Below are 56,840 nucleotides of genomic sequence, written 5' to 3'. Positions count from 1 at the left end.
TTGCGCGCAAGTCTTCGTAGGCTCGGTCCCATGACACGCTCCACTTCCCACGCCCAGGGCCCTGAGCAGCACGGCGCCGCCCACCACCGCGCTCACGGAGGCGGGCACGGGCACGCGCACACACCCCAGGACGACGACACCCTCGTCGCGGTGCTCGACCTCGACGCCGCGATCTTCGCCCCGTACCTCACCGGGGTCACCGCCCGGATCGAAGAACTCGCCGAAGACGCCGTCACCCACGTCGTCGACCTCGGCGCGGGTACCGGAGCCGGCACCTTCGCCCTGCTGGAGCGCTTTCCCCAGGCCCGGGTGACCGCCGTCGACAGCTCTGGCTCCATGCTCGCGCTGCTCGTCGGGAGGGCCCGCGCGAAGGGCCTTCAGGACCGGGTGCGAACGCTGGAGACGGACGCCGGCGCCGGGCTCGGCGACATCGAGGACGCCGACCTCGTGTGGGCCTCGGCCTCGCTGCACCACGTGGACGACCCGGCCGCAGCCCTCGCCGGTGTCCGCACCGCGCTGCGCCCCGGCGGGCTGCTGGCCGTCGCGGAGATGGACGGGATGCCGCGCTTCCTTCCCGAGGACGCCGTCGCCGGCCGCCCCGGCCTGGAGACCCGCTGCCGTGAGGCGCTCGGCGCGCTCCACGCCGAGCAGGTGCCGCACCTGGGCGCCGACTGGGGCACCCTGCTGACCGAGGCGGGGCTCGCCGTCGAGCAGGAGCGCACCGAGGCGATGGAGCTGCGGGCCCCGCTGCCCGACGGCGTCGGCGACTACGCTCACCTCGTGCTCGGCCGCATCCGGGGCGCCCTCGACGGCCGTGCCGACCCCGTGGACCTCGACGCGCTCGCCACCCTGCTCGACGGCGGCCCCGCCGACGTGCGCCACCGCGACGACCTGGTCGTCAGTTCCACCCGTCAGCTCTGGGTGGCCCGCCGCCCGGCGGACCACGCCTGAGTCACCCGGTCGCCGCCGACGCCCGCCGGGTCCGGACCAGGAACGCCTCCACACGTTCCAGGTCCGGCCCGGGCGGCAGCGGGGAGCGGGAGACGGCCTCGTCGTTCTCCTGCGCCAGCCGGGTCATCCGGCGTTCCACCTCGGACCACGGGACCTCGCCCCGCTTCACCGCCAGCAGCTCCTCACGCGCGTCACCGACCCCGATCCGCAGCTCGCCGGTCCGCAGCAGGTCCCGGCAGGACGCCAGCAGCCGTAGCAGGTGCATGGCGTGCTTCCAGCGCGGAGCGCCGTGCACCCGGACATCGGCCTCCAGCTTCCGGCGCTGGCCCAGCGCGTAGCGTACGAACGTCCCGTGGGCCTGCCGGGACAGGAAGGCGTCCCGCAGTCCGATGAGCTCCTCGCCCGTGGCATCGATCCGCTCCACGACCGGCGAGTGCAGGCACTCCAGCACATTGGGGTTGGCCCGCAGCGCCAGCTCGCAGAAGCGCTCCAGCTCCCAGGAGAACTGCTCGTCGGCCGGCCCCTCGACGTGGGAGGGCGGCTTCGTGAAGCCCCAGAAGAGCGGAGTCGGCGCGAGGAACACCCCGCGCCGGTCCGTGTCGCTGTCGTCGGTGGCGAGCCCGAAGGCGCGCGAGCCCGTCACACACGCGTAGACCGTGTGCTCCCGCACCAGCCGTTCGTCGTCAGGGGTGATCATGCGCGCGAGGCTACGCGCCCTGCCCGAGCCGGATGCCCTCGCCCTCGACCGTGATCCGTTCGGCGGGCAGCGCGCGCGTGGCCGGTCCCTGCTCGACGGTCCCGTCCCCGATGCTGAACCTGCTCCCGTGGCAGGCACAGTCGATGGTGCCGTCGGCGACCGCGGCGACGATACAGCCCGCGTGGGTGCACACCGCGGAGAACGCCTTGAACTCCCCGGCGGCCGGCTGGGTCACCACCACCTTGCGGTCCTTGAAGATCCTCCCGCCGCCCACCGGGATGTCGGCGGTCCTCGTCAGCTCCTCGCCCCCCGGGGCGGTCGGGGAGCTCACGTCCCCGGAGACGGCCGGGGAGCTCTCCTCGGTCCCGTCCCCGTCCCCGGACGAGCCGCAGCCGGTCACCAGTGCCGCCGCTCCCGCCGTCAGGACCGTCCTTCGCCGTGCCTTCATGCTTCTCCTCGCAGGGTGATCGATGCAGGGGCTGATGACAGGCATCGTCACCCCGCCCGGCGTCCCGGCCCCACGACACGGCGGTGGATGCGCCCGACCGGGTGCGCCACGGAGCGGCGCCCCCGCCACCGCGTCTCACGGACAGAGCACGGTGACCGGGCCGCCCCCCGCCCCTCTAGGCTGAAAGGGCACACAGCACGAAGCGACGAGGGGTACGACGTGGCGGTACGAGCAGTCCGTGGAGCCGTCCAGCTGGACCGGGACGAAGCCGGTCACATGGACGAGCGGGTGAGCGAACTCCTCACCGAGGTCCTGGAGCGCAACCAGATCGTCGCCGACGACCTGATCAGCGTGTGGTTCACCGCCACCCCCGACCTCCACAGCGACTTCCCCGCAGCCGCCGCCCGTGGACTCGGCATCGTCGACGTACCGCTGATCTGCGCACAGGAGCTGGACATCACCGGGGCCATGCCCCGCGTCGTCCGCATACTCGCCCACGTGGAGACGTATCTCTCCAAGGCGGAGATCAGCCACGTCTACCTCGGCGCCACCGGCTCCCTCCGCAAGGACATCGCCCAGTGAGAACAGCCCTCGTCATCGGAACGGGCCTGGTCGGCACCTCCGCCGCCCTCGCCCTCGCGGGACGCGGCATCCAGGTGCACCTGGTCGACCGCGACGCCTCCTCGGCGCGCACCGCCGCCGCGCTCGGCGCCGGTACGGACGAGGCGCCCGAGGGGCGCGTCGACCTGGCGGTCGTCGCCGTACCGCCCGCCCACACCGCGTCCGTGCTCGCCACGGCCATGCACGACGGGATCGCCCGCGCCTACCTCGACGTCGCCAGCGTCAAGGGCGGTCCACGCCGCGAACTGGAGGCGCTCGGCGTCGACCTCACGCCCTACATCGGCACGCACCCCATGGCGGGCAAGGAGCGCTCCGGTCCCCTCGCGGCCACCGCCGACCTCTTCGAGGGCCGCCCCTGGGTCCTCACACCGACCCGTGAGACCGACACCGAGGTCCTCAACCTCGCGCTGGAACTGGTCGCACTCTGCCGCGCCGTCCCGGTCGTCATGGACGCCGACGCCCACGACCGCGCCGTCGCGCTCGTCTCCCACACCCCGCAGCTGATCTCCTCCATGGTCGCCGCCCGGCTGGAGGAGGCCGACGAGACCGCCGTGCGGCTGTGCGGTCAGGGGATCAGGGACGTGACCCGCATCGCGGCCTCCGACCCCCGGATGTGGGTGGAGATCCTCTCCGCCAACCCCGGCCCGGTCGCCGACGTCCTGGCCGGTGTCGCCGCCGACCTGGACGAGACGGTCCGGGCGCTGCGCGGTCTGCAGTCCGCCGACGAGGAGGAGCGCCGCACGGGCACCGAAGGCATCGAGGACGTCCTGCGCCGCGGCAACGCGGGCCGCGTCAGGGTCCCCGGCAAGCACGGGGCCGCCCCGGCGTCGTACGAGGTCGTCGCCGTGCTCATCAGCGACCGGCCGGGCGAGCTGGCCGCGATCTTCGCCGACGCGGGAAAGGCCGGCGTCAACATCGAGGACGTCCGCATCGAGCACGCCACCGGCCAGCAGGCCGGGCTGGTCCAACTGATGGTGGAGCCGAGCGCCGCCCCTGCGCTGAGCACGGCCCTCAGTGAGCGCGGCTGGTCGATCCGCCCCTGAGGGCCCTCCGGGACAGGGGCAGGGAGGCAGGGGTGCAAAGGCGCTTCCGGCACTCGGTAACCTTGGGGGAGGGCGCTCCAGTCTGTCCTGCCCCGCTCCGCCCGCTCCCCGTGTACCAGGAAGGTGTCCACCACCGTGGAAACCGTAAGCGCTGCCGCCCGGACCGCCCCGGCCACAGTGATCGTCGCCATCGACGGGCCCTCCGGCACCGGCAAGTCGAGCACCTCCAAGGCCGTCGCCGCCCAGCTCGGTCTGAGCTACCTGGACACCGGCGCCCAGTACCGGGCGATCACGTGGTGGATGCTGAACAACGGTATCGACGTGCGGAACCCGGCCGAGATCGCCATGGCCGCCGCCAAGCCGGTCATCGTCTCCGGCACGGACCCGTCCGCCCCGACGATCACCGTCGACGGCGAGGACGCCGCGGGCCCGATCCGTACTCCTGAGGTCACCTCCCAGGTCAGCGCCGTCAGCGCCGTACCCGAGGTGCGCGCCCTGATCACCGAGCTCCAGCGCTCGATCGCCGCGGAGGCCGAGCGGGGCATCGTCGTCGAGGGGCGTGACATCGGCACCACCGTGCTGCCCGACGCCGACATCAAGATCTTCCTGACCGCCTCCCCGGAGGCGCGCGCCGCCCGCCGCAGCGGTGAGCTCAAGGGTTCCGACCTCGCCGCCACCCGGGAAGCGCTGGTCAAGCGGGACGCGGCCGACTCCGGCCGGAAGACCTCCCCACTGGCCAAGGCCGGCGACGCCGTCGAGGTGGACACCACCGAGCTGACCCTCGCGCAGGTCATCGAGTGCGTCGTCACCCTCGTCGGGGAGAAGCAGGCCGCGAAGTGACCGAAGCCACCGCCGCGCCGACACAGCGCGGAGCGGCCGTCGGGCGCGGCATCGGCATCGGGCTCATGTACGGGCTGTTCAGGCCGCGTGTGCTCGGCGCGTGGCGGGTCCCCACCGCGGGACCCGTCATACTCGCGGTGAACCACGCGCACAATCTCGACGGACCGATGCTGATGGGCACCGCGCCCCGGCCCGTCCACTTCCTCATCAAGAAGGAGGCGTTCGTCGGCCCCCTCGACCCGTTCCTGCGCGGAATCGGGCAGCTCAAGGTGGACCGCACGACCGTCGACCGCACCGCCATCACGCAGGCACTCGGCGTGCTGGACGACGGCGGCGTCCTCGGGATCTTCCCCGAGGGCACCAGGGGCGAGGGCGACTTCGCCTCCCTGCGCGCGGGGCTCGCCTACTTCGCGGTGCGCGGCGGGGCGCCGATCGTCCCCGTCGCGGTGCTGGGAAGCACCGAGCGCCGCGGACGGTTGACAGGGGCACTGCCTCCGCTGCGCAGCCGGGTCGACGTCGTCTTCGGCGACGCCTTCCAGGCCGGTGACGGCAGCGGGCGGCGCACGAGGAAGGCGCTGGACGAGGCCACGCTGCGGATCCAGGGGGAGCTGACCGCGCACCTGGAAAACGCCAGGCGTCTCACCGGGCGCCCTGTTAAGACTTGAGTAGTGGGCCGCGCGATCGTGGCCCATCGATGATGATGCAAAGAGGAACGGACTTCATGAACGACCAGATTCACTCCGGCGGCTCGGACCACGAGCACGGAGCACTTGGCGATGCCGAGTACGCGGAGTTCATGGAGCTCGCCGCGCAGGAGGGGTTCGACCCCGAGGACGTCGAGGGTGCGATCGGTGAGGCCGGTCACGGCCCCCTTCCCGCGCTCGCCGTCGTCGGCCGCCCCAATGTCGGCAAGTCGACCCTGGTGAACCGGATCATCGGCCGCCGCGAGGCAGTCGTCCAGGACAAGCCCGGCGTCACCCGTGACCGCGTCAGCTACGAGGCCGAGTGGGCCGGCCGCCGCTTCAAGGTCATCGACACCGGCGGCTGGGAGCAGGACGTGCTGGGCCTCGACGCCTCCGTCGCCGCCCAGGCCGAGTACGCCATCGAGACGGCCGACGCGGTCGTCTTCGTGGTCGACGCCACCGTCGGCGCCACCGACACCGACGAGGCCGTCGTCAAGCTGCTGCGCCGCGCCGGCAAGCCCGTCGTCCTGTGCGCCAACAAGGTCGACGGACAGAGCGGCGAGGCCGACGCCACCGCGCTCTGGTCGCTGGGCCTCGGCGAGCCGCACCCGGTCTCCTCCCTGCACGGCCGAGGCACCGGCGACATGCTGGACGCCGTCCTGGAGGCCCTGCCCGAGGCCCCGGCCCAGTCCTTCGGGGCCGCGCTCGGCGGCCCCCGCCGGATCGCGCTCATCGGCCGCCCGAACGTCGGCAAGTCCTCGCTCCTCAACAAGGTGGCCAACGAGGACCGCGTCGTCGTCAACTCGCTCGCCGGCACCACCCGCGACCCGGTCGACGAGCTGATCGAGCTCGGCGGCATCACCTGGAAGTTCATCGACACCGCCGGTATCCGCCGCAAGGTGCACCTCCAGGAAGGCGCGGACTACTACGCCTCGCTGCGCACCGCGGCCGCCGTGGAGAAGGCTGAGGTCGCCGTCATCCTGATCGACTCGAGCGAGTCCATCAGCGTGCAGGACCAGCGGATCGTCACGATGGCCGTGGAGGCGGGCCGCGCGATCGTCCTCGCCTTCAACAAGTGGGACACCCTCGACGAGGAGCGCCGCTACTACCTCGAGCGCGAGATCGAGACCGAGCTCGCACAGGTCGCCTGGGCCCCCCGCGTCAACGTCTCGGCCGTCACCGGCCGGCACATGGAGAAGCTGGTCCCCGCGATCGAGACCGCGATCGAGGGCTGGGAGACCCGCGTACCCACCGGCAGGCTCAACGCCTTCCTCGGCGAGATCGTCGCCTCCCACCCGCACCCGGTGCGCGGCGGCAAGCAGCCCCGCATCCTCTTCGGCACCCAGGCGGGCACCAAGCCGCCGCGGTTCGTGCTCTTCTCGTCCGGCTTCCTGGAGCACGGCTACCGCCGCTTCGTCGAACGCCGGCTGCGTGAGGAGTTCGGCTTCGAGGGCACGCCCCTGCACATCTCGGTGCGGGTCCGCGAGAAGCGCGGCCGCAAGAAGTAGACAGCCTCACGGCGAAGCCCCGGACCCCGCAGAGCGCGGGGTCCGGGGCTTCGCCGTATACGTCGGGCGCCCGTGTACGTCAGGCTTCCGTGGACCCGGGCGGCAGTGCCGCGGGCCGGGCGTGTCCCGCGTGGCGTCCCACCCGCTGCCAGGAACCGGGGTTGCCACCGCCGGCGCTGTGGCTTCCCTGGGCGTTCGCGGCCGTACGGCCGCTCAGCGGTGCACGGCTGCCGAACATTCCGATGCCGAACGTTCTGAAGCCGAGATTCTCCTCACCCGTGCGATCCCCGGGAAGCGCCCGGAACGATCGCCTGTACTCGGTGTACAGGGCGTCGTAGATCGGGGTGGGGGACTTGCCGCCCGAGGGGTCCTGCGACGGGCGCATGGCCGGAATCGGGGTCTGCTGCTGGCGAGGAGGGTCGTATGAGTGCACGTAGGTGCCAACGACCTCACCGCCCGTCGGATGCGGGCCGGACGGAGAAATCGCTGTTCGGCGGGCGGGGGAGCGCGACACGGACACGCTCAGGTCCCGGCCAGCGGCATCGTCGCGGCGACCAGGAGGCCGTTGACGGCGGCCTTGTCCAGCGCGTCACGGAGCAGGTCCTCGCGCGGCTGCTGACCGATGGACCCCGCGGGTGCGGCGAAGACCAGCACGCTCTGCGCCTTGTTCGCCGCGGTCCGCCATCCCTCGGTGACCTGGAGCGGCTGGTGGGCCTGCCACCACGCGACGGGGCTGCCGCCGCCGGCGCCGGGCTGCAGCACGGCGTGCAGCTGGCCCATGGCGAGGAGCACGGACCAGCCGGGCAGGACACCGGGCAGCCGGTTCAGATGGGGAGTGGGCAGGAAGCCCTGCTCCAGCAGCAGCTGGAGGAACTGGTCACCGCCGCTGCCGTCCGTCCCGGGCCGGGCGATCGGGCCCGTCGGTTCGACGACCAGGGCCGGGCGGAGGTCGTCCTCGATGAGGACGAGGCCGCTGGTGATGCCGAGGACGGCCTGTTCGGGCATGAGGCCCTCCGGATTCTGTGGCTCGCTGCCGGTGATGGACCGCACGGCGCCCTGGAGCTGGTCCTCCGCGACCTGGACGACCTGCGAGGGGATGCAGGTCGCGTGGGCGAAGGCCAGCACGGCGGTCTCGTCGCCCACGAAGAGCACCGTGCTGGTGCGCTCCTGGTCGGAATCGCCGGGAGTGCGGCACGAGGTGCAGTCGTAACTGCCTGGGGCACTGTCGCCGACGAGCAGCCGGTCGGCTTCGGCATCGCCGATCTCGGCGCGTACGTCCTCGCTGACGTCGAGCATGCGCGGCACGGGTGGCTCCTCGAACTCGGTGCGTGGGCCGGGTGGTTCCCGGCTCATGAAGAGACAACGGAAGACCTGGGGCCGGGGTCACGCGTGAATACGGGAGATTAGGCGCCGGAGCCTGCGGTCCGGGGAGCCGGAAGATCGCGCATGCGAAGTGGAGGAAAAGATTCCGCACAAAGCCCTCCTGTGCACGCGCGTTCGTTCGAAATATCACGGGTTTGTGCGACTCCTGTGCGCATGCTGTGCCGCCATCTGACGGCACGTAAGGTCCGTTGCAGACCAGTCGAACAGGGGAAACGACTACGTAATGCACATTTTGTTTCTGCTCCACAACGCGTACGGCATCGGGGGAACGATCCGTACCACCTTCACGCTCGCCAGGACCTTGGCGGAACAGCACGACGTCGAGATCGTCTCCGTCTTCCGGCACCGCGACGACCCGAAGCTCGGCGCACCGGCCGGTGTCCGGATGAGCCACCTCGTCGACCTGCGCAGGTCGAGTCCGGGATACGAGGGGAAGGACGCCGAACACGCCCTGCCGGCAGCGGTGTTCCCTCGGGGGGACTCCAGGCACGGGCAGTACAGCAGACTCACCGACAGCCGTATCGCGGCACGGCTGGGCGGGCTGGAGGCCGATGTCGTCGTCGGCACACGCCCCGGACTCAACGTCCACATCAGCCGGCAGGCGCGGCGCGGCCCGGTGAGGGTCGGTCAGGAGCACCTCACCCTCGAGAGCCACGGCTACCGGCTCCGCCGGGAGATAGCCCACCGGTACGCGCTGCTCGACGCCGTCACGACCGTCACCGAGGCCGACGCCCGGGACTACCGCGCCAGGCTGCGGCTGCCCGGCGTGCGGATCGAGGCCATCCCGAACAGCGTGCCCGACCCGGCCGGCCCGCCCGCCGGGTGCGACGCGAAGTGGATCGTCGCGGCGGGCCGGCTGCACCGGGTCAAACGGTACGACGTCCTGGTCCGGGCCTTCGCGGAGGTCGCGGCGGTCCGCCCGGAGTGGCGGCTGCGGATCTACGGTGCCGGGGACGCGTCGGGTGACGAGCAGCAGCCGCTGCGCGGGCTCGTCGACGAGCTCGGGCTCCGGGAGCGGGTCCTCCTGATGGGGTCGGTCGACCCCATGGAGGCGGAGTGGCCCAAGAGCTCCATCGCCGCCGTCACCTCCGAGCGCGAGTCGTTCGGCATGACCATCGTGGAGGCGATGCGCTGCGGAGTGCCGGTGGTGGCGACCGACTGCCCCCACGGACCCGCCGAGATCATCGACGACGGCACGGACGGGCGGCTGGTGCCCCTCGGGGACACCGGCGCCTTCGTCAAGGCCCTGCTCGGTCTGATCGACGACGACGCCCTACGGCGCCGGATGGGCCGTGCCGCGAGGATCTCCGCCGCCCGGTTCGATCCTGCGCCGATCGCGGAGAGGCACGAGAGGCTCTTCGCCGAGCTGGCCGCGCGGGGTGGGAGGAAGGGATCGCGAGGTCTCCTGCGCGGTGCGGTCCACCGTTCGAGGGGCAGCGTGCTGGACGGCGCGTATGCGCTGCGTGACAAGGCTGCGAAGGTGGTCCGCGGGGGACGGGGCTGAGCTGGTGCGCCCGGACCACGGGTCCGGGCGCCGCATCCCGGACGGTTCCATTCCGGATGAGGGCCCCGGGCCGGGAGCTCCCGGCCCGGGGCCCCGGTCGGCGGCGGAGAAAGTAAGGCTTGCGTAAGGGCGGGTGAATTCGAGGTTGCGCAGTCGTATATTCCCTTTCCCGCAGGCCGGTAAAAGGGGATTCGGACCGATGTCCGGATGCCTGCAATTCATCTCCCGGAGCGGCCTTTTTGTGGATGGTCGCACAATGTGGGTCCGGGACCGCCCGACGGCCCGTTCGGGTGAAGTGGCCCACCGTAAACAGGTGTGGTGATCCTGTGACACGAGCGTGACAGCGGGGGTACGGAGTGCTGCGTCGGCCCTGTGGCCGCCACGGCTTCCGCCGGGGCGTGGGGCGGCTTACGGTGAGAGGTATGGCACCTGTACCGACCCCTTCCCCCCAGCCGGACGACACCCCCGACTCCTACGTCGGCCTCGACGCGGCGAGTGCCGACCGGCAGGCCAGAGCGCGTGGCTGGAGCACGGTCCGGGCCCTTCCACCCGGCACCGTCATCACGATGGAGTTCCGCGGCGGACGCATCAACTTCGAGGTGGAGGCCGAGACCGTGACCCGCTGCTGGGTCGGCTGAGGCCGGCTCCCGACAGACGAAAGGCCCCGACCGGAGTCGGGGCCTTTCGTCGTGCACGGGAGGGGCGACGTGCGGCCTCGCAGGCAGGAACGGCAGGTCAGGGGGCGACAGGTCCACCCGAGACCGGGCGGGAGGGGCCCGCACTGCTCCGCGGGGAGCGGTCCGTGTGCGGCGGACGGCGTGAGGCGGACGGTGTCAGCGGCGTCCGCTCCGAGCGCGCGGGGTGTGCCTGGTGCGCCCTGGCCCGGCCGCCCGTGCCGGGGTGGCCGGGGGCTGCCGGGGTCTCGGGTGCCGACGCCCGGCCGGCGGGCTCCTGGGAGCTCTCGGCCGTCGCAGCCCCGCCGCTCAGCGCCTGTGGCAGCAGGACCGTCGGCTCCGGCGCCGCGGGAGCGGCCGGAACGAGGGTCCGGACCCGACGGCGGGCCCGCCACTGCTTGCGCACCGAGAGGATCACGGCCTCGGCACGCGTGATCAGCGGCTCGAACCAGGGCAGGGCCAGCAGGATCAGCAGACCGGCCGCCCAGCCCAGGAGGACATCGCTGAGCCAGTGGGTGCCGATGTAGACGGTGGTGAGGCCCACGCCCAGGGAGACGAAGGCGGAGAGGGCCGAGAGGTAGCGCCTGGCCCGCGGGGTGGTGGCCAGGTAGGCCAGGATTCCCCAGGTCACCACGGCGTTGGCGGTGTGTCCCGAAGGAAATATATCGCCGCCGGCGAAGAGCTCGGCCGAGCCGATCTGGGTGGCGTAGTGCGGGCCCAGCCGCCCCAGGCCGTACTTGACCGCGCCCACCGACACGTTGAGCAGCAGCAGGGAGGTGCCCAGTGTGAGCAGGGGCCGCAGCGTGTGCTGGCGCCAGGAGCGCCAGCCGAGCCAGGAAGCGATCATCACGGCCGTGGGGCCACGCTGGCCCAGCACGACGTAGTAGTCGAGGAAGGCATGGAGTCCGGGCCACTGCTGATAGGGCCGGAACAGCATGACCTTCCAGTCGAGGGTCACCAGCCAGGACGAGACGAGTACGGCAACGACGATGGCGAGGTAGAACGCCAAAGTCCCGCCGAAGAGAGCGATGCGGTGACGGCTCATCCGCGGGGTCTCTATCTTCGGCGGTTCCGGCTCCCGGTCCAGACGGGCGAAGATGTCGGTACGCACGCAATGGACGTTACAGCGAGTGAGTGTGTGATCCGGCCGATCCCGCGTCTTTGTGATGACGATGTGATGTGGACTTTGTCTCAGACAGGTATCCATTCCGGGGTGGCCGGCGAATGTTTTCGACCCGTCGGCTATTCATTCCGGCCCTTATTCGTAGAAATGTTTGAGCGTCGACGAAAGGGGCGCGGTCCGATCGCTCCGGGCGAGCGTTGGGCCGTTCGGGGGAGGGGCCGGCCGGTGCGGAGCGAGGCGCCGGCGTACCGGCGGGGCGGTCCGGCCGTCACCCCGCGTGCAGGAGGTGGAGTGGTGTACGCCACACCTGGTGGCCCGTGAACGTATGAGCTGCACCACGCGTGACCACCTGGAACTCGCGTACGCTGACGGCTCACTCGCCCGTCGATGCCGGGCCCGAGGGGCACCGAGAGCCGGATCCCCAGCAGGTCTGCCGAGCGCGAGGGACTCATTGTGGGAGGTACGTACATGACGGGGACGTCCACGGCCGTGAGCAGGCTGCGCGCAGCAGCCGACGGTGCCAACCGCTGGGTCGTCCTGGTCGTCCTCTGCCTCAGCCTGCTGCTCGTCGCGCTCGACGCGACCGTGCTGCACGTCGCCGTTCCCGCCGTCACCGAGGACCTGCGGCCCAGCGCCGTCGGCCTGCTCTGGATCGTGGACGCCTATCCACTGGTCTGCGCCTCGCTGCTGATCCTCTTCGGCACGCTCGGTGACCGGATCGGCAGACGACGCGTCCTCCTGTTCGGCTACGCCCTCTTCGGGGTCGCCTCCGCCCTCGCCGCGACGGCCGGCTCGCCCGGTGTGCTGATCGCCGCGCGTGCGCTGCTCGGTGTCGGCGGCGCCATGATCATGCCGGCCACCCTGTCGATACTCCGCCAGGTCTTCCCCGACCGCCGTGAACGGGCCATGGCCGTCGGCATCTGGACCGCGGTCGCCGCGGTCGGCGCCGCGACCGGTCCGGTCATCGGCGGCTTCCTCGTGGAGCACTACTGGTGGGGCTCCGTCTTCCTGATCAACATTCCGCTGATGGCGCTGATCCTCCCGGTCGGGCGCTGGCTGCTGCCCGAGTCCCGCGGCGAGAGCGACGGCCCCTGGGACGTGCTCGGCGCGCTGATGGCCGCGGCCGGTGTGCTCGGGGCCGTCCTCGGGATCAAGCGGATCGGCGGCGGCGAAGGCCTGCTCGACCCCGCCACGCTCGTTCCGCTGCTCGCCGGTGCGGCCCTGGTCGCCCTCTTCGTGCGCAGGCAGAAGCGCCGTACGCACCCACTGATCGACATCGCGATGTTCTCCCGGCCCGCCTTCTCCACCGCCGTCGGCTGCATCGTGCTGGCCATGCTGGCCCTGGTCGGCCTGGAGCTCATCGCGGTCCAGTACCTCCAGCTGGTCCTGGAACTGAGCCCGCTGGAGACCGGCCTGCGGCTGCTCCCGCTGACCTTCGCCGCGATGGCCGCCGGGGCCACCGGTTCCCACACCCTCGGCCGAATCGGTCCGCGCCGGATGGTCGCCTGGGGCTTCGTGCTCACGGCGGCCTCCGTGCTCCTGCTGACCCTGATGGGCCAGCACGACCGCCCCGCGCTCCTCACCGCCGGCTTCGTGCTGCTGGGCTTCGGGCTCCAGTCCACCCTCTTCGGGGCGTACGAATCGATGCTGAGCGAGGTCCCCGCCGAGCGGGCGGGCGGCGCCGCCGCGATCGGCGAGACCTCGTACCAGCTGGGTGCCGGCATGGGGATCGCCCTGCTCGGCAGTGTCATGAACGCGGCCTACGCCCCCGGGCTCTCGCGGCTCCACGAGGAGGGGGTGCCCGCCTCGGCGGGGTCGGCGGCGGCGCACTCCCTGGGCGAGGCCTACCAGGTCGCGGGCCGGCTGGGTGGACCCATGGGCGATCTGCTGCGGAACACGGCCCGGCACGCCTTCGTCGACGGTCTGCACATCACCCTGCTGGTCAGTGCGGGGCTGCTGCTGCTCGGCGCGCTGGCGGCGCTGCGCCTGCCGCGCGTCATGGACTGCCCTGCGGTCAAGGCCCCCTGCCGTGAGCAGGCGGCCGCCGTGCCGGAGCAGGGCGCGGGGCCTGACGCCGACGCCGCCGGGTCGGCGCCCCGTCGCCGGCCAGGTCATCCGGAGGCCCCCGGACACCGGGCCCCTCTTCCCGCCCGTCGCACCCCCGCCGAGGCCACCGGCTCTGGACGGGCCGCACGCTGAGCCGTAACGTCGGCACGGCGCCGTAACTACCGCTGCTAGTTTTAGTACCGTGGCGCGTTTCCGTACCGTGCGAGCCGCCGGAGGCACCCATGTCCACCACCGAGTCCGCGAAGCCGTCGAAGCCGATGCGGGTTCCGCCGTTCGATCCGGGTGACCCCCTCGGCATCGACGACCTCCTCGACCCCGAGGACCTCGCGATCCGCGACACCGTGCGCACCTGGGCCGCCGACCGGGTCCTCCCGTACGTCGCCGAGTGGTACGAGAGCGGCGAGCTCCCCGGCATCCGGGAGCTGGCCCGCGAGCTGGGCTCGCTCGGCGCCCTGGGCATGTCCCTGCAGGGGTACGGCTGCGCGGGGGCGAGCGCCGTCCAGTACGGCCTGGCCTGCCTGGAGCTGGAGGCCGCCGACTCCGGGATCCGCTCCCTGGTCTCCGTCCAGGGCTCCCTCGCCATGTACGCCGTCCACCGCTTCGGATCCGAGGAGCAGAAGCAGCGCTGGCTGCCCGGCATGGCGGCCGGCGAGATCATCGGCTGCTTCGGCCTCACCGAGCCGGACCACGGGTCGGACCCCGCCGGGATGCGGACGTACGCCCGGCGGGACGGGGACGACTGGGTCCTCACCGGCCGCAAGATGTGGATCACCAACGGATCGGTCGCCGGGGTCGCCGTCGTCTGGGCGCAGACCGACGATGCGGCCGCAGGGGCGGGGATCCGCGGTTTCGTCGTGCCGACGGACAGCCCCGGATTCTCCGCGCCCGAGATCCGGCACAAGTGGTCGCTGCGCGCCTCGGTCACCAGCGAGCTGGTCCTGGACGGCGTCCGGCTGCCCGCCGACGCCGTCCTGCCCGGCGCCACCGGGCTGCGCGGTCCGCTCAGCTGTCTCAGCCACGCCCGCTACGGCATCGTCTGGGGGGCCATGGGCGCCGCACGTGCGAGCTTCGAGTCCGCGCTGGAGTACTCGAGGTCACGCGAGCAGTTCGGCAGGCCGATCGGAGGGTTCCAGCTCACCCAGGCCAAGCTCGCGGACATGGCCCTGGAACTCCACAAGGGCATTCTGCTCGCCCACCACCTGGGCCGTCGGATGGACGCGGGCAGGATCCGCCCGGAGCAGGTCAGCTTCGGAAAGCTCAACAACGTGCGGGAGGCGATCGAGATCTGCCGCACCTCGCGCACGATCCTGGGCGCCAACGGGATCTCGCTGGAGTACCCGGTGATGCGGCACGCGACGAACCTGGAGTCGGTGCTCACCTACGAGGGCACCGTGGAGATGCATCAGCTGGTGCTGGGCAAGGCGCTCACCGGCCTGGACGCTTTCCGGTAGGACGTTCCGGGGAGCGCCCCGCTCAGCTCTGGTTGAAGAAGCCGTCGGCCGGCCGGCCGACGGCTTCGCCGTTGACCACCTGGGTGTGAGCGGGCGTCAGCAGGAACACTCTGGTGGCCACGCGCTCGATGGAACCCCGCAGTCCGAAGGTCAGTCCCGCGGCGAAGTCCACGACGCGCTTGGCGTCGGTGGGATCCATGGCGGTGAGGTTGACGATCACCGGGACACCGTCCCGGAAGAGCTCGCCGATGCCGCGTGCGTCCCGGAAGCTGTCCGGGGTGACGGTGGCGATCCGCCGGCCCTTGTCCTCGGCCTTCTCGGATGCGACCTGCACCCGGGGGTCGGTCACCCAGGGCTGATGCGTGCCGGTCTCAGCATCCTCGGAGTACTCGTCGTCGTAGTACCGCTCGTCGTTGTCCTCCACGAGGCCCAGCCAGGCACTCGCCTTGCGCACCGATCCCATGGACGCCTCCTCTCACCGCGGTTCGTTGGTGTTCCGCATCTCATTCCTATCCCCATGGTCGTCCATGATGCGGATACAGCGCCAAGGGGATAGCCGCCGCGCAGGCGATTCGTGACGCTACTGGTGCAGAACATGTGGCGATTCGTCAGGGTACCTACCGTATAAGGGGGCTTGCGGAACGAAAATATGATTCTCCCCTCCGTACGGGTGATCCGGGGGGCGTACGGGTGAACGGATCGCTCGATACGATGCACGCCGCGCGGATGCACGAGCGCGGCTCGTCAGGTGAACGACTCCCGGGGGATCGTCGTGTTCGGAATTGTGAGGCCCTGTACCCATCGGCTGTCCGAGGGGCTCAAGGCGGAGTGGATGGCCCATCTCTGCGGCCTCTGTCTCGCCCTTCGCGCGGACCACGGGCAGTTCGCCCGGGTCGTGACCAACTACGACGGGCTCATCGTCTCGGTCCTGACGGAGGCTCAGGCGGAGCGCTCCGCCGGGCAGCGCCGCACCGCCGGCCCCTGCCCGCTGCGCTCGATGCGGACCGCGCCGGTCGCCCGGGGCGAGGGGGCCAGGCTCGCCGCCGCCGTGTCCCTCGTGCTGGCGTCCGCGAAGGTGCGCGACCATGTGGCGGACCGGGACGGGCTGTTGAAGCGGCGCCCGGTGGCCGCCGCCGCACGCCGGGTCGCCGCCGGCTGGGACAGGGCCGGGGCGCGCACCGGGGCCGAGCTCGGCTTCGACACCGCGGTCCTGGTCGACGCCGTCGACAGGCAGACCGGCATCGAGTCCCTCGCCGGGCCGGGGACCCCGCTGCTGACCGTCACCGAGCCCACCGAGACGGCGACGGCCGCCGCCTTCGCGCACACCGCCGTCCTGGCGGGCAGGCCGGAGAACGCCGGGCCCCTCGCCGAGGCCGGACGCCTCTTCGGCCGGCTCGCCCATCTGCTGGATGCCGTGGAGGACCGCGAGGCTGACGCTGCGTCGGGTGCCTGGAACCCGCTCACCGCGACCGGCACACCGCTCGGCGAGGCCCGCCGCCTCTGCGACGACGCCCTGCACGGCGTACGCCTCGCGATGCGCGACGCGGAGTTCACCGACGGCGCGCTGGCGCACGTGCTCCTCGTACACGAACTGCGGCGGTCCGTGGACCGCGCCTTCGGGGCGTCGTCCTGCTCGCACCAGGGAGCCGGGCAGCCGTCGGGGAGCTTCGGCCCACCGCCCGGCAACCCGTACGCGCCGACGCCCGGGGGCCCCTCCGGCCCGCCGCTCCCTCCCGAACCGCCGCGCAACCGGCGCGGCCTCATCGCCGGATGCCTGGTCTGGGCCGGGCTCGCCTGCACGTGCCAGATGTGCTGTGCCGGCAGCTTCCACGACCCCTGGAGCGGGCAGGAGCGCGAAGGGCTCTGCCACAAGTGCGACTGCGGCGACTGGTGCGAGGGTTGCTGCGAGGGGTGCGACTGCTGCGGGAACTGCTGCAGCTGCTGCGACGGCTGCGACTGCGGGTGCGACTGCTGACGGCAGTCGGGCAGCCGCACCCGGCGGCCTCACTCTCTCCCGGCGCTCGAGGAACGCGGAGTCCTCCGCTCCGAACACACCGGCTCCACGCCGAGGCCGCACACCGGCCCGGCCGGGCCGGTGTGGAAAGGTTGACCGCATGAGCACGGACGCACAGCAGGACAGCGAGGAGTTCCACGCCTGGCAGCGCTGGCACGAGGCGCGCATCGTCGCCGTGGCGGCGCCGCACGGCCCGCTCTCCCTCACCGGCACCCACTGGCTCGCCGATCATCCGGAGGGCCGAATTCCGGCCGTCCCCGGGCTGTGGCGGGCGGAGGGCGACGAGGTGCTGCTCACCGCCTCCCCCGAGGACGGGCTGAGCGTCGACGCGACGCCGTTCACGGGGGAGATCCGCCTCGGCGCCGACCGGGGCCCCATCGACGCCTCCCGGGTGGCCCAGGGCGAGCGCAGGCTGGTCGTGCTGAGCCGGGAAGGCCTCTGGGCGGTACGGGACTTCGACCCGCAGTCCCCGGCCCGTCACTCCTTCCGGACCATCGACGCCACCCCGTACGACCCCCGGTGGGCGCTGGACGGAACCTTCCGCCCGTACGGCTCCGACCGGACCGTCCGCGTGGGCAACGCCGACGGACGCGAGCGCGGACTGGGGCTCTCCGGCGAGATCGCCTTCACCGTGGACGGGACCGAGCACACGCTCCAGGTGGCGATCGAGCCGGACGGTTCGCTCTGGGCCGTCTTCGCCGACGCCACCAGCGGGGACAGCAGTTACCGTTTCCGCTTCCTGCGGCCCCCGGCTCCCGACGGCGACGGCAGGGTCCGCGTCGACCTCAACCGCACGCTGCTGCCGCCGTGTGCCTTCGCCGACCACTTCATCTGTCCCTTCCCTCCCCCCGGGAACACCCTCACGGTGGCCGTCCCGGCGGGGGAGCGGAACCGCATCGACGGCTGATTCCCACCGGGACGAGGCCCGAACAGCACACCGGCCCCAGCAGCCCCAGCGCTGCCGGGGGCCGGTCCCGCGGTGCGCGGACGCGGCCGAAAACGCACCCTTGCGGCGACCCGTCGGTGCCCTCAATACTCCCGAGCAGCGCCCGTCTGGAGCGCGCGCATCCGGAAATTCGCACGTCTCCCGGAACGCGGCAACGCCCCATGACCGCGCCTCACGGGTCCGGCCACCCCACAGGCGGACCCCCGATTCCCCTCGGGAGGAACGTAAAGTGAGGATCAAGCGCACCAACCCCCGCACCGGCAGCACAGGAAGACGCAGGCGGATCACCGCCGTCTCCGCGGGACTCGTCGCCGTCGCGGCGCTCGCCGTCCCCGCGGCCAACGCCGAACAGTCCGCAACGTACGGCGCCGACCAGCTGAGCGCGGCGGGAGAAGCCGTGCTCGACGCCGACGTCGCCGGCACCGCCTGGAACGTCGACCCGGCGAGCGGCCGGCTCGTGGTCACCGTCGACAGCACCGTCTCGCAGACGGAGATCAACCAGATCAAGGAGTCCGCCGGAGCCAACGCGGGCGCCCTGCGCATCGAACGCACCCCCGGCAAGTTCAGCAAGCTGATCTCGGGCGGTGACGCCATCTACGCATCGAGCTGGCGCTGTTCCCTCGGCTTCAACGTCCGCAGCGGCAGCACCTACTACTTCCTGACGGCAGGACACTGCACCGACGGCGCCGGGACCTGGTGGTCCAACTCCGCACACACCACGGTCCTCGGCACCACGGCGGGCTCCAGCTTCCCGACCAACGACTACGGCATCGTCCGTTACACGAACTCCTCGGTCACCAAGTCCGGCACCGTCGGCAGCCAGGACATCACCAGCGCGGCCAACGCCACCGTCGGCATGTCCGTCACCCGCCGGGGATCCACCACCGGCATCCACAGCGGTTCCGTCACCGGCCTCAACGCCACGGTCAACTACGGCGGCGGCGACATCGTCTACGGAATGATCCGCACCAACGTGTGCGCGGAACCCGGCGACTCCGGCGGCCCCCTCTACTCGGGCACCCGGGCGATCGGCCTCACCTCGGGCGGCAGCGGCAACTGCAGCTCCGGCGGGACGACGTTCTTCCAGCCGGTCACCGAAGCGCTGAGCGCCTACGGCGTCAGCGTGTTCTGACCCGTCCGGCCACCGTCGCACTCCTGTGAGCCCCCGCCGATCCCCGGCGGGGGCTCCCTTTCGGCCCAAGGCTTTTGAGAGGATGTCAGGGACGGCCGGTCGCAGTGGCACCACGGGGGCGGACGCTGTGCCCGTCCGGAGTCATGCCTCCGGGAGCCCCCGCAGACACCAGGGGGTTCCAGGTCCGTGAAACGCATCGGTGTGACCGGTCACCGCTCCATCCCCCGCGAGCTCCACGCACACGTGCGGGAGGAGCTGCGAGCCGCGCTGTGCGGACACGAGGGCTCCCTGGAGGCGCTCTCCAGCCTGGCGGTCGGGGCCGACCAGCTCTTCGCCGACCTCGCCCTGGCCCATGGTGCGGAACTGACCGTGGTCATCCCCAGCGGGGACTACGAGTCCGGCTTCGCCGACGGGGCGGAGCTCGAGCGCTACCGCACGCTCAAGGCCCGGGCCGCACGTGAGATCCGCCTCGACTTCGCGCACTCCACGGACGAGGCCTACTACGCGGCGGGCGCCTACATCGCCGACCACTGCGACCGGCTGATCGCGGTCTGGGACGGCCGGCCCGCGCGGGGCCTCGGAGGCACGGGCGACATCGTGACGTACGCCCGCAGCCTGGGGCGGCCGGTCACCGTCATCTGGCGCGACGGCGTGGAGCGCGGTTAGGGCCTCCCGTCTGGATCATGCCGGGCTCGCGGGGCCTGATCCAGACGAAAGACCCCAGAGCCCGCGCGCCCTCACATCCGGTGTCTGGCCAGCCAGTCCGTGTGCTCGGGTGAGACGATCCGCTCGGTCTCGAAGACGGCGGCCGCCCACTGCCGCTCGGTGAGGGTCGTCTCCATCGCGGCCTGCATGTTCTCCAGGTCCTCCTCGACCAGCGAGTGCGCGGTCACCAGGGGGTGATGCCGCCGCATCTCGTTCCAGGCGAGGCAGGCGGCAGCGGCGGCGGAGAACGTCCCCGTCAGTGCGAAGGATCCGGCGCTGCCGAAGGTCTGCAGCACCGCGAGGACCAGCGCCGGGAGCGTCAGCGCGGCGACGGTGCTCGACCAGACGAGCGCCCCGCGCCGCGACACGAGTCTGCGCCTGCGGTACCAGCGCCGCTGCTCGATCAGCCTGTCCCGGACGTAGGTCTCCTTGCGCACGGTGAACGCCTTGTCCCGTAACTCCCGCATGGCCGCGGTGATGAGACCGCCGCCCGAGTCGGCCATCTCCTCCCGGGGGTCGTCCCAGCCGACCTTCCGTAACTCCTGGAGCCCTTCCTCCAGCCGGCTCGCGAAGACCGCCTCGGGATGCTGGACGGCCGAGTCGAAGGGGGAGCCGTGGACCGCGTAGCGCCAGCAGTTCGATTTGATGAACTCCGCTGCGGAGCGGTTGAGTTGCCAGTGCGACTTTGCTTTGCGCCGGGATCCCAGGTAGGTCGTGATCAGGACGCCGAGGTACGCCGACACCGCTGCGCCGTGCAGGAGTTGGATGCCGGACCCGACCTCGGCGTGCCAGGGGAGTGCGGCGGGCACCGTGCCGAGGGCGAGCAGCGCCAGCTGGCCGCGGGTGGTGTTGACCGCCTCACGCTGGCGGGCCACCGCGACGGCATCGGTGTGGTGGAAGAGTGCGGGCAGATCGGCGCTCCTGAAGACCATGCTCTGCAGTGGTCCTGGAATCGCGGTCATGTTCACCCCCGTCTGCGGATGTGGCATGTCTGGCAGGACGTGACGTCCGGGTCCGGCGCGGGCGGCCGTCGCCAGGGAAGTGCTGCCCCGGGGCTCGGGAGGACACGCGTGGCCCGCCGGGGCCATGAGAGTAGGTCGCCCCTTCGTGTACGGCAATGGCGCCTCGGCGGTCCCCGGTGGCCCATCGCCGTCGGAAAGGCGCCCTCGTCTGATGACCCCTGCCGTGCAAGGGTCGAGTAACAGCCCTGCTGAGTCGGGGAGTTGGCGCTTGGCGGGCGTACCGACCTCCCCGGTCGAGAGGGAGGGCGCGTGGTCGACGCAGGTCCGAGGAGCGCAGTGCCGGTGTCCGCTGCCCAGCGAAGGATCCGGCGGAGCCCCCTGCTGTTCACGGCTCCCCTCGTGATGCTCTTCCGGTTGTCTCTCGTCCTGGTCCGGGAATCGGGCCGGGCCGACATCGGCCCCCGGGGCTCGGGGCGACTGGCCCTGGCGTCCGCAGCTGCTCGACACGGAGGCGCTCGGCAGCCTGCCGGCGGTCGCGGCGGGCGGCGTGCTGGCGCGGGCCCGGTACGCCCGTACCGTGCGGCCGTATCTGGGGTGGCGGGGCGTGTGGGTGACCAGGGAGTTCGTCGCGCGCGTGGAGGCGCTGTACGTGCGGGTCCGGGTGACCGATGCCGTGGGGGACACCCATGAGCGCATCGGCGACTGCATGAAGGGGACGAGGGGCGACTGCCTGGTCGCCCCTCGGCTGACGGCACCCCGGCTGTCGGCAGGCGCCCTCAGGGCAGCCTGCGGACCGCCGGACGAGTGAATGCCACCTGCCCTGGGCTCCGTCGACGGGACGGGGCGAGTCGTCTTCCCCGCTGCCGTCCGGGTGCCGCCTGCGATGGAGGGCCGGGTGGCGGAGCGGCCGGTGATGTGCAGGGGTGACCGGGACGTCCGGGCGCTGGGGCGACCGGTCCCGGCCGGTGCCCCGGCCTCCGGCCCGCGGGCGGCGTGTGTCCGTCCGTCACCCGGGCGGGCCAATCCGCCGCGGAGTTTCGGTCTCCGCAATTCGGCGTAAACGCGTGATGTCGTCTCGCGGTGGCGTTTGCGGGGGCCTGTCGGGAGAGTAAAGTCATGCCGCCGGACACTGTGAATATGCAGCCGCCGGCGGCGATCCAGTGTCCGGAAACAATCATCAAGGACGGCCGTGAAGACTTACGAGACCTCCCCCTCCTTCGCCATTGCGAAGAAGAGTCGCGTGCCACTCGCCAAGATCGACGCCCGTGGCGCCGACGCCTCCAGGAAGATCGGGCGGGTATTCGGTACCTCCATGGCTCGGTCCGCGGGGACTTCGACCTTCAGCTCGTCACTCTGAGTCGAAGGCCGAGGTGACTAGACTGGGGGAATGACAGGACCCCTGGTCCCCTTTCGCGAGATCGTGCTCAAGGTGCACAGCAGGTGTGATCTCGCGTGTGACCATTGCTATATCTATGAACACGCAGATCAGAGCTGGCGCACCCGCCCTAAGTCCATCTCTGACGAAGCGATTTCATGGACGGCTCGACGATTGGCCGAGCATGCCTCGGAGCATGCACTCGATTCGATGTCAGTGATCCTGCATGGAGGCGAGCCGCTCCTGGCCGGCCCTGCGCGACTGCGCCGCGTCTGCGAGGAGCTGACCTCGGCGTTGGACGGAATCGCTGAGCTGGACCTCAGGATCCATACGAACGGTGTCCAGCTCAGCCCCCGGTATCTCGACCTCTTCGACGCGTTCGGTGTCAAGGTCGGCATCTCCCTCGACGGCGACCGGGCGGCGAACGACCGGCACCGCGTCTTCGCCAACGGCCGCAGCAGCCACCCCCTGGTCCTGCGGGCTGTGGAGCTCCTGCACTCGGACCGGTACCGCCATCTGGATCTCGGGCTGTTGTGCACCATCGACATCAGGAACGACCCGGCCGCGGTGTTCGACGCGCTTGCCGAACTCGATCCCCCGCGTGTGGACTTCCTCCTGCCGCATGCCACGTGGGACGAGCCCCCGCCCCGGCCCGACGGCTCACCCACCGCCTATGCCGACTGGCTCCTGGCCGTCTTCGACCGCTGGTCGGAGCACGGGCAGAAGGTGCCGGTGCGGCTCTTCGAGTCGGTCCTGTCCACCCTGAGCGGGGGCCCCAGTCTCACCGAATCCCTCGGACTCGCTCCGACGGACCTCGTCGTCATCGAGACGGACGGTCAGATCGAGCAGGTCGACTCGCTCAAGAGCGCCTACGAGGGCGCGGCGGCCACCGGGTTCGACGTCTTCCACCACGCCTTCGACGAGGTCGCGGCTCACCCGGGGGTCAGGACACGGCAGCTCGGACTGGCCGGCGTCAGCGAGACCTGCCGCTCATGCCCCGTCGTACGTTCGTGCGGGGGCGGTCTCTACACGCACCGCTACCGCTCCTCCAGCGGCTTCGACAACCCGTCCGTGTACTGCCACGACCTCGCGGCGCTGGTGCGGGGGATCGAAGCGCGTACCGCCGCGGTCACGGTGTCACCGGCACTGGCCGACCGGCACGAGCTGATCGCCGAGCAGCACGACCTGACCCGCACGCTTCTCGCCGGCCTGCACGATGTGCTGGACGGCCGTGGCGGTGTCCGCTGGGACGAGGCATGGGAGCTCGCGGGGGTGCTGGAGGCCTCCGGCGAGGGAGCCGCCGGACTCGACCACGTCCTCGCCCACCCGTACGCGCGCACCTGGCTGCTGGACGTCATGGAAGGACTGCGTGCCGAACGGCCCGAAGCCGTCGGTCAGGCACTGCGGCTCTCCTCGTACGTGGCGGCTGCCGCCGTGCGGTCAGGTCTCGATCTTCCGGTGCCGGCGGACTACCGGGACGGCAGGCTCTTCCTGCCCACGCTCGGCGAGCTGCGGGTCGCGGGGCCCGGTGAGGACGGCCGGGTCCGGGTGAGAGCGGCCGGCGACGGACTCTCCGTGCAGCGGGGGGACGGTGGTGAACGCCGGATCGTCCTGAGAGGGGCGGACAGCCCCGACTGGCTCCCGGTGCGGGACTTCGCGGCAGTGGGCGCACCCCGGCTCGCTCTCGACGACCTGGATCCCTACCGGGACTGCTTCGAGGCCCCGGCGGCGCCCCGGCTCGGGCAGGCGGCGGCAGAGGCCTGGATCGAATCGGTCGGCGGCGCGTGGCGACTGCTGGAGCAAGCCGCACCCGAGCAGGCGGCGGATGCCACGAAGTCACTGACCACGCTGACCCCGACCGGTCCCGGCCGGAACACGAAGCGGTCGCACGGTTACGGGGCCGTGGGGCTCGTGTTGACGGAGGACACCCAGGAGCTCGCCCTCGGGCTTCTGCGTGGTCTGCGGCGCACGAGGCTGCAGGCTCTCCTGGACCTCACCGATCTCTACGCCCTGGACGGGGCCTGGGAGTATGCGATTCCCTGGGACCGGAATACGAAGGCCCCCTTTTCCGGGCTACTTGCTGACACCTACGAACGCGTGGGACTTTCCTTCCTCGTGCCCGGATTCCTGGACGGTGTTTCCGAGGCGCTCGACATGATGGAAGGGGCTGCCGAGCCCACGGTCGGAGGAATGCGGATCCTGGAGGCGCTCCGGGCCGAGGCCGAGGGTGTACATGGGGCAACTGGGATGAACATCCCCATGAATGCGGTGGATCAGGAACCTGTTCGATGAATCCTGGGTATGGATGACTCAAAATTGGCGTTGATTGACCGAACGCCATGGGGGTGGAGCACAGTCCGCTCCGGAATGATGAATTCGCTCGCTCCCTCGCACCACAGCCCTGGGATGCGAGTGCTCACACAGGACGGGGGTCGTGTGCACGCATGACGCAGCAGCGAGCGGCGGACCATCGGCCGTACTTCTTTCTGAGCTACGCGCATACACCGGGGTACGGCGGTGGATCGGACCCGGACATGTGGGTCGAACGGCTATTCCAAGATCTCTGCGGCCATGTGATGGCCATGACCAACCTGCCCGCCGGAGCGCCGGCCGGATTCATGGACCGGGAGATACGCTCCGGCGAGGGCTGGTCCGAGCGGCTGGGCAACGTGCTCGCCAACTGCCGGGTCTTCGTACCGCTGTTCTCGCCGCGCTACTTCGCCAGCGAGATGTGCGGCAAGGAGTGGTACGCCTTCGAACAGCGTGCGATCCATCACCGCGCCCGGTCGAACCAGCCGGCCGAGGCGATCGTGCCCGCTCTCTGGGTGCCGGTGCCCGCGAGTCAACTCCCGGGACCGGCGGAGCGGTTACAGTTCAACCACCGTGACTTCGGCGACCGTTACGTCAGCGACGGGCTCTACGGGCTGATCAAACTCACGCTGTTCGCCCAGGACTACGAGCAGGCCGTCTACCACCTGGCGAAGCGCATCGTCCATGTCGCCGACACCGTGCAGATCGGTTCGGGCAGACCACTCGACTTCCGTCTCGTCCCCAGTGCCTTCGGCGCGCCGGGCGGCGGCGCGGGCGCACCGCGACCCATGCGGATCACCATCGCGGCGCCGACGCGGCACGATCTGCCGGAGGGCCGTAGTCCGGAGTACTACGGCGACAATCCGCAGGAGTGGAACCCCTACCACCCGGCCGCCGCCAGACCACTGGCGTATGTCGCCGAAGAGCTGGTGCGCTCCCTCAACTACCAGGCCTTCGTGACCCCGTTCGACGAGGACATCGGACAGCGGGAGGGCAAGCAGTCCCCCAGCACCCCGGAGATCCTCCTGGTCGACCGCTGGGCCCTGCAGGACGAGGATCTCAGGCGACGGCTCGCCGCCTTCGACGCGGAGAACCGGCCCTGGGTGACCATGGTCGTCCCCTGGTGCAGGGACGACCACCAGAGCAGAGCGGCCGAGGCCGAACTGACCGAGAAGCTCGAGCAGACGATGCCGGTCAAGATGCAGCAGGGACGGGCCTTCTGCCGTGTCGCTGCCAAGGGGGTACCCAGCATGGAAGCGTTCGGCCAGATCCTGCCCCAGGTGGTCGAGGTGGCCGCTCAGCAGTATCTGAGACACGCCACGGTCTATCCACCGGCCGGCGGACGGCACAGCGAGCGGACGCGACTGATGGGGCCCATGGGCAACACCCGGTTCATACCCGACATGCACGACCCTGCGACGGATGCGGAGGACGTATGACAGCCGGTCGTGACGGGCGGATCGTCACTTTCTACTCGTACAAGGGCGGCACCGGGCGCACCATGGCCCTGGCCAACACCGCCTGGATCCTCGCGGCCAACGGCAAGCGGGTGCTGGCCGTCGACTGGGACCTGGAGGCCCCGGGACTCCACCGGTTCTTCCACCCCTTCCTCGACCCGTCGACACTCGGGGCCACCACCGGTGTGATCGACCTGATCACCGAATTCGCCTGGGCGGCGACCAACCCGGCCCAGCGTGCCGACGACTGGCACCGCGACTACGCCCGCATCCAGCCCCACGCGGTCTCGCTCAACCCCGACGCGCTCGGCTGGGAGTTCCCGCGGGGCGGCACCCTCGACTTCGTCTCCGCCGGCCGGCAGAACCGCGAGTACTCCGCGACCGTCTCGACCTTCGACTGGGACAACTTCTACGACCGGCTCGGCGGCGGCCACTTCTTCGACGCCCTGCGGGACGACATGAAGGCCAACTACGACTACGTCCTCATCGACAGCCGTACCGGCCTCAGCGACATCGCCGACATCTGCACCGTCCACCTCCCGGACGTGCTCGTCGACTGCTTCACCCTGAGCGACCAGTCCATCGACGGCGCGGCCTCCGTCGCCCGGCAGATCGCCGAGCGCTACACCGGCCGACCCATCTCCATCTTCCCCGTCCCGATGCGGATCGACGAGGGCGAGAAGGAGAAGGCGGACGCCGGACGTGCCCTGGCCCGGCTGAAGTTCGACCGGCTTCCCCGCGATCTCTCCGGTGACGAACTCACCGCCTACTGGGGCGCGGTGGAGATTCCCTACCGCCCCTACTACGCGTACGAGGAGACCCTGGCGACCTTCGGCGACGAGGCCGGGCTCAGCAATTCGCTGCTGTCCGCCTTCGAGCGCCTCACCGCGGTCGTCACCCAGCAGGAGATCACCTCGATGCCCCCGGTGGGTGAGGAGGTGCGGCTGCGCATCCGCGACGCCTTCACCCGGCGCCGGCCCGCGCTGCCGGCGGATCTCTTCCTCAGCTATGTGGCGGAGAACCGCATGTGGGCCGACTGGATCGAGTCGGTCCTGACCCGCGCCGGGTTCCGGGTGGTCCCGCGCGACGTCTCCGCCGACACCGGTCCGGTGGACCCGGCGCAGTCGGCGGCCGAGAGCGCCGCCCGCACCGTCGTGCTGCTCTCCAGCGCCTATCTCAAGTCCCAGCGGGCCGTGGACCTGTGGGACCGGGCGGTCTCCGAGGACCCAGGTGGCGGACGACGTCAGCTGCTCCCGCTGAGGATCAGCGATGTGCGCCTCTCGGCGCCGTACATCGACCGCAACCCGGTCGACCTCTTCCGGCTGGACGAGGTCCATGCCACGACGGCACTGATGCGTGCCCTGGACCGGCCCGTGCAGCTGGGCGACGGGGCGTCGCCCGGGCCCCGCTTCCCCGGCACCGTGCCCAGGATCTGGAACGCGCCGCCGCGCAACCCCGGCTTCACCGGCCGCTCCCTGGTCCTGGAGCGGATGCGCGACCAGCTCGGCGGCGGCATGGCCGTCGTGCTGCCGCAGCCGCAGACTCTGTACGGCCTCGGCGGCGTCGGCAAGACCCAGGTGGCACTGGAGTACGTGCACCGCTTCATGGCGGACTACGACCTGGTGTGGTGGATATCGTCCGAGCAGACGGACGACGTGATCGCGGGCCTCGCCGAGCTGGCCGTACGGCTCGGTGCCCAGGGCGGTGACGACATGGCGGCGGCCTCCCAGGAGGCGGTCGACCTGCTCAGGCGCGGCGTGCCCTCGGACAGGTGGCTGCTCGTCTTCGACAACGCGGACGACCCCGAGCGCCTGAGGCGATACTTCCCGCAGGGTGGCTCCGGCCACATCCTGGTCACGTCGCGGAACCAGGCGTGGTCCCAGCACGGCGACGCACTGCCCGTCGACGTGTTCCTGCGGGAGGAGTCGATCGAGCATCTGCAGCGCAGGGCGCCGGGGCTCAGCGCCGAGGACGCGGCCCAGGTGGCCACTGCCGTCGGCGACCTCCCGCTCGCCGTCGAACAGGCGGCCGCCTGGATCGCGGAGACCGCGACTCCCATCGACGCCTATCTGGAGCAGCTCGCCCGGCAGGCCCCGCAGGTCCTTGCACTGAACCAGCCGGCAGGCTACCCGCAACCCGTCGCCGCGACCTGGAACATCTCCATCGAGCGGCTCAAGGAGCGTTCGCCCGCAGCCGTACGGCTCCTTCAGCTCTGCGCGTTCTTCGCTCCCGAGCCCATCTCCGCGAACCTCCTGTACAGCAAGGAGATGATCGAGGCGCTGAAGCCCTACGACTCCTCGCTCCAGGAGAAGCTGGTGCTCGGCCGGGTCATCCGGGAGATCGGTCGCTTCGCCCTGGCCAAGGTCGACCAGGTGTCGAACTCCATCCAGGTGCACCGGCTGGTGCAGGCGGTGATCAGGGCTCAGCTCAGTGAGGAGGAGCAGGCGGAGGCCAGGCACGTCGTCCACCTCATTCTGGCCGGTGCCCGGCCCGACGACACCGAACCGATCGACAATCCGGAGAACTGGCCGCGCTTCGCCACGATCTGGCCGCACCTCGGAACGTCCGACGCGCGCAACTGCAGGGACCACGAGACCCGCAGGCTGCTCATCGACCGGGTGCGCTATCTCTGGAAGCGCGGGGACGTGAGGACCGCGGGCCTCCTCGGGGAGGAACTCCGCGCCACCTGGCTGGACATGCTGGGCGAGCGGGACATCCAGTACCTGTACCTCTGCTTCCACCTGTCCAACATCCTCCGCACCCGCGGGCGGTACGTGGAGGCGAAGGAACTGGACGAGTTCACCCTGCGACTGCAGCGGGAGGTACTGGGGCCGGAGCATCCGCACACGTACATGACCACCAGCGGACTGGCCATCGACCTGGGGCTGCTCGGGGAGTACGGGCGGGCGATCGAGCTGGCGACCGAAGCCCATGACGGCTTCAACCAGATCTTCCACGAGAGGCACGCCCGGACGCTCGCAGCGGCCAACAACCTGGCGCTGAACCTGCGAAGCGTCGGCCAGTACGCCAGGGCCCGGGAGATCGACCAGGACTGCTACGACCTGCGGTCCGAGGTGCTGGGACAGGAACATCCGCACAGCCTGTCCTCCGCGCTCAACCTGGCCCGTGACCTGCGCGAGGTCGGACGGTACGAGGACTCCGTCGCGCTGCTCAGCCGTACCTACGACAGCCTCAAGGCGACGCTCGGCCGCACCTACCCGACCACACTCAGCGCCGCCAAGAGCCTGGCGGTCTCGCTGCGCAGGGCAGGTCAGCTCGAGGACGCTCGACGGCTCACGGTGGCCACCCGGGCCAGGTACCGGGCCAAGTACACCTCGGCCAACCCCGAGTCCCTGGCCTGCGACCTCAACATGGCGGCGGACCTGTTCGCCGTGGGGGAGGCGGGCGGTGCCAGGGACACCGCGCAGGAAGTGGTCGACCAGTACATGAAGGTGCCGGGGGAGGCGCACCCGTACACGCTGGCCGCGCAGAACAATCTCGGCGTCTACCTCGCCGGGGCGGGTGCGTCCCAGGAGGCGGAGAGGCTGCTGACCCGGGTGGTCGCCTCCATGCGTGAGGTGTTCGGGCGCGACCACCCGAACACCCTGCTCTGCGTGATGAACCTGGCCAACGCGACAGCCGACCGGGGTGAGCTCGGGATCGTGCTGGAGACGGAGCGCAAGGTGGCCGGGCAGCTCAGGGAGGTCCTCGGGGCGCACCACCCGGAGACCCTGGCCATGACCTCGAACATCGCGGTCACGCTCTACGCGATGGGACGCGGTGACGAGGCGCTGAGGCTGCGGGTGGAGACGGGCGACGAGCTGGCGCGACAGCTCGGTGACGACCACCCGCTGACCCGGATAGCGAGGACCGAGGAGAGGTTCCAGCGCGAGCTGGAACCGATGTCCGTCTGAGTCGGTGGGCTCCGGGCCGGGGAGGTGCCCGGCCCGGAGCCCCCGCTGGCGGCTCGGCGTCGCCGGCGGACGTGCCGGGCCCGGAGCCCCGCCGCGATCAGCAGGCCGCCGCTTCCCTCTCGTCCAGCAGCCAGTTGAGCACGTCGGGGAGCACGGACAGCGCGTCGAAGTGAGCGGCCGCCGGCTCCAGTACGGCGGTGGCGCCCGGGATCTGACCCGCCAGCCAGCGGGAGTGGCCCACGGGTGAGAACACGTCCTTCACGCCGTGCCAGAGCATCACGGGGCCCTTGATGTCCGCGGGGTCGAATCCCCACGGCCTGCAGAAGGCGAGCGCGTCGTCGATCCAGCCGTACGCCGAGGTGCGCAGTCCCTCGCGGAAGTTGGCGAGGAGCATCATGCGGATCCCGGCGTCGTTGACCACGACACGGTCGGAGTCGGTCAGCTCCCTGCGCAGGTCGTCCAGGAGCCGTGCCGGGTCCTGCCGGATCTGTGCCGAGCGGCTGATGAAGGACTCCGCCAGCCCGTCGGGATCATCCACCGCCCTGGAGTACGCGAGCACGTTGGACGCGGCCATGCCCTCGAACCAGTCGAGCCCTTCGGCATCCCGGGGAGCGAGGCTGACCAGGGCGGCGGTACGGGTGACACGGTCGGGCATCAGCGCGGCGCAGGCCAGGGCGTGCGGAGCGCCGCCCGAGCGGCCGACCACGGCGAAGCGTCCCAGCCCGAGCGAGTCGGCGATCGCCCGTACGTCCTCGACGACGTCCCTCACCCGGCGTCCCGCCAGCCGGTCCGAGCCGCCGTACCCGGGACGGTCGAAGCTGATCAGCTGCATGTTCCGCTGGTAGAGCACCATCCCGCGCGGAGCGGGACCCAGCCGGCTGCCCGGCATCCCGTGCAGGAGGAACACCGGTCTGCCTCTGGGGTCCCCCTGACGCTCGACCATCAGATGCCGTCCGTCCGCCACGCGCAACCGACTTCGCACGCCACCCTCCGCTCGGTCACCCCGCTCGGTCCGGGCACCAAGTACCCGGCGTGTACTGCCTTTTCGATGATGACCTATCGGACGCGGCAGCGGCACTCCTTGTCGCGATGCGCCGGTGGTGTTCGGGACGTTCGGGAGCATTCGGCGGTGTTCGGCTTCAGGAGTGCTCTGCACAGCATCCGGACTCCAGACACTGTTTCAGGACAGGACTAGTCCTCACCCGTTGCCGACCGGCGATCGCACCGGGTGTTCGCAATCGGAACCGACGTGGTGAGACGCCCGGCTTGTGAACGGGTCGCGGGTGAACCGTCGTCGTCGTGTGTGAGTCCGGAAGTCGACCTTGTGTGCTATCGGCCGGATCGGAATAGTGGGCGCCCCATCCTCCGTGTTCCGGGCACCCCACTTGCCCGTTGCGCGGCCCCACAGGAGGTCGAAGTTGAAGCACCGACGCATATCCGGGAAGCGCGTGGCGATGGCCGGATCGGCCGTCCTCGCCCTGGTCGCAGCAGGAGTGACGTTCCAGACTGCGAACGCCAGTGACGACGTACCCCAGTTCACCGTGAAGACCCTCGACGCCCACGCGGCCGGAAGTCTCGCAGCCACCCTGGACAAGACCCTGGGCGGCGACACGGCGGGCGCGTACTACGAGGCCAAGAGCAAGAGCCTCGTCGTCAACGTCGTCGACGAGGCGGCCGCCGAGCAGGTCCGCCAGGCGGGCGGCAAGGCCAGACTGGTCCAGCACACGCTCGCCGAGCTGACGAACGCCCGGCAGACCCTCTCGGACAAGGCCACCATCCCCGGCACCTCCTGGGCCGTCGACCCGGTCAGCAACAAGGTGGTCGTCACGGCCGACCGCACGGTCGACGGCGCGGCCTGGGACAAGCTCAGCAAGGTGGTCGACGGGCTCGGTTCGAAGGCCGAACTCACCAAGTCGAAGGGGGAGTTCAAGCCGCTGATCGCCGGTGGCGACGCCATCTGGGGCAACGGCGGGCGCTGCTCGCTGGGCTTCAACGTCGTCAAGGGCGGCGAGCCGTACTTCCTGACCGCCGGACACTGCACCGAGTCGATCACCAGTTGGTCCGACGCGCAGGGCGGCGCGGAGATCGGCGCCAACGAGGGCTCCAGCTTCCCGGACAACGACTACGGCCTGGTCAAGTACACGTCCGACGTGGAGCACCCCAGCGAGGTGGACCTCTACGACGGCTCCACCCAGGCGATCACCCAGGCGGGTGACGCGACCGTCGGCATGTCGGTGACCCGCAGTGGCTCCACCACCCAGGTCCACGACGGTGAGGTCACCGCCCTGGACGCCACCGTCAACTACGGCAACGGCGACATCGTCAACGGCCTCATCCAGACCACGGTCTGCGCCGAGCCCGGCGACAGCGGCGGCTCGCTCTTCTCGGGCGACACCGCGATCGGCCTGACCTCGGGCGGCAGCGGTGACTGCTCGGCCGGCGGCGAGACGTTCTTCCAGCCGGTGCCCGAGGCGCTGGCGGCGTTCGGCGCCGAGATCGGCTGACGCCTGCTCGTTCGAGCGAGCTGCATGAGTGAGGACCCGCTCTCCGTGGAGGAGGGCGGGTCCTTCTCATGCGCCGGGGCGCCTTCCCGCGGGATCGGCAGGGGAGCGGGCCGTGCCGCAGTGCGTTGTCGCGCGGGTGGTTCCGCCCGCGTGTACGTGCCCTGGAGTTCGGCGCGCACCACGTGCGCCGCGGGCGCGCCCGGCCCCGGAGCCGGCCGTCAGGCGGTCTGCGGCTGTCCGGCGAGCGCCCCCTTCGCCGGGGTGACGCCGAAGATGTCCACGGCGTGGTAGTACGTCCACGCCGTGCTGTTGCACGCGGTCGCCTGGGCGCCGGAGTAGGCGGCGCACACCCGCTTCAGGTCCGAGTAGAACGCGGAGTCGATGCGGGACTTGTTGGCGCCGAACGTGCCGGCCGCCTTGTAGTTGCGGTAGCCGAAGTCGTGCCGGGCGCAGGCCGTCTTGAAGGGGAAGCCGAACGGGTTGTCCGGGGAGGTGCTGCAGTAGTCGGTCGACCAGTCGAAGCCGTACGCGGACCAGGCGCCCTGGTTGTTGCGTGCGGCGTTCCACGCGTTGTAGCTCGAGGCGCTCGTCTGGGTCCAGGAGCTGAGGACCTGCGGCTTGTCCGACGGGGCGGCCGAAGCGGAGACGGCGGGTACCAGGGCGAGCGGGAGCGACAGGGCGACCGCGGCGAGCGGGACGGTGAAACGGCGACGCATGAGCAACCTCCGGTGAGTGAAGGGGGGTTGTGCCGACCGAGCTCCTCGCGGGTCTCGCGAGGCCGCTTCCAGAATGACGTCATGTACCTGCCATGCCTAGAGGCATCGTCAATTGGTCGCCAGAAGTTCGGCTACGCCTCGGGCACTGGTCAGCAGGGATGCCGGCCGGGGCGGGGCCGGCGTGGCCGTACGCGCGGGTGTGGGGCTGACGGGTCGTCCGGGTGAAGGGGGAAGGGTGCCGCGTTCATACGGAATCGCCCCGGCCGCAGTACTCGATGCGTGCGAGCGCTGCGGCCGGGGTGTGCCTGGTTGGTGCCGCGGGGAGAATCCGCGCGTGACCCGTCAGCGGCTCCGGCCGGTGTTGAGCCGGGCGGCCTGGCGCGTCAGGTGGTCGCGCTCGGCGAGGTTGGGTGCTGCGCGGGCCGCCTCGGCGTACAGCCGTGCCGCCGTCGCCAGATCGCCGTCGCGCTCGTGGAGGTAGGCAGCCACGGCGGTGTGACGGGGCAGGGAAGGGTCCAGCTCCGCGAGCGCCGACAGGCCGGCGCGCGGCCCGTCGGCCTCCCCGACGGCGACAGCCCGGTTGAGCCGGACGACCGGGCTGTCGGTCAGGAGCGCCAGCTCGTCGTACCACTCGACGATCTGCACCCAGTCGGTCTCCTCGGCGGTGGGCGCGTCGGCGTGCAGCGCCGCGATGGCGGCCTGCGCCTGGAACTCGCCCAGCCTGTCGCGGGCGAGGGCCGCCTGGAGGATCCCGACGCCCTCGGCGATCAGCGCGGTGTCCCACCGGCCGCGGTCCTGCTCGGCGAGCGGCACGAGGCCCCCGTCGGGGGCGGTCCGGGCGGCGCGCCGGGCATGGTGGAGCAGCATGAGGGCCAGCAGCCCCGCCGCCTCGGGGTGGTCGACGGCGGCGGTGAGCTGCCGGGTGAGCCGGACGGCCTCTCCGGCGACGTCGACATCGCCGGAGTAGCCCTCGTTGAAGACCAGGTAGAGGACGCGCAGCACGGTGGCGACATTGCCGGGCCGGGCGAACCGCACACCGGACACGGTCCGCTTCGCCCGGCTGATGCGCTGCGCCATGGTCGCCTCGGGCACCAGGTAGGCCTCGGCGATCTGGCGCGTGGTGAGTCCGCCGACGGCGCGCAGGGTGAGCGCGACGGCGGACGCCGGGGTGAGCGACGGGTGGGCGCACAGGAAGTAGAGCTGGAGCGTGTCGTCCACCGAGGCCGCGGGCCCGGGTGCCGGTTCCTCGTCGACGAGATCCTCGCGGCGGCGCCGGGAGGCGTCCGCCCGGGCGCCGTCGAGGAACCGGTGCCAGGCGACGGTGACCAGCCAGCCCTTCGCGTCCCGCGGAGGGTCGGCCGGCCAGACGCGGACCGCCTGGAGCAGTGCGTCCTGCACGGCGTCCTCGGCCGCCGCGAAGTCGGCTCCGCGGCGGACGAGGATCGCGAGCACACCGGGGGTGAGGCTGCGCAGCAGCGCCTCGTCCAGGGGCGGGGTCACTCCGTGACGGTGGGCAGCTCGGTCAGGAACGGGCGCAGCTCCAGCCACTCGTGGATCGGCTCCCCGCCCGCCCCCGGGGCGGCCGACAGTTCTCCGGCCAGTTCGAGGGCGCGCTCGTAGGTGTCGACGTCGATCACCATCCACCCGGCGATGAGGTCCTTGGTCTCGACGAACGGGCCGTCGGTGACCGGCGGGCGGCCCTCGCCGTCGTACCGGACGAACGTGCCGGTGGGCGCAAGTGCCTGGCCGTCGACGTACTCGCCGGTCCCTTCGAGCCGGGTGGCGAAGTCCTGCATGTACTGCATGTGCGCCGAGATCTCCTGGGGCGTCCACTTCTCCATCGGCACGTCGTTGGCCGGGGCCGGGGCGCCGCGGTAGTGCTTGAGAAGCAGGTACTTGGCCATGGTGTTCCTCCTCGCTGGTGCGACCCATTGTGGTCGCGTTCACTACGGGGACGGAGCCGGCCACAGGTTCTCGACATCGCTGTCCGACAATTTTTTCGGCGTCGGGCGTCGGGCGTCGGGCGTCGGGCGTCGGGCGTCGCGCCCACCCGCTCGGTGCCGGACGCGGGGGCCTCAGCCGAGGTGCGAGCCGCCGGGGGCGGTCGCGGCCTGCCGCACCCCGTCCGGGCTCCGGCGCCGCATCGACAGCAGCAGGGTCAGCGCCGTACCCACCACCGCCCAGGCGGAGAGCACCAGCAGGGGGCCGGTGACCGCGTTGCCGTGGAAGTACGCGATCGAGCGGGCGGTCCACGTCCCCGCGCCGGGCGGCAGGGCGGGGCCGATCGTCCGCCAGAAGTCCGGCAGCATCGGCAGGGGGAAGGCGCCGCCCGCGCTCGGGTTGCCCGCGACGACGATGATCAGGACGGCCAGGCCGATGCCGACGATGCCGGTGAGCGCCTGCAGGGCGAGCGTGATCATGCCGACCGCGAAGACGGTCAGGGTGCCCAGGCCGGCCAGGGCCCACACGCTGCCCGGCAGTGCTCCGAGGACCGGCCCGATGATCACCGCGCCGCCGATCCCGCCCGCGATCGAGTACAGCGCCATCACCGCGGTGCGGATCACCGCACGCTGCCGGTTGGCGGGCTTGGCGCCCGCGCTGATCGCCAGGATCGAGGCGCAGAGGTAGCCGCCGACGCACCAGCCCACGACCAGGTAGAACGACGAGAGGCCGTCGAAGTCGTCCGGGGACGCGGGAGCCACGTCCACCGTCCGCACCGTGCGCTCCCGGGGGCCCTCGGTCTCCTTGACGATCTTTGTCAGGGAGGTGGCCAGCACGGTGCCGCCGCCGGAGGCGACGAGCAGGGTGTCGGTCGCTCCGGTGGGGCTGACGATCAGGGCGCCGTCGATGTCGCGGTTCTCGACCTGCCGGCGGGCCTCGGCCGCGTCGGAGACCGCGCGTGGATCCAGCGGTCCGCCCGGCAGGCCGTCGAGCTGGGTGACGAGCTGCCCGGACACCTGCTGCGGGGCGACGACCCCGAAGGGGACGTCCGTCGGGTCGGGCCGGTGCAGTGCGCCGACGTAGGAGGTGATGAACAGTAGCTGCAGCGCCAGGACGCCGACGACCAGCAGTGCGGCCCGTGCGGTGACGGCGTTCTTCACCTCGTCAGCGAAAGTCATGTTCCCACGGTCGGGGGAGGGCGGTGTCCGCGCAGTCGGGGCGGGCCGAATGGCGGAGGGGCACCGCGCCCTCGGTTATCGTACGAACGTTCGAAACTTGGTCTATGGTGGAGAGCGAGGGGGGATGAGTACGGATCGGTCCAGGAGGTGCGGATGCCAGGGTTCACGCATCTGCGTACCGTCTCCGGGTTCTCCCTGAGGTACGGGGCGTCGCACCCGGAGCGGCTGGCCGAGCGCGCCGCCGAGCGGGGGATGGACGCCCTCGCGCTGACCGACCGCGACAGTCTCGCCGGTGCGGTCCGCTTCGCCAGGGCCTGCGAGAAGGCCGGGGTGCGACCGCTCTTCGGGGCGGAGCTCGCGGTGGCGCGGCAGCCGGGGGCGCGGGGGCTCACCCGCAAGCCGCGCACACCGGTCCGCGGGGGTGCCTTTGTCGATGAATCCGCACCCCGGGTCACCTTCCTCGCCCGGGACGGCGCACGGGGCTGGGCCGAACTCTGCCGGCTGGTCACCGCCGCCCATGCCCCGGACGCGGAGACCCAGGACCCCGGGCAGCCCCTGGTCGCCCGGGCCGCGCTGCCCGCCGAAGGGCTCACCGTGCTCCTCGGCCCCGCGTCCGAGGTGGGCGCCGCCCTGGCCGCCGGCCGCCCCGACCGGGCCGCCGCGCTGCTCGCCCCCTGGCGGGAGATCTACGGCGACGCCCTGCGTCTCGAAGCCGTCCACCACGGCCGCGAGGGCACCGGCCCCGGATCGCTGCGGCTCGCCGCCCGTACCGTCGGCTTCGCCGCCGAGCAGGGGGTCCGGGCCGTGCTGACCAACGCCGTCCGGTACGCCGACCCCGGCCAGGGCCCCGTCGCCGACGTGCTCGACTCCGCCCGCCGGCTCGTCCCCGTCGACCCGCGCCGCGCCCCCCTCGACAGCGGGGAGCGCTGGCTCAAGGACGCCCCGGCGATGCGGGAGACCGCCGAGCGGATCACCTGCGCCGCGGGACTCGGGCAGGGTGCGGGGGAGCGGCTGCTCGCCGAGACCCGGCGCACCGCCGACGCCTGCCGCGTCGACCCGGCGGACGACCTGGGGCTGGGCAGCGTCCACTTCCCCGAGCCGCGCCTCGTCGGCGCGGGCCGCCGCACCGCCCAGCGGGTGCTGGCCTCGCGCGCCGCCGCGGGTATGGTGCGGCACGGCTACGACCGCAGGCGCGACTACTGGGAGCGGATGCACCACGAGCTGGACATCATCGCCCACCACGGCTTCGCCACGTACTTCCTGACGGTCTCCCAGGTCGTCGACGACGTGAAGGGGATGGGCATACGGGTCGCGGCGCGCGGTTCCGGGGCCGGTTCCCTGGTCAACCACCTGCTCGGGATCGCCCACGCCGACCCGCTCGAACACGGTCTGCTCATGGAGCGCTTCCTGTCCGAGCGGCGCTTCGTGCTGCCCGACATCGACATCGACGTCGAGTCCGCCCGCCGCCTGGACGTCTACCGCGCGATCATCGGCCGCTTCGGCGCCGAGCGGGTCGCGACCGTCTCCATGCCCGAGACCTACCGGGTGCGCCACGCCATCCGCGACGTCGGCGCCGCGCTCTCCATGGACCCGGCCGAGACCGACCGGCTCGCCAAGGCCTTCCCGCACATCCGGGCCATGGACGCGCGCGCCGCGATGGAGGAGCTGCCCGAACTGCGGGCCGTGGCCGGGCAGAAGGAGAAGTACGGCCGACTCTGGGAGCTGGTGGAGTCGCTGGACGCGCTGCCGCGCGGCATCGCCATGCACCCGTGCGGGGTGCTCCTCTCGGACGACTCGCTGCTGCGGCGAACCCCGGTCATGCCCACCAGCGGCGAGGGCTTCCCGATGGCGCAGTTCGACAAGGACGACGTGGAGCACCTCGGGCTTCTCAAGCTCGATGTGCTCGGCGTACGGATGCAGTCGGCGATGGCGCACGCGGTGACCGAGGTGAAGCGGGCCTCGGGGCAGGAGGTCGACCTGGACGCCGTGCCGCAGGGCGACCCGGAGACGTACCGGCTGATCCGGAGCGCCGAGACGCTGGGGTGCTTCCAGATCGAGTCGCCGGGCCAGCGCGACCTGGTCGGGCGGCTCCAGCCAGCCACCTTCCACGACCTGGTGGTCGACATCTCGCTGTTCCGGCCGGGCCCGGTCGCCGCCGACATGGTGCGGCCGTTCATCGAGGCCAGGCACGGACGCGCGCCCGTGCGCTACCCGCACCCCGACCTGGAGGAGGCGCTGCGCGACACCTACGGGGTGGTCGTCTTCCACGAGCAGATCATCGAGATGGTGAACATCATGACCGGCTGCGGACGCGGCGAGGCCGACCGGGTGCGGCGCGGGCTCTCCGACCCCGAGTCGCAGGCCCGGATCAGGGTCTGGTTCGCGCGGTGCGCGGCGCGGCGGAAGTACGGCGCCGAGGTGATCGCCCGTGCCTGGGAGATCATCGAGGCGTTCGGGAGCTACGGCTTCTGCAAGGCGCACGCGGTCGCCTTCGCCGTACCGACGTACCAGTCGGCCTGGCTCAAGGCGCACCACCCGGCGGCCTTCTACGCCGGGCTGCTCACGCACGACCCCGGGATGTACCCGAAGCGGCTGCTGCTCGCGGACGCGCGGAGGCGCGGGGTGCCGGTGCTGCCGCTGGACGTGAACAAGTCGGCATCCACTCACCGGATCGAACTGGTGTCTGGTGACAACGGTGACACATGGGGATTGAGGCTGGCGCTCTCGGACGTCCACGGCATCAGCGGGGCCGAGGTCGCCCGGATCGAGTCCGGGCAGCCCTACACCTCGCTGCTGGACTTCTGGCAGCGGGCCAGGCCCGGGAAGCCGGCCGCCGAGCGGCTGGCCCAGGTCGGCGCGCTGGACGCCTTCGGCGCCAACCGCCGGGACCTGCTGCTGCACCTGTCCGAGCTGCACCGCGCCCAGCGGAGCTCCGGTGCCGGGGCGTCGGGTGCCCAGCTCCCGCTCGGCGGCGGGCACAGGACCGGCACCATCGGGCTGCCCGACCTCAACGACGCCGAACGGCTCAGCGCCGAGCTCGGCGTCCTCAGCATGGACGTGTCCCGCCATCTGATGGGCGATCACCATGCCTTCCTGGAGGAGCTCGGCGCGGTCTCGGCCAAGCGGCTGCGGGAGGCAGCGCACGGGGAGACCGTGCTGGTCGCGGGCGCCAAGGTGGCCACCCAGACCCCGCCGGTCCGCTCCGGGCGCCGGGTCATCTTCACCACCCTGGACGACGGGACGGGCCTGGTCGACCTCGCCTTCTTCGACGACAGCCACGCCGCCTGCGCGCACACCGTCTTCCACTCCTGGCTGCTGCTGGTGCGCGGAGTGGTCCAGCGGCGGGGCCCGCGCAGCATGAGCGTGGTGGGCTCGGCGGCCTGGAATCTGGCGGAGCTGGCCGAACTCCGGCGCACGGGAGGCCTCGACGCGGTCGCGGCCCGGCTGGCGGAGGTGCCTGCGGACGGGGGTGAGGCTTCCGGGGAGGTTTCCGGGGCGGCTTCCGGGGCGGCGGAGGAAGTGCCGGGCCGTCGCATCCAGATGCCGACCGGCTACGAGATGAACCCCTGGTCCGACCTCCAGCCGGCCGGTGAAGGGCCGCCCACCGGAAGGAAGCTGTGGCACCGGAGCCAGGGGAGCGCGGGATGAGCGACCAGCCGGCCGTCCTGTGCCTGCGGTTCCGCCGGATCGGCGGCGGGCTGCCGGACAGCGCGGCCTACGAGGGGCTGCTCGCCCTCCTCGGGGCCTTCACCCCGGTCGTCGAGGCGGCCCCGCCCGGCGCCGCCCTCGCCGATGTGGGCGGTGCGCTGCGCTACTTCGGGCAGGACGCGGCGGGCCTCGCCTCCGTGATCCGGGTGCGCGCCCTCGCCCTGCACGGCGTGGACTGCGCGATCGGGGCGGCCGCCAACCCCATGCTGGCCAGGATGGCCGCGCGGCAGGCGGCGGACGGAACCACCTTCGTGGTGCCCCCGGGTGAGCACGGCGGGTTCCTCGCGTCCAAGCCCGCCGCCGCGCTGGACGGCGTCGGGGCGGCGACCGCGCGCACCTTGTGCGGATACGGGCTCGACTCCGTCGGCCGGATCGCCGCCGCGCCCCTCGCCACCCTGCAGCGCATCACCGGGGTGCGGACCGGACGCGAGCTGTGGGAGCGGGCCAACGGCATCGACCGTACGCGGGTCGTGCCCAACGCCGCCGCACGGTCGATCGCCGCCGAACGCTCCTTCCCCCGCGACGAACTGGACCCGGAGCAGCACCGCCGCGCGCTCCTCTCGCTCACCGAGGAGCTGGGTGCCAGGCTGCGCACCGACGGGCAGGTGTGCCGCTCGCTCGCGGTCTCCGTGCGCTACGCCGACCGGACCGGTTACGCGACGCTGACCCGCAGCCGTACGCTCCCGGAGCCCACCGCCCACTCGGTGGCGCTCACCTCGCTCGCGTACCGGATCCAGGACTCGTTCGCCCTGCAGCGGGCGCGGGTGCGGGGGATCGGGCTGCGGGCGGAAGGGCTCCAGGACGCGGAACGCGCCGCCCACCAGCTGACCTTCGACCCGGTGGACGAACGGGCCCGGCGGATCGAGGCGGTCTCCGACCGCCTGCGGGCCAGGTTCGGTCCGGGGGCCGTGAAGCCGGGACGGCTCGCGGCCTGACCCGGCGGTCGGCCCGGGATGTTTTTACCGACGCGTAACTTCCCCAACGGCCCTACCGATGCGTAACTTGGCATGAGCACGTTGAAAACGTGAGATCCGCTGTGGTCCGGACCGCAGGGCGCACCGACATCGCCACTCCCTTGAGCCGCAAGGAGAACACCCGATGCTGCCCTGGACCCGTGCCCCGCGCACCCCACGCGCTCGCCGCACACTGGCCGCACTGCTCCTCACCCTCGCCGCGCTCGTCGCCCCCACGGCGACCGCGACCGCCGCTCCCGCACAGGCCGCCGCTCCCTCCCGTGGATGGAACGACTACTCCTGCAAGCCCTCCTCCGCCCACCCCCGCCCGGTCGTCCTCGTCCACGGGACCTTCGGGAACTCGATCGACAACTGGCTGGTCCTCGCGCCGTACCTCGTCAGCCGGGGCTACTGCGTCTTCTCGCTCGACTACGGACAGCTCCCGGGCGTGCCGTTCTTCAACGGACTCGGCCCGATCGACAAGTCGGCAGGACAGCTCGACGTCTTCGTCGACAAGGTGCTCGGCGCCACCGGCGCCCCGAAGGCCGACCTCGTCGGCCACTCCCAGGGCGGCATGATGCCCAACTACTACCTGAAGTTCCTCGGCGGCGCCGAGAAGGTCAACGCCCTCGTCGGGATCGCCCCCGACAACCACGGCACCACGCTCCTCGGCCTCACGAAGCTGCTGCCGTACTTCCCCGGCATCGAGGACCTCCTCACCATGAACACTCCCGGTCTCGCCGACCAGGTCGCCGGCTCGGCCTTCATCACCAAGCTCAACGCGGGCGCCGACACCGTGCCCGGGGTCCGCTACACCGTCATCGCGACCCGGTACGACGAGGTCGTCACCCCGTACCGCACGCAGTACCTGAGCGGGCCGAACGTACGCAACGTCCTGCTCCAGGACCTGTGCCCGGTCGACCTGTCCGAGCACGTCGCGATCGGGACCATCGACAGGATCGCCTTCCACGAAGTGGCGAACGCCCTCGACCCGGCGCGCGCCACCCGGACCACCTGCGCCTCGGTCGTGAGCTGAGAACACGCTGCCGGGCCCCCATGACGGGGGGCCCGGCAGCCGCGTGATCAGGCGCGGTGCGCGCCGCCCGAGGACCGGCGCCGGACCGAGACGAACAGGGCGCTCGCGCCGAGGGCCAGCGCGGCGGCTCCGCCCATCGCGAGGTACGAGGTGCTGCCGCTGCCACCCGTCTCGGCGAGCGCGTCGTCGCCGGGCACGGCGCTCGCCGGGGAGCCGGCGGCGTTGTTCGGCTCGGGTGCGTTCGCACCGTCGTCCTCGGCCGGGGCGGCGGCCCCGGTCACCTCCGAGTTGGTCGCCGCGTCGTCGTCACCGTGACCGTTGTGCTCGACGGATGACTTGTCGGCGCCCTCGTCGATCTCCTCCTCGGACGGGGCGGACGCGGCCGGGGCCGGGGCCGCCTCCGTGGTGCTTCCGTCACCACCGGCGCTCTCGCCGCCGAAGACCACGTCGGAGCAGGCGTAGAAGGCCTCGGGGGAGTCCGACCGCTGCCAGACCGTGTAGATCAACTGCCGTCCCGCCGCCTGCGGAACGGTGCCGTCGAAGACGTACGACCCGTCCACGAGCGCCGGGTCGGTGGCGGTGGCGAACGGCTTCTCCTGGAGGTCCGACCACTTCAGCGGCTGCGTCGGGTCGTAGCCCGCCTTGGTCAGGTACAGCTCGAAGGCGCCCTTGTGCGGGGCGGTGGCACGGAACGAGAAGGTGTGGCTGCCCGCCTCCATGGACGTGGACGGCCAGTCGGCGCGTGGCAGGTCGAGCCCCTTGAACTTGTCGTTGCCCGCGCTGCACAGCTTGCCGTCCGGGATGAGCTGACGGTGGTTGCCGGCCGCGTTGGCGATGTTCACGCCGTTCCAGTCGTAGAGCGCCTGGGTCCCGCCGGCCGTCACCGCCGCCTCGCAGGCCGCTGACCGCGGGTCCTCAGGCCCCTCCGCGAAACACGCCGAGACCCGGCTGACCGGGTCGCTCAGCGAACCGTGGGCGGCGGCCGGAGCCGCGGCGAGCCCGGTCAGCGCGAGCGGCGCGACGCCGAGCGCGACGATGCTTCCGGCGACCCTGCGGCGGGCGGTGGTGATGACGGCCATGGTGGCGGTTCTCCTTCGGCGGCACGGCTGTCGACTGCTGTCGACCAGGTCTGGTGATCAGCAAACTAGCCCCCGCCGAGAGGGGATCCGGACGCGAGAAGGCGCAGGTGGCGATCGTTATGGCGCGCTTAAGGAAGGGTTAGGCGAGGGCTCAGGAAGGTGGCCGGAGCGCCGGTGTCCGCGGGGCCGGAAGACGGACGGACACGGGTCACCGCGGCTTCACCTCCCTGCCCTGCCGGGACGACAGGACCAAGACCTCCGCGTCCGGGGCCGGCCGCAGGCCGGCCAGGGCGAGGAAGCCGGGACGTGCGATCTCCCCGCCGTCGGTTCCGTCGTCCCGCAGGGTCCATAGCCTGGAACCGCCCAGGTCCCAGGTGCCGGTGTCCTCGCTCGGGTGCTGCTCGACGGTGCCCTCGCCGTGGCGGTAGCGGAAGTAGAGGTACCGGCCCTCCGTCGTCCAGGCGTCCCCCTGCGAGGGACGGGCCAGGCAGGTCCGGACGGCCCGAGGTGCGGCTCGTCGTCGGTCATCCGCCGATGGTCGCACCGTCCCCGCCGGGGGAAACCGGATGAAGCCGCCCCGGACAGCCCCGACGGGCCTGCCCGGCAGCGTGGATGCCGGGACGTCAGACCTGCACGCCCGGGGTTCCGTCCTCCACGACCACGCTCGCGCGCGTGCTGATCGTGGCGTCCGGCTTCGTCACGAAGGGCAGGACGCGGAAGTCGGTCGTCCACCGCTCCCGGTTCACCGTCACGCGCGCGTAGCCCCGCTGGCTGTTGAAGAACTTCATGTGCGGGTTCGCCGCGAGGAACGTCTCGCCCTGGGCCGTCATGTCGGCCCCGTCGCCGCCGCTCGTGACCGAGGTGCCGACGAACTCCGAACCGACGGTCGCCGACCCGGGGTCGCCGTAGTCGCGCTTCAGGTCCCACGCGTAGTTCTGGTGGCGGTCGCCCGTGATGACGACCAGGTTGCGCACGCCGCGGGTGTCCGCCTCCGCGAGCAGCCGGTTGCGCTCGGCGACGTAGCCGTCCCACGGGTCCGTCCAGACCGTCGTGCCGGGGCCCGGGTCCTGGTCGGTCTGGCCCATCGGCGCCTGGTTGCCGAGGATCTGCCAGCGGGCCTGAGAGCGGCTGAAGCCCTTGAGGACCCAGTCCCGCTGCCCGGCGCCGAGCAGGGTGCGGTCCTGGTCGAAGCGGTCGGCGCAGTCGCCGGTGGTGCCGTCACCGCAGGCCTGGTCGTCACGGTACTGGCGGGTGTCGAGCATGGTGAAGTCGGCGAGCCGGCCGTAGGCGAGCCTGCGGTACATCTGCACGTCGGGGCCGTTCGGGAGCTGGGTGTGGCGCAGCGGCGCGTGCTCGTACAGGGCCTGGAAGGCGGCGGCCCGGCGCAGCAGGAAGGTCTTCGGGTCCTCGTTGTTCTCGGAGGTCTCGTCCGCCCAGTTGTTCTCCACCTCGTGGTCGTCGAAGGTCATGATCCACGGGAAGTTGGCGTGCGCCTCGCGCAGCGGTGCCTCGGACTTGTAGAGGCCGTACTGCAGCCGGTAGCGCGCGAGGTCGAGGGTCTCCGTGTGGAACTTCGGATCGGTGGTCACACCGCGCTTGTTCGTCTTGACGCCGGACTCGTAGAGGTAGTCACCGAGGTGCACCACCAGGTCCAGGTCCTCCTGCGCCATGTGGTGGTACGCCGTGAAGTAGCCGTCCTGCCAGGCCTGGCAGGAGGCGAAGGCGAACTTCAGCTCGCGCGGGGAGTGCCACGGCGCGGGTGTGGTGCGGGTGCGTCCCACGGGGGAGATCGAGGAGCCGGCCTTGAAGCGGAACCAGTAGGTGCGGTCCGGCGCGAGCCCGTGCACCTCGGGGTGGACGGAGTGCGCCAGCTCGGGGGATGCGACGACGCTGCCGCGGCGCACGACGCGGCGGAACCGCTCGTCGAGCGCCACCTCGTACGCGACGCGTACGGGCTTCGCCGGCATACCGCCCATGCCGTCCTGGGCGAAGGGGTCGGGCGCCAGGCGCGTCCACAGCACGAAGCCGTCCGACGCCGGGTCGCCGGAGGCGACGCCCAGAGTGAAGGGGTCGCCCTTCAGGGTGGGCGCGGCGAACGCGGACTGTGCCTCCCACGCCCCCGTCCCGAGCATCAGCGCGGCGGCTGCGGCACCGCCGAATCCGAACATCTGCCTGCGGGACACGGAACTCGCGACCACGGGTCCTCCTCGGTTGATCTGCGCCAACCTGGAACACGGTGCCGGGGGTTGATGTCATGCTCACACGGAACGTATGGCCGGAGGCCGAGCGATACATGAACAGGACAGCCATAGGGCCAAAGGGGCTCGTAAAACCGTCCAATGCGGACACATACCGGCTGTGCAGCTTCGCAACCATGAAGTCGTCGTCCACCACCAGCACGTTCGTCACGCCGACACGGTAGGGCGCGACCACAACGACCACAACGTCCATTGATTCCGCAACGGCGACAGCCGGTCGGCGCGCAGGCAGCATGTGGGCCACCTCACACGCGTACACACCCCTCCACGTAGAGCCCGAAAGGCGGCACCCGGTGCGACTGCGCACTCCACTCGCCCTGTTCGGGGCAGCGTTGCTGGTGGTCGTCGGACCGCCCCTGCTCTCCACCGGCAGCGGTTCCGACACCGGCACGCAGATCCCCGGACTGCGCTTCATGGTCCCGAACACACCCGGCGGCGGTTACGACATCACGGCGCGCACCGCGGCCAAGAACGCCGAGGACGCCGGACTCACCCACGGCATCGAGGTGTTCAACCTGCCCGGGGCGGGCGGCACCGTCGGGCTGACCCGGCTGGTCGCCGAGCACGGCAACGGCAAGCTGGCCATGTCCATGGGCCTCGGTGTCGTCGGAGCCGTGCACACCAACAAGTCGCCCAGGACCCTGGCCGACACGACCCCGATCGCCCGGCTCACCGAGGAGCAGGACATCGTCGTCGTCGCCAAGGACTCCCCGTACAGGACGATCGGCCAGCTGCTCACCGCCTGGAAGAAGAACCCGGGGACGATCCCGGTCGGCGGCGGTTCCTCGCCCGGGGGCCCCGACCATCTGGCGCCGATGCTCATGGCGAAGGCCGCCGGGATCGCCCCGGAGCAGGTCAACTACATCCCCTTCGACGGCGGCGGCGAACTGCTCGCCTCGATCCTCGGCAACAAGGTCGGCTTCGGCGTCTCCGGCGTCGGCGAGTACCTCGACCAGATCGAGGCCGGTGAGCTGCGGCTGCTCGCCGTCACCGGCCCGAAGCGGGTCCCGGGCCTCGACGCGCCCACGCTCCGCGAGGCCGGACTCGACACCGACTTCACCAACTGGCGCGGCATCGTCGCCCCGCCCGGGCTCACCGACGCGGAGCGGGACAAACTCGTCGGGCTGGTGAGCGAACTGCACGACTCGAAGGAGTGGCACGACTCCATGGAGAAGAACGGCTGGGACGACGCCTTCCTCACCGGCGACGACTTCGGCGACTTCCTGGACGGTCAGGACCGCCGGGTCGCCACCGTCCTCGAGGAGCTGGGACTGTGAGCGACGAGAGCACTCCCTCCCGGCCCGGCACCGCGCGCGCCTGGCTGCGCGAGCACTCCGAACTCGGCGTCTGCGTCATCCTGCTCGCGCTGGGCGTCCTCGTCCTCGCCGACGCCCTCACGCTGAGCGTGGACATCACCCAGCGCGGACCCGTCGGCCCCAGGACCGTCCCTGTCGTGGTCGGCACCGGGCTGCTGGTGGTCGCCGTGCTGCTGGCCCTCGACGTCCTGCGCGGCGGGCGTGGCGAGGCGGAGGCCGGTGAGGACGTCGACCTCGGCGAACCGGCGGACCGGCGCACCGTCGCCCTGCTCACCGGCGTCTTCCTCGCCTTCGCCGTCCTCATAGGCCCGCTCGGCTTCCCCATCTCCGGCGCCCTGCTCTTCTGGGGATCGGCCTACGCGCTGGGCAGCCGCCACCACGACCGCGATCCGCTCATCGCAGCCGGGCTCTCCCTGGTGACCTACTTCGTCTTCGACAACCTGCTCGGGGTGCCCCTCCCGGGCGGCCCGCTGATGGGGGTGCTCTGACCGATGGATTCCCTCAACTCCCTCATCGACGGCTTCGGCACGGCGCTGACGCCGGTCAACCTGCTCTGGGCCGCACTCGGCGTCCTGCTGGGCACGGCCATCGGGGTGCTCCCCGGGATCGGCCCCGCCATGGCCGTGGCGCTGCTGCTGCCGGTGACGTACGGGCTCGAACCGACCGGTGCCTTCATCATGTTCGCCGGGATCTACTACGGCGCGATGTTCGGCGGGTCCACCACCTCGATCCTCCTCAACACCCCCGGGGAGAGTGCGGCCGTCGTCGCGGCGATCGAGGGCAACCCGATGGCGAAGGCCGGGCGCGGCGCGCAGGCACTCGCCGCCGCCGCCATCGGCCACTTCGCCGGCGGCATGATCGGTACGATCCTGTTGGTCGTCCTCGCCCCGACCGTCGCCTCGCTCGCGGTCGACATCGGAGCCCCCGACTACTTCGCCATCATGGTGCTGGCCTTCATCGCCGTCACCTCCGTCCTCGGCTCCTCCCGGATCCGCGGTCTCGCCTCGCTCCTCATCGGTCTCACCATCGGGCTCGTCGGGCTGGACCAGATGACGGGACAGCAGCGGCTGACCTTCGGATCGCTCCAACTGGCCGACGGCGTCGACGTGGTGATCGTGGCGGTCGGCCTCTTCGCCATCGGGGAGGCCCTCTGGGTCGCCGCACACCTGCGCCGCTCCAGCGGGAAGCCGATCCCCGTCGGCCGGCCCTGGCTCGGGAAGGACGACGTGCGGCGCACCTGGAAGTCCTGGCTGCGCGGGCCCCTCATCGGCTTCCCGTTCGGCGCGATCCCGGCGGGCGGCGCCGAGATACCCACCTTCCTCTCCTACGTCACCGAGAAGCGGCTCTCCAAGCACCGGGACGAATTCGGCAAGGGCGCCATCGAGGGCGTCGCAGGACCGGAGTCCGCCGCCTCCGCATCCGCCGCCGGCACCCTCGTCTCCATGCTCACCCTCGGGCTGCCCACGACCGCCGTCGCCGCCGTCATGCTGGCCGCCTTCCAGCAGTACGGCATCCAGCCCGGCCCGCTGCTGTTCGAGCGTGAACCCGAGCTGGTCTGGGGCCTGATCGCCTCGCTCTTCGTCGGCATGGTGCTGCTCCTCGCGCTGAACCTGCCCCTCGCACCGCTCTGGGCGAAGCTGCTGAGGATCCCGCGCCCCTACCTCTACGCGGGCATCCTGTTCTTCGCCGCGGTCGGCGCCTACGCCGTCGGCGGGGAGGCCGTCGACCTGGTGATCCTGCTGGTGATCGGGCTGATCGGCTTCGGAATGCGGCGCTACGGACTGCCGGTGCTGCCCGCGATCATCGCGGTCATCCTCGGCCCGTCCGCCGAACAGCAGCTGCGCCGCGCCCTGCAGATCAGCGACGGCAGCGTGACGGGACTGGTCAACACCCCGTTCTCCGTGACCGTGTACGTCGTCGTCGCCCTGATCCTCACGTGGCCCCTCGTACGGAAGGCGCTGGGGCGGCTCCGGGCATGACGGACTGTCGGTGGCGGCTGAGAGGATGTCGGGTATGACCACGATCGACTGGGACGCCGCCGCCGACTCCTTCGACGAGGAGCCCGACCACGGGCTCCTCGACCCGGTGGTCCGCGGCGCCTGGGCGCAGCGGATGGAGACCTGGCTGCCCACCGCCCGCTCCGCGGTCCTCGACCTCGGGTGCGGCACGGGCAGCCTGTCCCTGCTGGTCGCCGGCCAGGGACACCGGGTCACCGCCGTCGACCGGTCCCCGCGCATGGTGGAGCAGGCGCGGGCCAAGCTGGCCGGGACCGGCACCGAGGTGTTCGTCGGCGACGCGGGGCGCCCCCCGGTCGGCAAGCAGCGGTTCGACGTGATCCTCGCCCGGCACACGGTGTGGCTGCTGCCCGACCCCGCGGCCGCCCTGCGGCACTGGTTCTCGCTGCTGCGGCCCGGCGGCCGGCTGGTCCTGATCGAAGGCGTGTGGAACGGCAACGGCCTCTCCGCGGCCCGCCTCACCGCACTCCTCGCCGCACACACGGAGCGCGTCCACCACGAACCGCTCTCCGAGGACGCACGGCTCTGGGGCAAGGAGGTCGACGACGAGCGGTACGCCCTGGTGGCCCGCGCCGAGCCGCCCCTGCGCCACCGCGAGGTCGTCGACGTCCACCTGATCCTGCGCCGGGGCCCCGACGTCCTGCTCGCCCGGAGGTCCGGCACGGGATACGCGGACGGCCTGCTCCACGCCCCCTCCGGCCACACGGAGGACGGCGAGGACGTCCGGACGGCCATGATCCGGGAGACCGCCGAGGAGATCGGCGTCGAGCTGGACCCGGACGAGCTCCGGGTGGCGCTGGTCATGCAGCACCGCGGGCCGGGCGGCAACCCCCGGATCGGCTGGTTCTTCGAGGCGACGTACGACCCCGCGCGCCCTCCGCGCAACGCCGAACCGGACAAGTGCTCCGAGCTGGACTGGTTCCCCCTGGACGCGCTGCCCGACGACATGGTCGCGTACTGCCGTGCGGGCCTCGAGGGATACCGCGCCGAACAGCGCTTCCTGATCCACTGGCACGAGGACGCCGACACCGTCGCCTACGCGCCACGGGCGGTGCGGCGTGCCGTGCCGCTGCCGGTGGCGGCGGCACCCACCGGCCGGATCCACCACGTCGAGCTGCGGGTTCCCGACCTGGCACAGGCCGACACGGAGTGGGGCTGGCTGCTCGGCCGTCTCGGCCATGTCCCCTACCAGCGCTGGGCGCAGGGCCGGAGCTGGCGGCGCGGGGACGGCTACGTGGTGGTCGGGCAGGCACCCGGCCCACCCGGCGGCGGGCCCGAGGGCCCCTGCCCCGGCCGTCTGGCCTTCCACGTCCAGGACCGTACCCTGCTCGACATCCTGGTGGCCCGGGCGCCGGGGCACGGCTGGCGGCTCCAGCCGCCGGACTGCCACGCGTACGCCGACGACGGCGGGCCCTGCGTCGTCCGGCTGGTGAACACGGCGGGACACGAGGTGGAGCTGGTGGCGCCGTAGGCCGAGACCCGCCGGGGGTGCCAGGCCGGAGGGCAGGGAGCCGCGCGCCGGGCCGCCCGCCTTGACCTGAAGCGTACTCGAGGTCCTGCGTTTCCCTCCATGGTCCGCGCGGTGTGCGGGCCCCGCCCCGAATCACCCGGAGGGAACTCCCATGATGACTCAGCAGACCGGCGACCCCGCATCGCCGGACAGCCCGCCGCCCACCGGACCGGCGTCGCCCACGAGGCCCCCGAGCCCCTCGGCCCGGGCGAGACGCTCCAGCTCGTCCAGTGCCCGGACGGCCGCCCGCGCCGCCGGGGGGTCGCGGTCGGCCAGGCCGCTCTCCTCGAACTCGTCCTCGTCCAGCCGCAGGACGGAGCGGCCGTCCGCGGAGACCCACAGATCCAGGTCCAGGTCCTCGACGAGGAGCTCGGTGCCCCGCAGCACGGCGGGCCGGGTGATGTCGCAGTACCAGCCCTTCAGCTCCCCGCCCCCGGTGCGGACCTCCTTCACCGCGTACCACCGGTCGCGCCAGTAGTGCTCGGTGAAGACGTCGCCCGGCTCGAACCGTACGAAGCCGAAGTCCCTGACCCCCGGGGCCGCCCACGGGGCCCGGACCGTGATCCGGGTCCCGTCGTCGCCGACCGGCTCGGCCGGGTAACGGATCTTGGTGCGGCCGCCCTTGACGAGGGCCACCGTCAGGGTGGGACCGGTCTCAGCCGATGCTGCGGACATGGCGTACCTCCGTGGCGCAGATCTCGTAGCCGAACCAGCGGTTGACCGCCAGCATCGGAGCGTTGCCGGCGTCGTTGCCGGTGAAGGCGTCGGTGTACCCGGCGGCCCGCGCCCGGTGCAGCGAGTTGTTCTTGGCGATCTTCGCCAGGCCCCTGCCCCGGAAGGCGCGCAGCGTGCCGGTCATGGCCGACCAGTAGCGGGTCAGCCCGTCGGTCTCGGCGGCGCTGAACGCCGCGACCTGCCCGTCCACCGTCACGACCGTGGTGAGTGCGCGGTCGAAGCCTGGCCGGCGCCAGGTCGTGGCCAGCCAGTTCTCGTAGTCGGAGAACTCGACCGGGCTGTCGCTCGGCTCGTCGGCGGTCGTCTCCGCGTCGGCCTCGAACAGCGGGCGAGGGTCGTCCTCGAAGTCGGCGGCGGTGAGCAGCGCGACCCCGGCGGGCAGCCCGGGGAGCGGCGGCAGCGGGCGGTTCGCCAGGTCGAGCCGGAGGAAGTGCGCCTGCCTGCGCGGCGCGTACCCCCGCTTCCCGGCGAACGCGCGGTTGGCCGGCTCGTCGAGCACCCAGGTGTAGACGGCGGTGGCGCCCGCGGCCGCCAGATGCTCCTCGCCGGCCCGCGTCAGCAGTGATCCCGCGCCCCGGCCCCTGCGGTCCGGGTGCACGTACGGATTGCAGAACCCCTGGCCCGGCACCGGGCTCTCGTGGGAGACGCCCACCTGGGCGGTCCCGATCACCTCGCCGTCCTCCTCGGCGACCAGCAGCCGGTAGCGCCGGTCGGGATGGGCGTCGGCCAGATCGCTCAGGACCTGCTCCGGAGTCGTCACCATGTAGGGCAGCGCGGCACGCCGCACCCGCACCCAGGCCTCCCCATCGGCAGGCAGGAAGTCACGCACGAGGATCGTCATGAGCGGAAGTCAACCCTGCACGAGGGCCTGCCGCCTCCTCTTTTCCGGCGGCGGGGCGGGTGACGGGAACCCCGGTGGGAGAGAATCGGCGCGTGACCCTGAAGATCGCCGTTGACCCGGACTCCGCCACCGCCCCGTACGAGCAGCTGCGCGCCCAGCTGTCCGAACAGGCCCGCTCCGGAGCCCTGCCCGTCGGCTACCGGCTCCCGACCGTACGCGGCCTCGCCGGGGAGTTGGGCCTCGCCGCCAACACGGTGGCCAAGGCCTACCGAGCCCTGGAGGCCGACGGGGTGATCGAGACCCGTGGCCGCAACGGGACGTTCGTGGCCGCAGCGGGCGACGCGGCGGCGCGCCACGCGGCGACGGCGGCACAGGAGTACGCCGAGCAGGCCAGGCGCCTGGGCCTGGCACAGGCCGACGCGCTCACGCTCGCCCGGGACGCCGTACGGGCGGCCTACGCACGCCGGGAGTGACGACCCCCGCTCAGAGGTACAGCCCCGCGTCCGCCCCCGCGTCCTGCTTCGGCACGGATGCGGGGCCGCTGCCGCGCCTCAGGGCGTAGAGCTCCGCGAGCGTCGCGCCCTCGCGGCCGAGCCCCTCCTCCGTACCCAGCCAGGACGCCGATTCGGCGTGGGTCAGCGAGCCCACCTCGATGCGGGCCAGGCAGCGGCCCGGGCGGACCACCGCGGGGTGCAGCCGCTCCAGGTCCTCGTTGGTCGTCACGCCCACCAGCACGTTGCGGCCCTGGCCCAGCAGTCCGTCCGTCAGGTTGAGCAGCCGGGACAGCGCCTGACCGGCCGTGTGCTTCGCCTCGCCGCGGATCAGCTCGTCGCAGTCCTCCAGGAGCAGCAGTCGCCACCGGCCCTTCGCCGTACCGTCGTCCTCACCGATGGCGATGTCCATCAGATAGCCGACGTCGTTGAAGAGCCGCTCCGGATCGAGGACGCAGTCGACCTGGCACCAGTCACGCCAGGACCGGGCGAGGGTGCGCAGCGCGGAGGTCTTCCCGGTGCCGGGAGGGCCGTGCAGCAGGAGCAGCCGGCCGGCGATGTCGTCGGGGGTGACCTTCATCAGCCGGTCCATCGCATCGGCCACCGGCGCGGTGTAGTTGGACCGGACCTCGTCCCAGGTGCCCGCGGCGATCTGCCGGGTGGTGCGGTGCGGGCCCCGGCGCGGCGAGACGTACCAGAAGCCCATCGTGACGTTCTCGGGCTGCGGCTCCGGCTCGTCCTGGGCCCCGTCGGTCGCCTCGGACAGGATCTTCCGGGCCAGTTCGGGGGTGGTTGCGGTGACCGTGACGTCGGCGCCCCGGCTCCACCGGGAGACGAGCAGCGTCCATCCGTCCCCCTCGGCCAGGGTCGCGCTGCGGTCGTCGTCCCGGGCGGCACGCAGGATCTCGGCGGCCTGGGGCAGCAGGGTCGCGCCCGGCCTGACCCGGTCGAGCGAGGAACTGTGGGAGTACGGCTGCTCGCCCGTCGCGAAGCGGCCCAGGAACAGCGCGTCCACGACGTCGGACGGCGAATCGCTGTCGTCGACGTTGAGCCGGATCGGCAGGGCGGACTCGGGGTTGGCAGACATGGCGCCCATGATCCGGCACCTCGGCACCGCGCGCACCCAGGTTTCAGCAGCTGCCCCCGGGTGGCGGACGGTCGTGGTCCCGGGCGGGGCGGCGCCGTCCGTGGACGCCGGGACCGGCCCCGCCCTCAGCCTGCCCAGGGGCCGGCCGGCCACGCGGCGGGCCCGGCGGGCGCCGCGTACGACGGCGAATCCGCGAGCGTTCCGGCGGCCGGTCCCGGTGGCCGGCCGCTTCCCTCCGTCCTCGCCGATGATGCGCACGGGCTGTTTCGGCCGTCGGCGGACCGGATGCCGCATTCTGATGTGACGTGCCGCCAGGAGAACTTCATGGTCGCTCTGTTGATGTTTTTTGGCATGAACACTTCCAGAACTCGGGCCCGTGCTGCTACTACGGAGTAGGCAGAGATCCTGCCCAAGGAGGTTCCATGAAAATGTCCAGACTCGTGGCGTTCTCGTCCTCTCTCCTGCTCGGAACGGTCCTCGCCCTGACCGGTGCCGGTGTGGCCCAGGCGTCCGAGCGGTCCGCCGCGGCCGTCGACTACGTCGCCCTGGGTGACTCCTACTCGTCCGGTGTCGGTGCCGGCAGCTACGACAGCGCCAGCGGCGACTGCAAGCGCAGCACCCGCGCCTTCCCCGCCCTCTGGAAGGCGGCCAACAACCCCGCCTCGTTCGCCTTCACCGCGTGCTCGGGCGCCAGGACCGGAGATGTCACGGCCGGTCAGCTCGGACCGCTCAGCTCCGCCACCGACCTCGTCTCGATCTCCATCGGCGGCAACGACGCCGGCTTCGCCGACGTCATGACCACCTGTGTGCTCCAGTCCGAGACCACGTGCCTCAACCGGATCGCCACCGCCCGCGCCTACGTCGACTCGACCCTTCCCGGCAAACTGGACTCCGTGTACGCGGCGATCAGCGCGAAGGCACCCTCGGCCCATGTCGTCGTCCTCGGCTACCCCCGCTTCTACAAGCTCGGTGGCGGCTGCATCGCCGGTCTGAGCGAGAAGGAACGCTCCGCCATCAACGGCGCCGCCGACTACCTCAACGCCGCCACGGCCAAGCGGGCGGCCGACCACGGATTCACCTTCGGGGACGTCGCCTCGACCTTCACCGGGCACGAGATCTGCTCGGGCAGCGCCTGGCTGCACAGCGTGAACTGGCTCAACATCGGCGAGTCCTACCACCCCACCGCCGCCGGGCAGTCGGGCGGCTATCTGCCGGTCCTCAACTCGAAGGCCTGACCGCTCGCCTGTGGCGTCACCGGCCGGACGCCGCCGTCGGAGAGGGAGGGGGACCCGCCCTGCGGGGCCCCCTCCCGGCCGCTGTGAGGCCCCCGGCTCGCAGGCCTTCGTGCGTCACGTGAGCCAGGGGGCCGAGGCGCTCGCCGGGGTCTTCCCGCTGCTCCTCCCGCCGGAGTCGTCGTCGCCCGTCAGTGCCCAGGCGAGACCCACGGCGACGAGCAGGGCAACCGCAGCACCTACGGCCACCAGGACACCCGTGCGATGTGCACCTCCGGCGGCGGGTGCCGGCGGGGCCGCCCCGGGGCCGGATTCCGCAGCCGTCGCGGTGGCCTCGCCCGACGGGTGCGGCGGGCCGGCCGCCCCGCCGCCGGCCGATCCCGTTCCGCCTGCCGCCAGGATCCGCAGCCGGCGCTCGGCCTCACCCGCGGTGAGCCGCTCGGCCGGTTCCTTGCGCAGCAACTCCTCCACGACAGGGGCGAGCGCCCCCGCCCGCCGGGGCGCCGGCGGCTCGTCGTCCGTTACCGCGCGCAGGGTGTCCGACGGGCTGTCCCGCCGGAACGGTGACCGCCCCTCGGTGGCGGCGTACAGAAGCACTCCGAGCGACCAGAGGTCGGATTCAGGCCCCGGCGCGCGCCCCAGTGCGCGCTCGGGTGCGAGGTACTCCGGCGAGCCGATCGGTTCACCCGCCGGGGTGAGCGCGGCCGACTCCTCGGCCGTGGTGATGCCGAAGTCCGTCAGCATCACCCGGCCGTCGTTGGCCAGCAGGACGTTGCCCGGCTTCACGTCGCGGTGCAGCACACCCGCCGCGTGGGCCCCGCGCAGCGCCGCGAGCACCTCCGCGCCGATCCGTGCCGCCCGGCGCGGGGACAGCGGGCCGTCGGCGTCCAGCACCTCGGAGAGGGTGAGCCCGCGGACCAGCTCCATCACGATCCAGGGCCGGGAGTCCCGGAGAACCACGTCATGGACGGCGACGGCGTTGCGGTGCGAGACGCGGGCCGCGGACCGGGCCTCCCGCTCCAGCCGGGCGTGCAGCCGCTCGACGCCGGCGGCGGGCAGGCCCGCCGGGGCCCGCACCTCCTTCACGGCGACCTCGAGCCCCAGCACTTCGTCACGGGCACGCCACACGATGCCGGTCCCGCCCTCGCCCAGGGGGTCCAGGAGACGGTATCGATCCGCGATCACACGTCCGGTGTCCGGGACTTCGCTCATCGGTGACCCTCCATCAGCAGCCTTGTGCGGTACGGACGAATCCCCTCCAAGCTAACTCAACCCGTCCCGGAACCGACAGGACGCGGTAACGGGCCGTCAACACCCGTGTACGGGTGTGCAATCCTGCGGCCGGGATACACGAGTGTCGTCGCGGGACGATAGGGTTAACCTGCCCGGGCCGGGTGCCCTCGTACGGGTGGGGAGTGACATGGAACAGATAACGGTGCGCAGCAGGCCGCGTGTGCCTGCGATCACATGTGGGAGCGGTGCGACCAGTTCGCGCCTCGACCGTCATCTCGCAGTGCTGGGCGGCCCCCCCGTTCCGCAGCGCGAGTCGGCGGAGGCGACGCTGCTGATGCTCGAACTCACCTCGCGTGACGCCGCGCACACCCGCAGGAGCAGGAGCGCGCGTGTCTCGCTCTTCGCCCCGCTGCGACGACTGCGGCGCTCGCTCTTCGGCAGCCGCCGCTGACCGACGGCTGCACGACCGGTCCGGTCCTCCGCTCAGGGCCGCGTCCACGATCACTCCGTCCCGGCGCAGTGCTGCTGTCCGCCCGTCCGTCATCCCCAGGGCCCGCAGCGTTGCGTCGGTGTGTTCCTCTCGGCCGGTACGGCATCCACCGGCGCGCCGGCGGACCTCACCGCCCCCCCGGCCTCGCCACACCCTTCAGAGCAGTGCGAACTGCCCCTCCGGCCCCTCCTCCTCGTGGTCCAGCACGGACGCGGGGCGCCGGGCCGCCGCAGGCACGGGCAGCACCCCGGCCGTGTGCAGCTCCTCCCGTGTCAGCGCCGCCTCCCGTGCCAGCCGGTCCCGCAGCGCGCGCTGCCGGGGCTCCAGGGCGGCGAGCAGGGCCAGGACCGTGATCAGCTCCAGCAGTTCGGAGGTCCGCTCCCGCGGCCAGCCGCGCGGCCCCACCGCGGCCAGCCCCTCCGCCGTCGCCGTGCGGCGTTCGAACCAGAGTTCCAGCATCCGCACCCCGCCCACCCGGAAGTCCCAGGCCCCCGCCGGGACGGGTGAGACGCGCCCCTCTCCGAGGACGATCGCCTCCTCCCCGGCGTCGTAGCGCAGCTCGTCCGGCCGGGCCGGAATGGCGGCGCGCACATACGGGCGACGGCCCCCCGGCAGCCGGGGGCGCTCCCCGCCGCGCGCGCCGCGCACCTGGAGGCGCAACAGCTCCCGGCCGAGCTCCACGCCCTCCGCCCAGAGCGCGCCGTCGGCG

At 71.9% G+C, this 56,840-nt stretch carries 49 protein-coding genes and 1 pseudogene; 29 read left to right on the top strand and 21 right to left on the bottom strand.

The window, feature by feature from the left end:
• Positions 1-30: 30 nt before the first annotated feature.
• Positions 31-951: a trans-aconitate 2-methyltransferase gene (locus B9S57_RS20770; protein ID WP_103517066.1), complete on the top strand. Its 921-nt coding sequence runs from the start codon at positions 31-33 to the stop codon at positions 949-951.
• Position 952: 1 nt separating this feature from the next.
• Here the strand turns inward: B9S57_RS20770 and B9S57_RS20765 are convergent, their stop codons facing one another.
• Both B9S57_RS20765 and B9S57_RS20760 read right to left on the bottom strand, forming a co-directional pair.
• Positions 953-1,648, bottom strand: a complete 696-nt coding sequence (locus B9S57_RS20765) for a DNA polymerase beta superfamily protein (protein WP_103517065.1) — start codon at positions 1,646-1,648, stop codon at positions 953-955.
• Positions 1,649-1,658: 10 nt separating this feature from the next.
• Positions 1,659-2,096: a Rieske (2Fe-2S) protein gene (locus tag B9S57_RS20760; RefSeq protein ID WP_103517064.1), complete on the bottom strand. Its 438-nt coding sequence runs from the start codon at positions 2,094-2,096 to the stop codon at positions 1,659-1,661.
• A 219-nt stretch (positions 2,097-2,315) separates the two neighbouring features.
• On the opposite strand from B9S57_RS20760, the gene aroH reads away from it, so the two are divergent.
• The 5 genes from aroH (at position 2,316) to der (ending at position 6,791) form a co-directional block, all read left to right on the top strand.
• The gene (gene aroH / locus B9S57_RS20755; RefSeq protein WP_103517063.1) at positions 2,316-2,678 is read left to right on the top strand and encodes a chorismate mutase; all 363 of its coding nucleotides are present in this window, start codon (positions 2,316-2,318) and stop codon (positions 2,676-2,678) included.
• Positions 2,675-3,760, top strand: a complete 1,086-nt coding sequence (locus B9S57_RS20750) for a prephenate dehydrogenase (protein ID WP_103517062.1) — start codon at positions 2,675-2,677, stop codon at positions 3,758-3,760. Before aroH ends, B9S57_RS20750 begins: the two co-directional genes overlap by 4 nt.
• 123 nt (positions 3,761-3,883) lie before the next feature.
• The gene (gene cmk / locus B9S57_RS20745; protein WP_103517061.1) at positions 3,884-4,600 is read left to right on the top strand and encodes a (d)CMP kinase; all 717 of its coding nucleotides are present in this window, start codon (positions 3,884-3,886) and stop codon (positions 4,598-4,600) included.
• Positions 4,597-5,265 carry a 1-acyl-sn-glycerol-3-phosphate acyltransferase gene (locus B9S57_RS20740; RefSeq protein ID WP_103517060.1) on the top strand — a complete coding sequence of 223 codons (669 nt, stop codon included), beginning with the start codon at positions 4,597-4,599 and terminating at the stop codon, positions 5,263-5,265. Before cmk ends, B9S57_RS20740 begins: the two co-directional genes overlap by 4 nt.
• A gap of 56 nt (positions 5,266-5,321) precedes the next feature.
• Positions 5,322-6,791, top strand: a complete 1,470-nt coding sequence (der, locus tag B9S57_RS20735) for a ribosome biogenesis GTPase Der (RefSeq protein WP_103517059.1) — start codon at positions 5,322-5,324, stop codon at positions 6,789-6,791.
• Between the two features lie 79 nt (positions 6,792-6,870).
• Here der and B9S57_RS20730 read toward each other — a convergent pair whose 3' ends face one another.
• Together B9S57_RS20730 and B9S57_RS20725 are read right to left on the bottom strand one after the other, a co-directional pair.
• Positions 6,871-7,176: a hypothetical protein gene (locus B9S57_RS20730; RefSeq protein WP_103517058.1), complete on the bottom strand. Its 306-nt coding sequence runs from the start codon at positions 7,174-7,176 to the stop codon at positions 6,871-6,873.
• Positions 7,177-7,313: 137 nt separating this feature from the next.
• Positions 7,314-8,096, bottom strand: a complete 783-nt coding sequence (locus B9S57_RS20725) for a hypothetical protein (protein WP_103517057.1) — start codon at positions 8,094-8,096, stop codon at positions 7,314-7,316.
• Between the two features lie 301 nt (positions 8,097-8,397).
• Between B9S57_RS20725 and B9S57_RS20720 the strand changes: the two genes are divergently transcribed.
• Together B9S57_RS20720 and B9S57_RS20715 are read left to right on the top strand one after the other, a co-directional pair.
• Positions 8,398-9,678, top strand: a complete 1,281-nt coding sequence (locus tag B9S57_RS20720; protein ID WP_103517056.1) for a glycosyltransferase family 4 protein — start codon at positions 8,398-8,400, stop codon at positions 9,676-9,678.
• 422 nt (positions 9,679-10,100) lie between these two features.
• Positions 10,101-10,316 (top strand): I78 family peptidase inhibitor, encoded by a 216-nt coding sequence (locus tag B9S57_RS20715; RefSeq protein ID WP_103517055.1) that lies wholly within the window; start codon positions 10,101-10,103, stop codon positions 10,314-10,316.
• 97 nt (positions 10,317-10,413) lie between these two features.
• On the opposite strand, the gene B9S57_RS20710 is transcribed toward B9S57_RS20715, so the two are convergent.
• Positions 10,414-11,463 carry a phosphatase PAP2 family protein gene (locus B9S57_RS20710; protein WP_103517054.1) on the bottom strand — a complete coding sequence of 350 codons (1,050 nt, stop codon included), beginning with the start codon at positions 11,461-11,463 and terminating at the stop codon, positions 10,414-10,416.
• Positions 11,464-11,943: 480 nt separating this feature from the next.
• Between B9S57_RS20710 and B9S57_RS20705 the strand changes: the two genes are divergently transcribed.
• Together B9S57_RS20705 and B9S57_RS20700 are read left to right on the top strand one after the other, a co-directional pair.
• Positions 11,944-13,674 carry an MFS transporter gene (locus tag B9S57_RS20705; RefSeq protein WP_103517053.1) on the top strand — a complete coding sequence of 577 codons (1,731 nt, stop codon included), beginning with the start codon at positions 11,944-11,946 and terminating at the stop codon, positions 13,672-13,674.
• Positions 13,675-13,763: 89 nt separating this feature from the next.
• Complete coding sequence (locus B9S57_RS20700) at positions 13,764-14,993, top strand: acyl-CoA dehydrogenase family protein (protein ID WP_103517052.1); 1,230 nt, start codon at positions 13,764-13,766, stop codon at positions 14,991-14,993.
• A gap of 22 nt (positions 14,994-15,015) precedes the next feature.
• Here B9S57_RS20700 and B9S57_RS20695 read toward each other — a convergent pair whose 3' ends face one another.
• Positions 15,016-15,456, bottom strand: coding sequence for a cell division protein SepF (locus B9S57_RS20695; RefSeq protein ID WP_103517051.1), 441 nt, complete (start codon positions 15,454-15,456; stop codon positions 15,016-15,018).
• 309 nt (positions 15,457-15,765) lie between these two features.
• Between B9S57_RS20695 and B9S57_RS20690 the strand changes: the two genes are divergently transcribed.
• The 4 genes from B9S57_RS20690 to B9S57_RS20675 all read left to right on the top strand — a co-directional run bounded on the left by B9S57_RS20690 (position 15,766) and on the right by B9S57_RS20675 (position 19,751).
• Positions 15,766-16,968 (top strand): DUF5685 family protein, encoded by a 1,203-nt coding sequence (locus tag B9S57_RS20690; protein ID WP_181011420.1) that lies wholly within the window; start codon positions 15,766-15,768, stop codon positions 16,966-16,968.
• 139 nt (positions 16,969-17,107) lie between these two features.
• Positions 17,108-17,914 (top strand): DUF1684 domain-containing protein, encoded by an 807-nt coding sequence (locus tag B9S57_RS20685; protein WP_103517050.1) that lies wholly within the window; start codon positions 17,108-17,110, stop codon positions 17,912-17,914.
• A gap of 268 nt (positions 17,915-18,182) precedes the next feature.
• Positions 18,183-19,085 (top strand): S1 family peptidase, encoded by a 903-nt coding sequence (locus B9S57_RS20680; RefSeq protein ID WP_103517049.1) that lies wholly within the window; start codon positions 18,183-18,185, stop codon positions 19,083-19,085.
• A 186-nt stretch (positions 19,086-19,271) separates the two neighbouring features.
• Complete coding sequence (locus B9S57_RS20675; RefSeq protein ID WP_103517048.1) at positions 19,272-19,751, top strand: hypothetical protein; 480 nt, start codon at positions 19,272-19,274, stop codon at positions 19,749-19,751.
• A 71-nt stretch (positions 19,752-19,822) separates the two neighbouring features.
• On the opposite strand, the gene B9S57_RS20670 is transcribed toward B9S57_RS20675, so the two are convergent.
• On the bottom strand, positions 19,823-20,752 hold the full coding sequence (locus B9S57_RS20670) for a DUF4231 domain-containing protein (protein ID WP_103517076.1): 930 nt from the start codon (positions 20,750-20,752) through the stop codon (positions 19,823-19,825).
• Between the two features lie 577 nt (positions 20,753-21,329).
• Between B9S57_RS20670 and B9S57_RS35625 the strand changes: the two genes are divergently transcribed.
• The 4 genes from B9S57_RS35625 (at position 21,330) to fxsT (ending at position 29,808) form a co-directional block, all read left to right on the top strand.
• Positions 21,330-21,560, top strand: a complete 231-nt coding sequence (locus B9S57_RS35625; RefSeq protein WP_258036479.1) for a hypothetical protein — start codon at positions 21,330-21,332, stop codon at positions 21,558-21,560.
• A 579-nt stretch (positions 21,561-22,139) separates the two neighbouring features.
• Positions 22,140-24,419, top strand: a complete 2,280-nt coding sequence (gene fxsB / locus B9S57_RS20655) for a radical SAM/SPASM protein FxsB, inactivated metallohydrolase extension form (RefSeq protein WP_181011419.1) — start codon at positions 22,140-22,142, stop codon at positions 24,417-24,419.
• A gap of 152 nt (positions 24,420-24,571) precedes the next feature.
• Positions 24,572-25,876, top strand: a complete 1,305-nt coding sequence (gene fsxC / locus B9S57_RS20650) for an FxsC protein (protein WP_181011418.1) — start codon at positions 24,572-24,574, stop codon at positions 25,874-25,876.
• On the top strand, positions 25,873-29,808 hold the full coding sequence (fxsT, locus tag B9S57_RS20645; RefSeq protein WP_103517045.1) for an FxSxx-COOH system tetratricopeptide repeat protein: 3,936 nt from the start codon (positions 25,873-25,875) through the stop codon (positions 29,806-29,808). Before fsxC ends, fxsT begins: the two co-directional genes overlap by 4 nt.
• A gap of 97 nt (positions 29,809-29,905) precedes the next feature.
• Here fxsT and B9S57_RS20640 read toward each other — a convergent pair whose 3' ends face one another.
• Complete coding sequence (locus B9S57_RS20640) at positions 29,906-30,751, bottom strand: alpha/beta fold hydrolase (protein ID WP_374935971.1); 846 nt, start codon at positions 30,749-30,751, stop codon at positions 29,906-29,908.
• Positions 30,752-31,226: 475 nt separating this feature from the next.
• Between B9S57_RS20640 and B9S57_RS20635 the strand changes: the two genes are divergently transcribed.
• The gene (locus B9S57_RS20635; RefSeq protein WP_103517043.1) at positions 31,227-32,312 is read left to right on the top strand and encodes a S1 family peptidase; all 1,086 of its coding nucleotides are present in this window, start codon (positions 31,227-31,229) and stop codon (positions 32,310-32,312) included.
• 218 nt (positions 32,313-32,530) lie between these two features.
• Here the strand turns inward: B9S57_RS20635 and B9S57_RS20630 are convergent, their stop codons facing one another.
• From B9S57_RS20630 to B9S57_RS20615, 4 genes are all read right to left on the bottom strand, one after another.
• Positions 32,531-33,028, bottom strand: coding sequence for a phospholipase (locus B9S57_RS20630; RefSeq protein WP_103517042.1), 498 nt, complete (start codon positions 33,026-33,028; stop codon positions 32,531-32,533).
• A 342-nt stretch (positions 33,029-33,370) separates the two neighbouring features.
• Complete coding sequence (locus B9S57_RS20625; protein ID WP_103517074.1) at positions 33,371-34,516, bottom strand: RNA polymerase sigma factor; 1,146 nt, start codon at positions 34,514-34,516, stop codon at positions 33,371-33,373.
• Positions 34,517-34,524: 8 nt separating this feature from the next.
• Positions 34,525-34,932 (bottom strand): YciI family protein, encoded by a 408-nt coding sequence (locus tag B9S57_RS20620; RefSeq protein WP_103517041.1) that lies wholly within the window; start codon positions 34,930-34,932, stop codon positions 34,525-34,527.
• Between the two features lie 171 nt (positions 34,933-35,103).
• Positions 35,104-36,147, bottom strand: coding sequence for a DUF3533 domain-containing protein (locus B9S57_RS20615; protein ID WP_103517040.1), 1,044 nt, complete (start codon positions 36,145-36,147; stop codon positions 35,104-35,106).
• A 153-nt stretch (positions 36,148-36,300) separates the two neighbouring features.
• Between B9S57_RS20615 and B9S57_RS20610 the strand changes: the two genes are divergently transcribed.
• The 3 genes from B9S57_RS20610 to B9S57_RS20600 all read left to right on the top strand — a co-directional run bounded on the left by B9S57_RS20610 (position 36,301) and on the right by B9S57_RS20600 (position 41,844).
• The gene (locus tag B9S57_RS20610) at positions 36,301-39,795 is read left to right on the top strand and encodes a DNA polymerase III subunit alpha (protein ID WP_103517039.1); all 3,495 of its coding nucleotides are present in this window, start codon (positions 36,301-36,303) and stop codon (positions 39,793-39,795) included.
• Positions 39,792-40,790, top strand: coding sequence for a hypothetical protein (locus B9S57_RS20605; protein WP_103517038.1), 999 nt, complete (start codon positions 39,792-39,794; stop codon positions 40,788-40,790). Before B9S57_RS20610 ends, B9S57_RS20605 begins: the two co-directional genes overlap by 4 nt.
• 163 nt (positions 40,791-40,953) lie before the next feature.
• A complete protein-coding gene (locus tag B9S57_RS20600) occupies positions 40,954-41,844 on the top strand; it encodes a triacylglycerol lipase (RefSeq protein WP_103517037.1) in 891 nt (296 codons plus the stop codon).
• A 47-nt stretch (positions 41,845-41,891) separates the two neighbouring features.
• On the opposite strand, the gene B9S57_RS20595 is transcribed toward B9S57_RS20600, so the two are convergent.
• The 4 genes and pseudogenes from B9S57_RS20595 to B9S57_RS35620 all read right to left on the bottom strand — a co-directional run.
• Positions 41,892-42,923, bottom strand: coding sequence for a lytic polysaccharide monooxygenase (locus B9S57_RS20595; RefSeq protein WP_103517036.1), 1,032 nt, complete (start codon positions 42,921-42,923; stop codon positions 41,892-41,894).
• Positions 42,924-43,131: 208 nt separating this feature from the next.
• Positions 43,132-43,467, bottom strand: a complete 336-nt coding sequence (locus B9S57_RS20590; RefSeq protein ID WP_103517035.1) for a hypothetical protein — start codon at positions 43,465-43,467, stop codon at positions 43,132-43,134.
• Positions 43,468-43,546: 79 nt separating this feature from the next.
• A complete protein-coding gene (locus tag B9S57_RS20585) occupies positions 43,547-45,121 on the bottom strand; it encodes an alkaline phosphatase (protein ID WP_103517034.1) in 1,575 nt (524 codons plus the stop codon).
• A gap of 127 nt (positions 45,122-45,248) precedes the next feature.
• Positions 45,249-45,332 (bottom strand): annotated as a pseudogene (locus B9S57_RS35620) (two-component system response regulator); the annotation flags it as partial.
• Positions 45,333-45,474: 142 nt separating this feature from the next.
• On the opposite strand from B9S57_RS35620, the gene B9S57_RS20575 reads away from it, so the two are divergent.
• From B9S57_RS20575 to B9S57_RS20560, 4 genes are read left to right on the top strand one after another with little or no spacing between them, the layout of a single operon-like run.
• Positions 45,475-46,458 (top strand): tripartite tricarboxylate transporter substrate binding protein, encoded by a 984-nt coding sequence (locus tag B9S57_RS20575; RefSeq protein WP_103517033.1) that lies wholly within the window; start codon positions 45,475-45,477, stop codon positions 46,456-46,458.
• Positions 46,455-46,985, top strand: coding sequence for a tripartite tricarboxylate transporter TctB family protein (locus B9S57_RS20570; protein WP_103517032.1), 531 nt, complete (start codon positions 46,455-46,457; stop codon positions 46,983-46,985). Before B9S57_RS20575 ends, B9S57_RS20570 begins: the two co-directional genes overlap by 4 nt.
• Positions 46,986-46,988: 3 nt before the next feature.
• Entirely contained in the window at positions 46,989-48,476 is a 1,488-nt protein-coding gene (locus B9S57_RS20565) for a tripartite tricarboxylate transporter permease (protein ID WP_103517031.1), read from the top strand.
• A gap of 34 nt (positions 48,477-48,510) precedes the next feature.
• Positions 48,511-49,983 carry a trifunctional class I SAM-dependent methyltransferase/NUDIX hydrolase/VOC family protein gene (locus B9S57_RS20560; RefSeq protein WP_103517030.1) on the top strand — a complete coding sequence of 491 codons (1,473 nt, stop codon included), beginning with the start codon at positions 48,511-48,513 and terminating at the stop codon, positions 49,981-49,983.
• Positions 49,984-50,142: 159 nt separating this feature from the next.
• Here the strand turns inward: B9S57_RS20560 and B9S57_RS20555 are convergent, their stop codons facing one another.
• Positions 50,143-50,697: a DUF402 domain-containing protein gene (locus B9S57_RS20555; protein ID WP_103517029.1), complete on the bottom strand. Its 555-nt coding sequence runs from the start codon at positions 50,695-50,697 to the stop codon at positions 50,143-50,145.
• A complete protein-coding gene (locus B9S57_RS20550) occupies positions 50,678-51,598 on the bottom strand; it encodes a GNAT family N-acetyltransferase (protein ID WP_103517028.1) in 921 nt (306 codons plus the stop codon). Before B9S57_RS20550 ends, B9S57_RS20555 begins: the two co-directional genes overlap by 20 nt.
• A 92-nt stretch (positions 51,599-51,690) precedes the next feature.
• Here B9S57_RS20550 and B9S57_RS20545 point away from each other — a divergent pair, with 92 nt between their 5' ends.
• A complete protein-coding gene (locus B9S57_RS20545) occupies positions 51,691-52,071 on the top strand; it encodes a GntR family transcriptional regulator (protein WP_103517027.1) in 381 nt (126 codons plus the stop codon).
• Positions 52,072-52,081: 10 nt separating this feature from the next.
• Here B9S57_RS20545 and B9S57_RS20540 read toward each other — a convergent pair whose 3' ends face one another.
• On the bottom strand, positions 52,082-53,185 hold the full coding sequence (locus tag B9S57_RS20540; protein ID WP_103517026.1) for a DUF5925 domain-containing protein: 1,104 nt from the start codon (positions 53,183-53,185) through the stop codon (positions 52,082-52,084).
• A 413-nt stretch (positions 53,186-53,598) separates the two neighbouring features.
• On the opposite strand from B9S57_RS20540, the gene B9S57_RS20535 reads away from it, so the two are divergent.
• Complete coding sequence (locus tag B9S57_RS20535) at positions 53,599-54,411, top strand: SGNH/GDSL hydrolase family protein (protein ID WP_103517025.1); 813 nt, start codon at positions 53,599-53,601, stop codon at positions 54,409-54,411.
• Between the two features lie 114 nt (positions 54,412-54,525).
• Here the strand turns inward: B9S57_RS20535 and B9S57_RS20530 are convergent, their stop codons facing one another.
• Positions 54,526-55,620 carry a serine/threonine-protein kinase gene (locus B9S57_RS20530; protein WP_103517024.1) on the bottom strand — a complete coding sequence of 365 codons (1,095 nt, stop codon included), beginning with the start codon at positions 55,618-55,620 and terminating at the stop codon, positions 54,526-54,528.
• 208 nt (positions 55,621-55,828) lie between these two features.
• On the opposite strand from B9S57_RS20530, the gene B9S57_RS20525 reads away from it, so the two are divergent.
• Positions 55,829-56,092, top strand: a complete 264-nt coding sequence (locus B9S57_RS20525; protein ID WP_103517023.1) for a hypothetical protein — start codon at positions 55,829-55,831, stop codon at positions 56,090-56,092.
• Between the two features lie 195 nt (positions 56,093-56,287).
• Here the strand turns inward: B9S57_RS20525 and B9S57_RS20520 are convergent.
• Positions 56,288-56,840: type ISP restriction/modification enzyme (locus tag B9S57_RS20520; RefSeq protein WP_308457409.1), on the bottom strand; the 553-nt coding region annotated here is incomplete at its 5' end.

It is taken from the genome of Streptomyces sp. SM10 (assembly GCF_002910915.1).
GTDB lineage: Bacteria > Actinomycetota > Actinomycetes > Streptomycetales > Streptomycetaceae > Streptomyces.
Note: the sequence above shows the minus strand (reverse complement) of the source record. Positions and strands in the feature narration are given on the sequence as shown.

Coding starts and splice junctions, on each gene's coding strand:
- B9S57_RS20770 (WP_103517066.1), top strand. CDS start 31: ATGACACGCTCCACTTCCCACGCCCAGGGCCCTGAGCAGCACGGCGCC.
- B9S57_RS20765 (WP_103517065.1), bottom strand. CDS start 1,648: ATGATCACCCCTGACGACGAACGGCTGGTGCGGGAGCACACGGTCTAC.
- B9S57_RS20760 (WP_103517064.1), bottom strand. CDS start 2,096: ATGAAGGCACGGCGAAGGACGGTCCTGACGGCGGGAGCGGCGGCACTG.
- der (WP_103517059.1), top strand. CDS start 5,322: ATGAACGACCAGATTCACTCCGGCGGCTCGGACCACGAGCACGGAGCA.
- B9S57_RS20730 (WP_103517058.1), bottom strand. CDS start 7,176: ATGCGCCCGTCGCAGGACCCCTCGGGCGGCAAGTCCCCCACCCCGATC.
- B9S57_RS20720 (WP_103517056.1), top strand. CDS start 8,398: ATGCACATTTTGTTTCTGCTCCACAACGCGTACGGCATCGGGGGAACG.
- B9S57_RS20715 (WP_103517055.1), top strand. CDS start 10,101: ATGGCACCTGTACCGACCCCTTCCCCCCAGCCGGACGACACCCCCGAC.
- B9S57_RS20705 (WP_103517053.1), top strand. CDS start 11,944: ATGACGGGGACGTCCACGGCCGTGAGCAGGCTGCGCGCAGCAGCCGAC.
- B9S57_RS20700 (WP_103517052.1), top strand. CDS start 13,764: ATGTCCACCACCGAGTCCGCGAAGCCGTCGAAGCCGATGCGGGTTCCG.
- B9S57_RS20695 (WP_103517051.1), bottom strand. CDS start 15,456: ATGGGATCGGTGCGCAAGGCGAGTGCCTGGCTGGGCCTCGTGGAGGAC.
- B9S57_RS20685 (WP_103517050.1), top strand. CDS start 17,108: ATGAGCACGGACGCACAGCAGGACAGCGAGGAGTTCCACGCCTGGCAG.
- B9S57_RS20670 (WP_103517076.1), bottom strand. CDS start 20,752: ATGACCGCGATTCCAGGACCACTGCAGAGCATGGTCTTCAGGAGCGCC.
- fxsB (WP_181011419.1), top strand. CDS start 22,140: ATGACAGGACCCCTGGTCCCCTTTCGCGAGATCGTGCTCAAGGTGCAC.
- fsxC (WP_181011418.1), top strand. CDS start 24,572: ATGACGCAGCAGCGAGCGGCGGACCATCGGCCGTACTTCTTTCTGAGC.
- fxsT (WP_103517045.1), top strand. CDS start 25,873: ATGACAGCCGGTCGTGACGGGCGGATCGTCACTTTCTACTCGTACAAG.
- B9S57_RS20640 (WP_374935971.1), bottom strand. CDS start 30,751: ATGGTCGAGCGTCAGGGGGACCCCAGAGGCAGACCGGTGTTCCTCCTG.
- B9S57_RS20630 (WP_103517042.1), bottom strand. CDS start 33,028: ATGCGTCGCCGTTTCACCGTCCCGCTCGCCGCGGTCGCCCTGTCGCTC.
- B9S57_RS20620 (WP_103517041.1), bottom strand. CDS start 34,932: ATGGCCAAGTACCTGCTTCTCAAGCACTACCGCGGCGCCCCGGCCCCG.
- B9S57_RS20615 (WP_103517040.1), bottom strand. CDS start 36,147: ATGACTTTCGCTGACGAGGTGAAGAACGCCGTCACCGCACGGGCCGCA.
- B9S57_RS20610 (WP_103517039.1), top strand. CDS start 36,301: ATGCCAGGGTTCACGCATCTGCGTACCGTCTCCGGGTTCTCCCTGAGG.
- B9S57_RS20605 (WP_103517038.1), top strand. CDS start 39,792: ATGAGCGACCAGCCGGCCGTCCTGTGCCTGCGGTTCCGCCGGATCGGC.
- B9S57_RS20600 (WP_103517037.1), top strand. CDS start 40,954: ATGCTGCCCTGGACCCGTGCCCCGCGCACCCCACGCGCTCGCCGCACA.
- B9S57_RS20595 (WP_103517036.1), bottom strand. CDS start 42,923: ATGGCCGTCATCACCACCGCCCGCCGCAGGGTCGCCGGAAGCATCGTC.
- B9S57_RS20565 (WP_103517031.1), top strand. CDS start 46,989: ATGGATTCCCTCAACTCCCTCATCGACGGCTTCGGCACGGCGCTGACG.
- B9S57_RS20560 (WP_103517030.1), top strand. CDS start 48,511: ATGACCACGATCGACTGGGACGCCGCCGCCGACTCCTTCGACGAGGAG.
- B9S57_RS20555 (WP_103517029.1), bottom strand. CDS start 50,697: ATGTCCGCAGCATCGGCTGAGACCGGTCCCACCCTGACGGTGGCCCTC.
- B9S57_RS20550 (WP_103517028.1), bottom strand. CDS start 51,598: ATGACGATCCTCGTGCGTGACTTCCTGCCTGCCGATGGGGAGGCCTGG.
- B9S57_RS20540 (WP_103517026.1), bottom strand. CDS start 53,185: ATGGGCGCCATGTCTGCCAACCCCGAGTCCGCCCTGCCGATCCGGCTC.
- B9S57_RS20535 (WP_103517025.1), top strand. CDS start 53,599: ATGAAAATGTCCAGACTCGTGGCGTTCTCGTCCTCTCTCCTGCTCGGA.
- B9S57_RS20530 (WP_103517024.1), bottom strand. CDS start 55,620: ATGAGCGAAGTCCCGGACACCGGACGTGTGATCGCGGATCGATACCGT.
- B9S57_RS20525 (WP_103517023.1), top strand. CDS start 55,829: ATGGAACAGATAACGGTGCGCAGCAGGCCGCGTGTGCCTGCGATCACA.